General features: G+C 64.2%; 57 protein-coding genes and 1 pseudogene (2 of these 58 only partly in view). 17 read left to right on the top strand and 41 right to left on the bottom strand.

Features of this window, described 5'->3' with window-relative positions; all coding sequences use genetic code 11:
- Positions 1-188: pseudogene (locus JF781_RS13920) on the top strand (IS1380 family transposase) (its annotated part extends 445 nt beyond the left edge of the window); the annotation flags it as partial.
- A gap of 512 nt (positions 189-700) precedes the next feature.
- Here JF781_RS13920 and JF781_RS13915 read toward each other — a convergent pair.
- From JF781_RS13915 to JF781_RS13900, 4 genes are all read right to left on the bottom strand, one after another.
- Complete coding sequence (locus JF781_RS13915) at positions 701-862, bottom strand: hypothetical protein (RefSeq protein WP_225330062.1); 162 nt, start codon at positions 860-862, stop codon at positions 701-703.
- Positions 863-887: 25 nt separating this feature from the next.
- Positions 888-1,217, bottom strand: a complete 330-nt coding sequence (locus JF781_RS13910) for a hypothetical protein (protein WP_225330061.1) — start codon at positions 1,215-1,217, stop codon at positions 888-890.
- 17 nt (positions 1,218-1,234) lie between these two features.
- Positions 1,235-2,461 carry an IS110 family transposase gene (locus JF781_RS13905; protein ID WP_225341255.1) on the bottom strand — a complete coding sequence of 409 codons (1,227 nt, stop codon included), beginning with the start codon at positions 2,459-2,461 and terminating at the stop codon, positions 1,235-1,237.
- 212 nt (positions 2,462-2,673) lie between these two features.
- Positions 2,674-3,219 (bottom strand): hypothetical protein, encoded by a 546-nt coding sequence (locus JF781_RS13900; protein ID WP_048896585.1) that lies wholly within the window; start codon positions 3,217-3,219, stop codon positions 2,674-2,676.
- Positions 3,220-3,580: 361 nt separating this feature from the next.
- Here JF781_RS13900 and mobF point away from each other — a divergent pair, with 361 nt between their 5' ends.
- On the top strand, positions 3,581-9,370 hold the full coding sequence (gene mobF / locus JF781_RS13895) for a MobF family relaxase (RefSeq protein WP_225330059.1): 5,790 nt from the start codon (positions 3,581-3,583) through the stop codon (positions 9,368-9,370).
- Between the two features lie 149 nt (positions 9,371-9,519).
- On the opposite strand, the gene JF781_RS13890 is transcribed toward mobF, so the two are convergent.
- The 9 genes from JF781_RS13890 to JF781_RS13850 form a co-directional block, all read right to left on the bottom strand.
- Complete coding sequence (locus tag JF781_RS13890; RefSeq protein ID WP_225330058.1) at positions 9,520-10,089, bottom strand: hypothetical protein; 570 nt, start codon at positions 10,087-10,089, stop codon at positions 9,520-9,522.
- A 625-nt stretch (positions 10,090-10,714) separates the two neighbouring features.
- Positions 10,715-11,059, bottom strand: coding sequence for a hypothetical protein (locus tag JF781_RS13885; RefSeq protein ID WP_225330057.1), 345 nt, complete (start codon positions 11,057-11,059; stop codon positions 10,715-10,717).
- Positions 11,060-11,266: 207 nt separating this feature from the next.
- Complete coding sequence (locus tag JF781_RS13880) at positions 11,267-11,824, bottom strand: Imm61 family immunity protein (protein ID WP_225330056.1); 558 nt, start codon at positions 11,822-11,824, stop codon at positions 11,267-11,269.
- 75 nt (positions 11,825-11,899) lie between these two features.
- Positions 11,900-13,093 (bottom strand): DUF1173 family protein, encoded by a 1,194-nt coding sequence (locus JF781_RS13875; RefSeq protein WP_225330064.1) that lies wholly within the window; start codon positions 13,091-13,093, stop codon positions 11,900-11,902.
- Positions 13,094-13,133: 40 nt separating this feature from the next.
- On the bottom strand, positions 13,134-13,277 hold the full coding sequence (locus tag JF781_RS13870) for a hypothetical protein (protein ID WP_225330055.1): 144 nt from the start codon (positions 13,275-13,277) through the stop codon (positions 13,134-13,136).
- The gene (locus JF781_RS13865) at positions 13,274-13,558 is read right to left on the bottom strand and encodes a hypothetical protein (RefSeq protein WP_225330054.1); all 285 of its coding nucleotides are present in this window, start codon (positions 13,556-13,558) and stop codon (positions 13,274-13,276) included. Before JF781_RS13865 ends, JF781_RS13870 begins: the two co-directional genes overlap by 4 nt.
- A complete protein-coding gene (locus JF781_RS13860) occupies positions 13,555-14,931 on the bottom strand; it encodes a type IV secretory system conjugative DNA transfer family protein (protein ID WP_225341254.1) in 1,377 nt (458 codons plus the stop codon). Before JF781_RS13860 ends, JF781_RS13865 begins: the two co-directional genes overlap by 4 nt.
- A gap of 28 nt (positions 14,932-14,959) precedes the next feature.
- Entirely contained in the window at positions 14,960-15,637 is a 678-nt protein-coding gene (locus JF781_RS13855; RefSeq protein WP_225330052.1) for a hypothetical protein, read from the bottom strand.
- The gene (locus JF781_RS13850) at positions 15,621-16,019 is read right to left on the bottom strand and encodes a hypothetical protein (protein WP_225330051.1); all 399 of its coding nucleotides are present in this window, start codon (positions 16,017-16,019) and stop codon (positions 15,621-15,623) included. The genes JF781_RS13855 and JF781_RS13850 overlap by 17 nt, the downstream gene beginning before the upstream one ends.
- Positions 16,020-16,153: 134 nt before the next feature.
- Here JF781_RS13850 and JF781_RS13845 point away from each other — a divergent pair, with 134 nt between their 5' ends.
- From JF781_RS13845 to JF781_RS28540, 7 genes are read left to right on the top strand one after another with little or no spacing between them, the layout of a single operon-like run.
- Positions 16,154-16,444 carry a hypothetical protein gene (locus tag JF781_RS13845; RefSeq protein WP_225330050.1) on the top strand — a complete coding sequence of 97 codons (291 nt, stop codon included), beginning with the start codon at positions 16,154-16,156 and terminating at the stop codon, positions 16,442-16,444.
- Complete coding sequence (locus tag JF781_RS13840) at positions 16,441-17,607, top strand: hypothetical protein (protein ID WP_225341253.1); 1,167 nt, start codon at positions 16,441-16,443, stop codon at positions 17,605-17,607. The genes JF781_RS13845 and JF781_RS13840 overlap by 4 nt, the downstream gene beginning before the upstream one ends.
- 22 nt (positions 17,608-17,629) lie before the next feature.
- Positions 17,630-18,580, top strand: a complete 951-nt coding sequence (locus JF781_RS13835) for a conjugal transfer protein (protein WP_225341252.1) — start codon at positions 17,630-17,632, stop codon at positions 18,578-18,580.
- Positions 18,580-18,831 (top strand): hypothetical protein, encoded by a 252-nt coding sequence (locus tag JF781_RS13830; RefSeq protein ID WP_225341251.1) that lies wholly within the window; start codon positions 18,580-18,582, stop codon positions 18,829-18,831. Before JF781_RS13835 ends, JF781_RS13830 begins: the two co-directional genes overlap by 1 nt.
- Before the next feature lie 21 nt (positions 18,832-18,852).
- Positions 18,853-19,182 (top strand): glycosyl transferase family 39, encoded by a 330-nt coding sequence (locus JF781_RS13825; RefSeq protein ID WP_225341250.1) that lies wholly within the window; start codon positions 18,853-18,855, stop codon positions 19,180-19,182.
- On the top strand, positions 19,183-22,182 hold the full coding sequence (locus tag JF781_RS13820) for an ATP-binding protein (protein WP_225341249.1): 3,000 nt from the start codon (positions 19,183-19,185) through the stop codon (positions 22,180-22,182).
- Entirely contained in the window at positions 22,179-24,341 is a 2,163-nt protein-coding gene (locus JF781_RS28540; protein ID WP_304621376.1) for a hypothetical protein, read from the top strand. The genes JF781_RS13820 and JF781_RS28540 overlap by 4 nt, the downstream gene beginning before the upstream one ends.
- 10 nt (positions 24,342-24,351) lie before the next feature.
- Here the strand turns inward: JF781_RS28540 and JF781_RS13810 are convergent, their stop codons facing one another.
- Positions 24,352-24,693: a hypothetical protein gene (locus JF781_RS13810; RefSeq protein WP_225341248.1), complete on the bottom strand. Its 342-nt coding sequence runs from the start codon at positions 24,691-24,693 to the stop codon at positions 24,352-24,354.
- 185 nt (positions 24,694-24,878) lie between these two features.
- Here JF781_RS13810 and JF781_RS13805 point away from each other — a divergent pair.
- A protein-coding gene (locus tag JF781_RS13805; protein WP_110798106.1) for an IS3 family transposase occupies positions 24,879-26,041 on the top strand; the annotation gives its coding sequence in 2 pieces (ribosomal slippage) (positions 24,879-25,163 and positions 25,166-26,041; 1,161 coding nt in all).
- A 798-nt stretch (positions 26,042-26,839) separates the two neighbouring features.
- Positions 26,840-27,472: a class I SAM-dependent methyltransferase gene (locus JF781_RS13800; protein ID WP_225341269.1), complete on the top strand. Its 633-nt coding sequence runs from the start codon at positions 26,840-26,842 to the stop codon at positions 27,470-27,472.
- Positions 27,473-27,603: 131 nt separating this feature from the next.
- Here JF781_RS13800 and JF781_RS13795 read toward each other — a convergent pair whose 3' ends face one another.
- The 5 genes from JF781_RS13795 to JF781_RS13775 form a co-directional block, all read right to left on the bottom strand.
- A complete protein-coding gene (locus JF781_RS13795; protein WP_225341247.1) occupies positions 27,604-28,710 on the bottom strand; it encodes a PLP-dependent cysteine synthase family protein in 1,107 nt (368 codons plus the stop codon).
- A gap of 154 nt (positions 28,711-28,864) precedes the next feature.
- Positions 28,865-29,182, bottom strand: coding sequence for a hypothetical protein (locus JF781_RS13790; RefSeq protein WP_225341246.1), 318 nt, complete (start codon positions 29,180-29,182; stop codon positions 28,865-28,867).
- 139 nt (positions 29,183-29,321) lie between these two features.
- On the bottom strand, positions 29,322-30,824 hold the full coding sequence (locus tag JF781_RS13785) for a cell wall metabolism sensor histidine kinase WalK (protein ID WP_225341245.1): 1,503 nt from the start codon (positions 30,822-30,824) through the stop codon (positions 29,322-29,324).
- Positions 30,814-31,587 (bottom strand): response regulator transcription factor, encoded by a 774-nt coding sequence (locus JF781_RS13780; protein ID WP_374109700.1) that lies wholly within the window; start codon positions 31,585-31,587, stop codon positions 30,814-30,816. Before JF781_RS13780 ends, JF781_RS13785 begins: the two co-directional genes overlap by 11 nt.
- Before the next feature lie 773 nt (positions 31,588-32,360).
- The gene (locus JF781_RS13775) at positions 32,361-32,741 is read right to left on the bottom strand and encodes a BlaI/MecI/CopY family transcriptional regulator (RefSeq protein WP_225341244.1); all 381 of its coding nucleotides are present in this window, start codon (positions 32,739-32,741) and stop codon (positions 32,361-32,363) included.
- 349 nt (positions 32,742-33,090) lie between these two features.
- Here JF781_RS13775 and JF781_RS13770 point away from each other — a divergent pair, with 349 nt between their 5' ends.
- On the top strand, positions 33,091-33,687 hold the full coding sequence (locus JF781_RS13770; protein ID WP_225341243.1) for a TlpA disulfide reductase family protein: 597 nt from the start codon (positions 33,091-33,093) through the stop codon (positions 33,685-33,687).
- Between the two features lie 1,291 nt (positions 33,688-34,978).
- Here the strand turns inward: JF781_RS13770 and JF781_RS13765 are convergent.
- Together JF781_RS13765 and JF781_RS13760 are read right to left on the bottom strand one after the other, a co-directional pair.
- Positions 34,979-35,326, bottom strand: a complete 348-nt coding sequence (locus JF781_RS13765) for a hypothetical protein (RefSeq protein WP_225341242.1) — start codon at positions 35,324-35,326, stop codon at positions 34,979-34,981.
- A 318-nt stretch (positions 35,327-35,644) separates the two neighbouring features.
- Complete coding sequence (locus tag JF781_RS13760; RefSeq protein WP_225341241.1) at positions 35,645-36,247, bottom strand: DUF1942 domain-containing protein; 603 nt, start codon at positions 36,245-36,247, stop codon at positions 35,645-35,647.
- A 261-nt stretch (positions 36,248-36,508) separates the two neighbouring features.
- Here JF781_RS13760 and JF781_RS13755 point away from each other — a divergent pair, with 261 nt between their 5' ends.
- Positions 36,509-36,766, top strand: coding sequence for a heavy-metal-associated domain-containing protein (locus JF781_RS13755; protein ID WP_225341240.1), 258 nt, complete (start codon positions 36,509-36,511; stop codon positions 36,764-36,766).
- Here the strand turns inward: JF781_RS13755 and JF781_RS28735 are convergent.
- From JF781_RS28735 to JF781_RS13715, 8 genes are all read right to left on the bottom strand, one after another.
- Complete coding sequence (locus tag JF781_RS28735; RefSeq protein ID WP_374109701.1) at positions 36,763-37,152, bottom strand: four-helix bundle copper-binding protein; 390 nt, start codon at positions 37,150-37,152, stop codon at positions 36,763-36,765. The two genes, JF781_RS13755 and JF781_RS28735, sit on opposite strands and share 4 nt — an antisense overlap.
- A 364-nt stretch (positions 37,153-37,516) precedes the next feature.
- Positions 37,517-37,978 carry a rhodanese-like domain-containing protein gene (locus JF781_RS13745; RefSeq protein ID WP_225341238.1) on the bottom strand — a complete coding sequence of 154 codons (462 nt, stop codon included), beginning with the start codon at positions 37,976-37,978 and terminating at the stop codon, positions 37,517-37,519.
- Between the two features lie 589 nt (positions 37,979-38,567).
- Positions 38,568-39,773: an MFS transporter gene (locus JF781_RS13740; RefSeq protein ID WP_225341267.1), complete on the bottom strand. Its 1,206-nt coding sequence runs from the start codon at positions 39,771-39,773 to the stop codon at positions 38,568-38,570.
- Between the two features lie 50 nt (positions 39,774-39,823).
- Complete coding sequence (locus tag JF781_RS13735; protein ID WP_225341266.1) at positions 39,824-40,849, bottom strand: PLP-dependent cysteine synthase family protein; 1,026 nt, start codon at positions 40,847-40,849, stop codon at positions 39,824-39,826.
- Positions 40,850-41,048: 199 nt separating this feature from the next.
- Positions 41,049-41,495 carry a hypothetical protein gene (locus tag JF781_RS13730; RefSeq protein WP_225341237.1) on the bottom strand — a complete coding sequence of 149 codons (447 nt, stop codon included), beginning with the start codon at positions 41,493-41,495 and terminating at the stop codon, positions 41,049-41,051.
- Between the two features lie 469 nt (positions 41,496-41,964).
- On the bottom strand, positions 41,965-42,837 hold the full coding sequence (locus JF781_RS13725; protein WP_225341265.1) for a polysaccharide deacetylase family protein: 873 nt from the start codon (positions 42,835-42,837) through the stop codon (positions 41,965-41,967).
- Between the two features lie 180 nt (positions 42,838-43,017).
- Positions 43,018-43,773, bottom strand: a complete 756-nt coding sequence (locus JF781_RS13720; RefSeq protein ID WP_225341236.1) for a response regulator transcription factor — start codon at positions 43,771-43,773, stop codon at positions 43,018-43,020.
- 169 nt (positions 43,774-43,942) lie between these two features.
- Positions 43,943-44,206 (bottom strand): hypothetical protein, encoded by a 264-nt coding sequence (locus JF781_RS13715; RefSeq protein ID WP_225341235.1) that lies wholly within the window; start codon positions 44,204-44,206, stop codon positions 43,943-43,945.
- A 301-nt stretch (positions 44,207-44,507) separates the two neighbouring features.
- Here JF781_RS13715 and ripB point away from each other — a divergent pair, with 301 nt between their 5' ends.
- On the top strand, positions 44,508-45,233 hold the full coding sequence (gene ripB / locus JF781_RS13710; protein WP_225341264.1) for an NlpC/P60 family peptidoglycan endopeptidase RipB: 726 nt from the start codon (positions 44,508-44,510) through the stop codon (positions 45,231-45,233).
- Positions 45,234-45,254: 21 nt separating this feature from the next.
- Here the strand turns inward: ripB and JF781_RS13705 are convergent, their stop codons facing one another.
- From JF781_RS13705 to JF781_RS13670, 8 genes are all read right to left on the bottom strand, one after another.
- Entirely contained in the window at positions 45,255-46,196 is a 942-nt protein-coding gene (locus JF781_RS13705) for a M56 family metallopeptidase (RefSeq protein WP_225341234.1), read from the bottom strand.
- A complete protein-coding gene (locus JF781_RS13700; RefSeq protein WP_225341263.1) occupies positions 46,193-46,597 on the bottom strand; it encodes a BlaI/MecI/CopY family transcriptional regulator in 405 nt (134 codons plus the stop codon). The genes JF781_RS13705 and JF781_RS13700 overlap by 4 nt, the downstream gene beginning before the upstream one ends.
- A gap of 234 nt (positions 46,598-46,831) precedes the next feature.
- Positions 46,832-46,969, bottom strand: coding sequence for a hypothetical protein (locus tag JF781_RS13695; protein WP_225341233.1), 138 nt, complete (start codon positions 46,967-46,969; stop codon positions 46,832-46,834).
- Positions 46,970-47,073: 104 nt separating this feature from the next.
- Positions 47,074-47,991, bottom strand: coding sequence for a M56 family metallopeptidase (locus JF781_RS13690; protein WP_225341232.1), 918 nt, complete (start codon positions 47,989-47,991; stop codon positions 47,074-47,076).
- Positions 47,991-48,350, bottom strand: coding sequence for a BlaI/MecI/CopY family transcriptional regulator (locus JF781_RS13685; RefSeq protein ID WP_225341262.1), 360 nt, complete (start codon positions 48,348-48,350; stop codon positions 47,991-47,993). Before JF781_RS13685 ends, JF781_RS13690 begins: the two co-directional genes overlap by 1 nt.
- 44 nt (positions 48,351-48,394) lie before the next feature.
- Positions 48,395-49,009 (bottom strand): TlpA disulfide reductase family protein, encoded by a 615-nt coding sequence (locus tag JF781_RS13680; protein WP_225341231.1) that lies wholly within the window; start codon positions 49,007-49,009, stop codon positions 48,395-48,397.
- The gene (locus tag JF781_RS13675) at positions 49,006-49,458 is read right to left on the bottom strand and encodes a hypothetical protein (RefSeq protein WP_374109699.1); all 453 of its coding nucleotides are present in this window, start codon (positions 49,456-49,458) and stop codon (positions 49,006-49,008) included. Before JF781_RS13675 ends, JF781_RS13680 begins: the two co-directional genes overlap by 4 nt.
- A 128-nt stretch (positions 49,459-49,586) precedes the next feature.
- Positions 49,587-50,837: an Ig-like domain-containing protein gene (locus JF781_RS13670; protein ID WP_225341261.1), complete on the bottom strand. Its 1,251-nt coding sequence runs from the start codon at positions 50,835-50,837 to the stop codon at positions 49,587-49,589.
- Between the two features lie 320 nt (positions 50,838-51,157).
- Here JF781_RS13670 and ripA point away from each other — a divergent pair, with 320 nt between their 5' ends.
- The gene (gene ripA, locus JF781_RS13665) at positions 51,158-52,549 is read left to right on the top strand and encodes an NlpC/P60 family peptidoglycan endopeptidase RipA (protein WP_255641837.1); all 1,392 of its coding nucleotides are present in this window, start codon (positions 51,158-51,160) and stop codon (positions 52,547-52,549) included.
- 13 nt (positions 52,550-52,562) lie between these two features.
- Here the strand turns inward: ripA and JF781_RS13660 are convergent, their stop codons facing one another.
- On the bottom strand, positions 52,563-54,071 hold the full coding sequence (locus JF781_RS13660) for a multicopper oxidase family protein (protein WP_304621374.1): 1,509 nt from the start codon (positions 54,069-54,071) through the stop codon (positions 52,563-52,565).
- Positions 54,072-54,094: 23 nt separating this feature from the next.
- Positions 54,095-54,310 (bottom strand): hypothetical protein, encoded by a 216-nt coding sequence (locus JF781_RS13655; RefSeq protein ID WP_225341228.1) that lies wholly within the window; start codon positions 54,308-54,310, stop codon positions 54,095-54,097.
- A gap of 109 nt (positions 54,311-54,419) precedes the next feature.
- On the opposite strand from JF781_RS13655, the gene JF781_RS13650 reads away from it, so the two are divergent.
- Positions 54,420-55,166 carry a response regulator transcription factor gene (locus JF781_RS13650; RefSeq protein ID WP_225341260.1) on the top strand — a complete coding sequence of 249 codons (747 nt, stop codon included), beginning with the start codon at positions 54,420-54,422 and terminating at the stop codon, positions 55,164-55,166.
- A 54-nt stretch (positions 55,167-55,220) separates the two neighbouring features.
- Here the strand turns inward: JF781_RS13650 and JF781_RS13645 are convergent, their stop codons facing one another.
- Complete coding sequence (locus JF781_RS13645) at positions 55,221-55,868, bottom strand: DUF305 domain-containing protein (protein ID WP_225341259.1); 648 nt, start codon at positions 55,866-55,868, stop codon at positions 55,221-55,223.
- 328 nt (positions 55,869-56,196) lie between these two features.
- On the opposite strand from JF781_RS13645, the gene JF781_RS13640 reads away from it, so the two are divergent.
- The gene (locus JF781_RS13640) at positions 56,197-56,991 is read left to right on the top strand and encodes an alpha/beta fold hydrolase (protein ID WP_225341227.1); all 795 of its coding nucleotides are present in this window, start codon (positions 56,197-56,199) and stop codon (positions 56,989-56,991) included.
- An 80-nt stretch (positions 56,992-57,071) separates the two neighbouring features.
- On the opposite strand, the gene JF781_RS13635 is transcribed toward JF781_RS13640, so the two are convergent.
- A protein-coding gene (locus JF781_RS13635) for a TetR/AcrR family transcriptional regulator (protein ID WP_225341226.1) crosses the window boundary here: on the bottom strand, positions 57,072-57,541 show its 3' portion. The gene runs 106 nt beyond the window's last position; the window shows 470 of its 576 coding nt (coding positions 107-576); its start codon lies off the right edge, out of view; its stop codon occupies positions 57,072-57,074.

Raw genomic sequence — 57,541 nt, 5'->3', positions numbered from 1 at the left:
TACGCCCGGTCTACGGGCACGCCAAGCAGGGCGCCAGCTACGGACACACCAAGATCGCCGGCAGGCAGATCCTGCGCAAAGGCCTCTCACCGTTGATCACCACGATCAGCACCGACCACGGTGCGCCGGTGATCGCCGGGGCGAGGTTGCGGGCGGGCAAGGCCAACTCCGGCAAGGGCGCAGCCCGCACACCGCAGCACGGCCGCTGGCCATCCAACGGCTCGCCGCCGGGCTGGTGGCCATCACCCATGGCCTCGACCGCGCCCACATCGGCGCCATCTGCGACGCACTGACCGCCGCCGGCATTGATCCCGCGGTGTGGTCCGCCCACGCGGTGAACGACAAGCTCAACACCGACATGCGCGTCCGCGGAGGAACCTGGCCCGATCACATCGCCAACCCTGGTGCGTTCCTGCACAGCCGGTTACGACGATTGTCTTGGACACCACCGGAGCCTGCGAGAAATGCCGGCGGCTGCGCCGCCGCCAGCATCGACCCGACGCCGACACCTGTCGTGCTGACCGACGCCTCGCGAGCCCGGATTGCGGCCGCCCAACAAGAAATCCGACAAGTGCTCCACGACCGCGCTCAGCGCACTCTCACAAGGACGCGCGTCAACAGCACGTCCGACGGGCAATCACCAGCACCAACACCCTGGCTGGGCGCCAGCCAAGCTGGAGACGACCTCCAGCGGGTACGTTCACGCGTCCGGCAGCCCGGGTAACGGCCACCCACGATCAATGGTGAACCCGCCGTCACCGACGACGTGCTCACCGGTGACCAGCCAACGCACCACCGCGATTGCACCTGACCCGCCGTGATCGGACAACACACGCGTCACCGCCGACTCCACCGCGCTCACGCCCATCAGTGCCTCACCGCGAACATCACCGACGCCCCTGGACGTGTCGTGAACGGCGTGCAGTGATGCGCTCCCGCCACCGTCTCACCAACCACATCTCGACTAGCTCCACCGCCACGTCGCCCTGCGTTGCCCAGTCACCCAACAGCTCGCAGTACCGCAAATAGTGAGCCCAGGTGAACCGGGCTGCGACCGGCTCACCGACCCACCCCAGATGAACCAACGACGCGACAGCTTGTTGGTCGAGCAGCTGCGGCCCCACCACGGCGCTCGGAGCAGTCGAGGCGGGCACACCGCCGGTCGTCAAGGACGTGTGATGGGTGGCCCACAGGTACAGCGAGACCACGCTAGACATCCCAGGACCGTAAGTTGTCAAGCGGCCTTGGCGTCGGGGGTGGTTTGGCGGTGTGCCCAGGCTTTGTGCTCGTCGTAGGCGGTGTGGTGGCGCAGGCAGCCGTGCAGGATGCCGACGAGGCGGTTACCGAGGGCACGTAGGGCTTGGTGGTGGGTATCGCCGGCGGCGCGGTGCTGGTCATAGAACGCGCGGGCACCGGGACTGTTGGTCAGGGCGCAGAAGGCCCATTGGTCGATGGCGTCATAGAGTCGGCGGTTGCGGATGTGGCGGGCGAGCACGGCGCGCTTTTTGCCCGACGCGACGGTTAGCGGTGAGGTTCCGGCGTAGTTTTTGCGAGACTTGGTATCGGTGTATCTGTTCGGGTCGTCCCCGAACTCACCGAGCACCCGGGCGCCGAGGATGACACCGAGTCCTGGCAGGGAGAGGTAGATGTCGGCGTCCGGGTGTGCCTCAAAATGTGTTGCCAACTGGGCCTCGAGATCGGCGATCTGATGGTTGAGCTCGGCGATGATGGCGACCGCAGCGCGGGTGCTCGCCCCGAATGCGGCGGTGACCGCGGGCGCGGCGGCGAGCTGCTCGACGCGCAGCGCGGTCTGAATCTCTAGGGCCCTGGCATCGAGGTTGCGTTGTCGCCCCGCGGCTTTGAGTGCCGATCGGATCTTGGAGATGCTCAAACGGGCGGCCTCGGCCGGGGTGGGAGCGCGACCCAGGATGGCCAGGGCATCGCGGTCAGACAGCGAGTCGAAGGCCTCCAACGCGCCCGGGTAGTACTCCCGCAACGCACTGCGCAGCGTGTTGGTGTTGCGGTTGCGCGCCCAGATCAGGTTCTGATGCGCCCGGGCCAGCACCTTGACCGCCTCCACGTCGGGGCTGTCCCCGGCGATCGGGCGGTGGTTGTGGCGGTCGGTGCGCACCAGATCGGCCAACAGTTTGGCGTCGGCGGCATCGGACTTCGCGCCTGAGACCTGGTGGCGGTCGCGGTAGCGGGCCACCGCGAGCGGGTTGACCGAGAACACCTGGTAGCCGGCTGCGGCCAGCGCTTGTACCCACAGGCCGCGGTCGGTTTCGATGCCGATCACCACCTGGGTGGGTTCCTCGGCGTGGGTGGCCACCAGTTCGTGGAACCCACCGACCCCGGCAAGTCCCTCCGGGAGCCGACGCGAGGCCAGTGTGGTCCCGTCGGCGCTCATCAAATGGATGTCGTGGTGGTCCTCGGCCCAATCGTCTCCAACGAAGATCGTCAACTCGCCTCCCTGCTCGATGGGGGTGAAACCTGTTCGAGCCGAAGGCCACCCGGCGGCAACCTAATGGATCAGTGCTCGCATCGGCACGACACCCCATCAGCGCTATAGGCGACCTCACCAACCGGCCGGGGCACGATCTAGCGCTAGGAATCGAACTGCATTCCAGGCCGACACAGTGCTCACCGACCAGCGGCTCGGTGACCAGCGTCCCCTCAACAGATCGCTATCGGGTGAAAACTCGCTGATCGACTCCCATTAGGCCCGACACCGGACACGCAGGGCCACCCGGACCACCGCCGTGCAGACGCGGCGTCCGGTATCGCCTGCCAAGGAGTCTGTCGGCATGCCAACAGCACGGCGGTGACCGCATCCCGCTCGCCACCAGACGATGCGAAGGTGCGGACGTCGGGAAAGCACCGCCGCCGGTCACGGCCGGGGTGCCCCGACAGCCACGCCGCAGCGCGATACAGCACGCCCAGATCCACCGACCCACCATTACGTGACGTGTCGGCGTCCACGCCGCCATCGACGTTCCCGATGAGATCCGCACGGCGCAGATAGCCGACGCCATGATCGGTGGGCAGGCCGTCGACATCGCGGCCGACGATCCGGGTGGGGATCGCGTGCCGAGCCAGACGGGCATTCCACCACTCCAGATCCACCTCGGCCATGTCATCGCACACACTCACCCCGACGTCCTGGCCACGACACCACGCCACACACTCCGCCGGCACCACCAGGTCCCCACCGTCGTCCACCCGTCAATGCTCACACCCACCACCGACACACCCCCGAAGACGTCTGGCACATTGGCACAACGTGCACGCCGGTCGCGGTCGCGTCCGGGAGCCCAACACCGGCCGGTCACCCGCGCCCTCGCTCCGCCACCCTCCACCGCTGCTCACAAGCCCATTCGTGTCCGTTCGAACCGGTCCACCGTGTCCTTGCCACCCCGTCCCCGGCCTGACCGTCTGCTGCCGCCCATCCCCGTCCACGCCACGGGCCTTCCCGAGCTCACCGCCGAACCACACACCTCTTGCATTCAGGTCACAAATTGGTAACGGCTGTCGTATAACTCCCCGGCCGGCCTTTGGCTCAGACCCGGGTGATGACGCAGTGATGGGCTTGCACAAATTAAGCGCGGGCGACGGGTACATGTACCTGATTCGCCAGGTCGCTGCGTCCGACGACACCCACCGCGGCAAATCGAGCCTGGCCGACTACTACAGCGAAAAAGGCGAAACCCCCGGTCGCTGGCTGGGCAGCGGCCTGCCCGGTCTCGGTGAACCCGCAGGCCGCGACGCTACCGATCCGATGGTCGCCGAGCTGTGGTCGGTCCCCGAAGGCTCCGAGGTCACCGAGGACCAGATGAAGGCCCTCTTCGGTGAAGGCCTGCACCCCAACGCCGACCGAATCACCGAGCGGCTCACCGGATTCGGACTCGGGCACAACGGTGCCATCGCCGCCGCTCGACTGGGCCGGCCGTTCCGCGTCAACAAGACCGACAACGAATGGATGCGCCGCCTTCGAGAGGGCTACGCCGACTTCAACGCCACCCTCGGCCGCGACCGTCAAGCCTCCCTCGAACCCGACGAACGTGCCCGCATCAAAACAGCGGTCGCCCGTGAAATGTTCGCCGACCAGTACGGTCGCCCACCGGCCGACGAGCGAGAACTGACCGGCTTCATCGCCCGCAAATCCCGCGCTCAAACCCAAGCCGTCGCCGGCTACGACCTCACGTTCACCCCGGTCAAGTCGGTGTCGGTGCTGTGGGCTGTGGCGCCCCGGGAAATCTCGGAAACCATCCTCGCCGCGCACCACCAAGCCGTTGCCGACGCCCTCGCATTCCTGGAAGAACACGCAGCGTTTTCCCGCATGGGAGCCAACGGAATCGCCCAGGTCGACACCACCGGATTCATCGCCGCCGCGTTCGATCACCGAGACTCCCGCGCCGGAGATCCCAACCTGCACACCCACGTCGCGATCAGCAACAAGGTGCGGGTCATCGGGGCCGACGGAATTCCGCGCTGGCTTGCGCTGGACGGCGACCCCCTGCACAAGGCCACCGTCGCCGCCTCCGAGCTCTACAACACCCGACTCGAGGCCCACCTCATGGCCGCACTCGGTGTGCAGTTCGCCGAAACCCGCGCCAAGAACGACAAACGGCCGGTGCGCGAAATCGACGGAATCCCGGTCGAACTCATCGAGCGCTGGTCAGCCCGCCGCGCCGCGATCGAGCACCGTGTCGCAGACCTGGCGAAGGCCTTCCAGGTCGAGCACGGCCGTGAGCCCAGCGCCGTGGAAATGCTCGCGCTGTCCCAACAGGCCACCCTCGACACCCGGCAGGCCAAACATGAGCCGCGCAGCCTTGGCGAGCAGCGGCAGACGTGGCGAACCGAGGCCATCGAACTCATCGGCAGCCACCGCAAACTGGCCCGGCTGATCACCGACGTCACCCACCGCGCGCGGCCCCGCCGCCAGCCCGCCATCACCTCCGAATGGGTTGCCGAACAAGCCGAAGCAGTCATCGACCGGGTCTCACACGACCGGGCCGAATGGGGCATCAACCATGTCCGGGCCGAGGCTCAGCGGGTACTGCGGGGCACCGACCGCCACGGCGATCCCGAGATCCTCAAGCGGATCGTCAACCATGCGCTTGGCGCCTGCAGCATCACCATCACCACCCACGCCGACACCGAGATGAACGAACCCACGGTGCTGCGCCGCCGCGATGGCGTCTCGGTCTATACCCGCCACGATTCGACCCGCTACACCAGCGAAGCCATCCGGGCCGCCGAACGACGCATCCTGGCCGCGGCCGAACAGCGTGGCGGCCGTGTCGCAGACGACACCAGCATCGGTTTGGCGATGCTCGAACAGCACGCCCAAAGCGGCTTGCAGCTCAACGAAGCCCAGCAAGCATTGGTGCGCGGCATGGCCACTTCCGGGGCCCGGCTGCAACTGGCGCTTGCCCCCGCCGGCACCGGGAAAACCACCGCCATGTCCGTTCTCGCTGCCGCGTGGATCAACAGCGGCGGCAACGTCATCGGCCTGGCGCCAACCGCGGCGGCTGCCGAAGTCTTGGCCGAAGACGCCAACATCACCACCGACACCATGGCCAAATTCGTTCAACTGGCCGCCCCCACCGATCACCCCGTGGCGGCCAACGACCCGGCACTCAAGTGGTTCAACACCATTGGTCCCGACACCCTGTTGATCGTCGACGAAGCGGGTATGGCCTCCACCTTCGACCTCGACGAAATGATCACCCACGCGCTCGCACGAGGTGCCAGCGTGCGCCTCGTCGGCGACGATCAACAGCTGGCGTCGATCTCGGCCGGCGGCGTCATCACCGACCTGTCCACCCGCCCCGAAACCCTCACGCTCTCCACGGTGGTGCGCTTCCGCGACCCCGCCCAAAGCGCAGCCAGCCTGGCCATCCGCGACGGCGATCCTGCCGGCATCGCCTACTACATCGACCACGGCCGCGTTCACGTCGGAGCTGACCAAACAGCCGCCGACATGGCCTACCAAGCGTGGGCCGACGACATCAAAGCCGGACACCGCAGTGTCCTGTTGGCACCCACCAACGACCTGGTCGCCGAACTCAACGAACGCGCCCGACTCGACCGGTTGCGCAATGCCAATGCCAAGCCCTCACGGACCGTCACGCTGGCTGACGGGCTGACCGCATCGGCCGGGGACTGGATCATCACCCGCAAGAACGCCCGCTGGCTGCGACTGCCCAACGGCGCCTGGATCAAGAACGGCCACCGCTACGAAATTCGCTCCGTACACCGTGACGGATCGATCACCGTCGCGCGCCTGGGCGCCGACCGGCGGGCCAAGACGATACGGCTTCCCGCCGACTACGTAACGGCCAACACCACCCTCGGCTACGCCTCCACCATCAACGCTGCCCAGGGCCTCACCGCAGGCACCCAGAAGATCAAAGGCACCTGCCATATCGTGGCCACCGATCACCTGACCCGCCAGCAGCTCTACGTCGCCGGCACCCGAGCCCGCGACGAAAACCACTTCTATTTCTCGACATCCGAAGCTGACCCGCACCGCATCCTCGCGCCCAAAGCCACCCACCCCCCGACCGCCGTCGACATCCTCTCGACGATCCTTCGCCGCGACGGCCGCCAGGTCTCGGCCACCACCGCCGCCCAAGCCGAACTCGACCCGTTCGGCCGGCTCTACGGCGCGGCAAGCATGTACGCCGACGCCCTCACCGCGGCCGCCGAAGTTCTCGCCGGGCCGGCCACCATGGCCCGCATCGACCAGGCCGCCACCGCCATCGTCGGTGACATCACCGACGCTGAAGCCTGGCCCGTCCTGCGGCGCAACCTAGCCCTGCTCGCCCTCGACGGACACGACCCCGTCGCCGCACTGCAGCACGCCGCAGCCAAGCCGCTAGGTGACACCGCCGACGTCGCCGCGGTCCTCGACTGGCGCCTGCCCACCCCCGAAGGCTCCGCAGCCGCCAATGTCGGGCCGCTGCGCTGGCTGCCGGCCATCCCGACTGCCGTCCAACACAACCCGCAATGGGCCGAATACCTCGGCGGCCGAGCGCGACTCGTGACCGAACTGGCCGACCAGATCCGCGATACCGCACGCGAGTGGACCCCGGCCGCCACGCCGTCCTGGGCGCGGCCACTGCTCAACGGACAACCCCAGTTGATGGCCGAAATCGCGGTGTTCCGCGCCGCCCACGATGTCGATCCCGCCGACACGCGGATCACCGGTCGCGAGCAACACGCGAACCGCTCCGCGGCCTTCCAGCAGCTTCTGCACAGCCGCGTCGACGCCGCGATCCTGCACAGCCAAGACAGCGTCTCGCGCTGGCGCACCATGGCCGCGATGCTCAACCCGCACATTCCCAACGACCCCTACTGGCCGCGGCTGGCCGCCCACATCGACGACGCGGCCCGGGCCGGCGCCGACGTCGCGGGAATGCTCGCCTCCGCGATGGCCGCCCACGGTCCGCTACCAGACGAACTGCCCGCAGCGGCCCTGTGGTGGCGACTGTCAGGCACCCTGGCCCCGCCGACACTGGAACGCTCGAACCCCCGCCTGCGTCCTGACTGGACCCCAGAACTGCACCATCTGCTCGGGTCCGAGCTCGCCGAAACCGTCATCGCAGACCCGGCGTGGCCCGGGCTCATCGCCGCCGTCACCGCATCCGATTGGCCACCGGCAGACCTGCTGGCAGCGGCCAGTGAACATCTGCGCGAGATCGCCGAAACCGAAGGCGGCCTCCGCCCCGATGAATACGCCCGTCTGCTCACCACCCGCATCGAACTGCTCATGCACGCCGCGACGGTCGACACCGACATTCCGCATCCCGCCGAATGGGCAACCTCCGCTGCCGGCAGCCAGCTCGATCTGCTCGCCGAGCCGTCCCCCGAAGAAGCCGCCTACGCCGACCAGGACGCGCCCCCGGATCCCGCCGACTATGCCTACGGATACGCCGAAGACGACCTTGGCGACTGGGATTTCGAGGATCTGCTGCCCTACCGGCCCGCCCCCACCCGGCCCGCCGACATCCTCGCGCTGCGCATCGCTCGCGATCGCGCACGCGACCGCGTCAACGAGCTGCAGCACGCCATCCTGCACACCGGTGGAGGGCCCGCCGAACAAGCCCTCGCCGCCGAGCTCGCCGAACTGGTCCGGCGCCGCGACGAACAGCGGCCCTATGCCCACGCCTACACCCACGCTCACGCCGACTGGGTTCGCTCCGAGCACACCAGCGAAAGCCACCACCGCCTGCTCGCCACCATCGACGAGCAGATCACCACCGCCCAACGCGACAACAAGACCGAACTCGCCGCGGTCCTCACCGAACACCGCGCCGAACTCGCCCGACACACACCGGCGGTCGCCGTCGCGCTCGCCGATGCCGCCCACCAGCGCGACACTACTCAGGAGGCCTTGATGAACATCGCCGGCGGACCCTCAGGCGTGGTCACCGAACACGACATTCAGCAGCGCCGCAGCGCCGCCATGCGCGCTGACGCCGAACAGCTGCGCCAAGCTCGCATCGAGGCCACCGACCTCGACAACCAACTCATGCGCGCCGAGCTCGCCGCCGCCCGCGTATTCGGCACCCGACCCGGCATGGACTACGACCTTGTCGCTGACCTTCCCGCACTGCGCCGCGAAGTCGACATGCTCGACGAGGCCGGCGTCCGCAGCCCCGCCGCCATGTACGGCACACGCGAAGCCGACCTCGACCTGCTCGACAAGCCCACGGCCGCGGCCGTCACCGACATCGCAGGCAGCGCCCAAACCGTCCAACCCCTCCACTTGGGCGCCAACGCCGACAAGTCCGCAGTCCTCGGCGCCTTGGCCACGACCGCGCTGCGCAACCAGCACCGCATCCTGGCCATCCCGGCCAGCGAGAACGCCGAAACCTATGCAGGACAACACCGCTACGCCGACACCACCGCCAACCCCGACCAAGCGATCGAGCGGCTCGACAACGGGCAATGGAAACTGCCCACCGGCACCCTGCTCGTCGTCGACGACGCCGACCAACTCAACCCCCACCAGCTGCGCGCGCTCACCAAGGCGGCCGGCGACGCCAACGCCAAACTGCTCCTGGTCACCAGCGCCGACAACCAGCGCGAAGCCAGCCTCACCGACATGCTCAACAACCAACTGCCATGGTCACACCGGCTTGCGGACCCGGCAGAGCGTCCCGCGCGTACCGCGCTCGATCGGGTCGAACACCACCTCGCCAGCACCACCGCCGCCGGCGAGGCGGCGCAAGAAGCCAACGACCTGCTCACCCGTCGCGACGAGCTGGGCCGCACCTACCACGACATCACCCACTACCGGGCCCGCGCTCTCGACGCCGATCGCGATCGCAGCCGCGGCACTGACGTCGGCCTCGGCCTCTAATCAGTCCCGAGCAGCTGTAGCTCCCAGCGGACCATGTCGAGCGCCGTCATCACTGCCGGATCATCGGGATCCACACCCTCGCCGATCAAAGCCAGCCGTTCCTCCAACTCCATGACCGTTTAGACGTCGCCGACTGCTGTCCGGTTCCCTTACATCCCGGCCGCGGCCGGATTGCTGGACGGGGACCGACCGGGCAGCGGCGGCACGTAGAGCGGGTGCAGGGTCAACATCTGTCGACGAAAGCGGCGATGTCCGGATCCCGACTGATTCTGAATGTCGATGTGCTGGGTCTCGACCTGGATGATGCCCTCTTTCCGCAGATTGCGGATCCCTGCCAGGCGGGTGTCTTCAGACAGTCCATGTCGCTCGCTGAACCCCTTGGGGGAGAACCACACTGGAGGGGCCGCCGGTGTGCGGATTCCCTCGCCAGGTGGGTGCTCCATGCCGTCCGGGCGATGGTGGTACGACAGCACGATCAGGTACATCGCCAGGCCCGGGCCGCTGAGCTTCGCGATCGCGCCGGTCGTCCACAGCTGCTCGGGTACCCGAAAGTACGACCCGTTCTTGCCGTCGGGTCGCAGATACGGTTCACCCGGGCGGGCCAGGTCGTCGAGTAGGGCAACATCGTTGGCCATTCCCGGTTCTCCCGGCTCGATCGCGATGAACCCTCTCCGGGCGAGTTCCTGCAAATTGGCGGCGACGGTGCGAGGCCCCTTCACCGGATCGTCGATACCGATCAAATCCGCCCAAAAGCTCGCGGGTCGCTGAGACGTATAGGGCGGAGTGGAGCTGACCCACCACAAGCTCAGCAGCAGCGCCAACCGCGTGCGGCCGCCACGTCCACCGCCAGCCCCTCCCCGAGCTGCTCGCATCACGGTTTCGAGCGGGGTTGGACTGTCACTCTCACGTGTCACAAAAGATCGGCGCACGGGAGCGCCGCGGTGTAGGCCTCGTTCCGCAAATCTTTGCGAGGTCTCAAGCCATGCCGTCTGGTGACCAAGCTGTTGAGTCATCGGCTACCACCTGCCATTTTCCGTTCGAAGACCCGCAGCACTTGGTCAGGTAATTACATAGTACCGGGTGCTACCGTAGGGGTATACCGGGTGCAAGCGACATTTGATACTTGGCAGCCTAGGTCAAAGCCTCCGAATTGCAGTAACGTTCATGGCGCACCGGCCCACCACACGGATTTGCTCAGCACTTGGCAACCGCACAGTGGGCCCGCTCGCGCCAGCGGTCGCCGCCGCCCCCGGTTTGGGCGTCGGGAAAGGAAGGCAGCTGGCCTTGCGAAAAAAGGTGCCGACACCCCCGGGCTCCCCCCGGGGGTTCGTCGTATCTATGCCTTTACTGCTGTAGGGCGGCGATAAGAATGAGTGCGTTGATGACGGCGATGATCAGGGCGGCGGTGGCCGCGACATCGTATTGCGTCGTCACCGCCCGGCTGTGGCTGTGGCGGCGCTTGAAGATGCCGGCGCGCAGACGTTGGCAGCGGGCACTGCCGTCGTTGATCCATGCCGAACATTGATAGGTCCACTGCACCGCCAGCGCGATCGGCACACCGATGGCGATCGCGCCCAGGGCCAGAAGCCAGAGGCGGTCCTCAACGATCCAGGCCAAGAAGATCCAAGCAATAAAGTCCGCGCCGGCCACCGATCCTGTCTGGCGGGCCATTTGGTCGGCCGACGTCAAGAGACCGTTGGCACTGCCTCTCGATCGGGCAGTGCCTCGTGAGCGAGAGGTGAGCGCCGGAGCTGTCGGAGTGTTCACCCGCCATGCCTGTGTGCCGTGCACAGGGCAAGCCGCTTTCGCGGCAGCACTCTTGTGACCCTTGACCGGTGCTGTGCACTTCCGCATAACCAATGCTAAGCAGCTCGCAGTGCGCTACCTGGTCCAGAACTATGTGGGTTTCCGTAGATCCGGTTGCGCATAGCTACCGTCCGCCGACAACAGCGGCCTGAAGTTCCCATCGAGGAACGACCGCTTCAACGCCGCCAGACTCCAGCCGAGGAAATGCGATAGCGGCACCAACGCCAGCAAGCCGACCTCAGAACGGGGAACCGCCGCCACCGGACCACGATCGGTGGCCGTCAGGATCTGGTAGCCCGGGTTCGTATCGTCGAGTTCATACCCTGCGGCTAATGATTTTTCGTCCCAACGGAGTTCGATAAAAGGAAGGTCCACCTCAGCGCGGATATCGTCACCGAACATTCCGAACAGGTAGCGCTCGAGAACCTCGATCTCCGCCACGAACAGCACCAACTGCTCATCGCCCAGTTCATCGACTTCGACGAGCTCCACACGACCCGTCGACGGCCGGCGGATCACGTATCGAATCGGCGCGTCGACCTCCGACCTGAACTCGACAATGCCGGCGGCGTCGTCAGTGCGATGAATGAAGCCAGCGGTGCGTGCCCACCCCAAGCAATCAGGGCTGAGGACTACCGCACCGGTCACGGTCGCCCACCGTAACCGTCTGACAGTTGACCCTCTTCACCGGACAACCGACGTGGTGCGGGTGCCGTGTTGTCGTCAGCACATGGGCGACGGCAAATCCGGCATGTCCTCGTCCGTACGCCAGTTCCACACCGGCAGTCCGGCGATCAAGGAGATCTCGTCCCCATCCGCATCACCGGCAGGACGGTCGATGAACGCGGCGATCGCCGGAGCGGTGTCGGTGAAAATCAAGGACGCCATCGGGGCCGCGCTGCTGTTATACGACAGCATTTTGCGGAACGAGCGCTCCTCGCTAATCGCGGTGCTGAGCAGAGTCCGATCAGCGTCGCCCGTGAAAGGCAGCCAATTGCGATCCGTTGTCATCAGCGACAGTTGATCGACGTTCGCGTATCCCGCCCGAGAAACCGAGAAGGTGCAGATCGCCAACAGCCGAACATCGCCAGCTTCGGCCATCTGCCAGAGCTCCAGTTCGGTGGCGAATCGTTTAGCGAGCTTGCGGTACAGGTCTTCATTGAGAAACCAGGGGTGTCCAGGCTGGTGCCGCACCTGCATTTTGAACCCATGGCCGGCCGGCTCGATCGCCTTGACCTCGCCCACCCCGATCAATAATTTCGTTGCCTTTCCTGGCTGAGGTCGTGCTGGAGCCCACGCCTTGATCCGACGCTGCTCGATGCCGGTCTTGTGATCGGCCGAGAACGGTTCGGGCACAAACAAAGACGCGGCCAGTGGATCCTTACGCACCAGCTTTCCGTCCACGGCCGCCCGCAGACGTCGGTAGACAACCGCCCAGGAGCGATGGCCGGCGAAACGCGCATGCCAACTCGTCAGCTCCGCCTCGTCCCACAAGTAGTGCAGCACACCCAGAAGCGACAACTTGTTCCCGTGGGTCTGCACCGTGTCTGACGGGGAACCGGAAGGTTCAGGAGCAGCCCGATTTGCGGACTTCGACAGTGAAAAACCCAACCGCAAAGCCGTTGTGCCATCGTCCGGATTGTCGACGATTGACTGCTCGGCGACCGCTCCGTAGCCCGAAAGCTCACCCGGGGGCAGCCAGGATCGACACCGATGGTCATGCGCAACTGCAGTTCCGGGCATCCGCTTGACGATGAGATCATGTCCGGAGGCCGCGATGTACATCTCCACGCCCGGCGACTGACACAAGCACAGCGGCCGCAACCGCGCAGCTCTCGCTCGACTAAGAGTCTCCTGGGCCGCCGGTGTGTGCACATCGTCAATCCGGCAGCCGGCAACCTGAAACACGGATTGCATTGTCATGGCCAGCGCTCCTGTTCTTGTTGAGGGCAGGTCGTCAGATGACCGGTGCGGACAAAAGGTTCGCGATCAGTCCCACGATTCCGGCGGCGACCTGGCCGATCATCCACACCGCGCCGAGCAGCGCAGCCAGTAAACCGCTGAGCCACGGTCCTTTTCGGGCATTCTTTGTCGCCATCATGCAGTCTCCCTTGTCTTTCGGCTGGTTTCTTGAGGAGCGATGCCGACGGCTCCAGCCCGCTCCCAATGCGTTCGGACTGATCCCTCAACCCGAACCCGCTCGACCAGGCCGAGCCGTTCCAATGTCAGCAGGGCCCGGTAGACCTGCTCGGCCACCAGCACTACACCGGCCATCGTGTTGACCTGCTCGCGGACCTCGGTCGTGCTCAGAGACCCCGGGGTCGAGTGCACGACGTCGAGAATCGCAGCCTGCCGGGCATTCAGCGTTTGGCCGCCCATCATGCTTCACTTCGCGCCACGGCATGTAGATGACGTTCAGCAAGTCGATTCCAGAAACTGTCCCGCGGCCGCGACTCCGGCTCGTCCAGGACGCTCTTGATCGCTCGGTCATAGATCGCGAGAAACTTCGACCATTCCGGGATCTCGGTCACCACGCCGGCTGTCCCCTTGCGTACCAGTCGGGCATGTTCGGTGTTTGGCGGGAGCAGTCGGCGGTACTCCAGTGTGCTGCCCAGATGCGAGGACAGCGTTTTGTGGCCGGAGACCTGATCGAATGTCTCCTGGCGCCGAGTGGTCTGCCCTTCCCATTCCTCGGCCCGCTGCAAGATCTCCATCTCCGGTGCGCCGAACATGATCAACGCCGACGGGAAAGTGTCGCGGAGCTCCTTCATATAGGCGGTGCCGTACACCGTTTCCAACTGGGAGCTGGCCTGCACAGCCAGCACGAGATTCGCGCCGAGCCCTCGGCCCTCACTGATGTAGCGGCGAAGAGCCGGCATCGGAGCGGTATTGGCAGCCTCGTCGATCACGATCAGCATTCGGTGCCGCATCTCCTTGCGCGACGTCTTGGCGCGACACACCCGCACGAGGTGGTCAATCAATGTCACCGCGGCGCCGGCGATCGAGCCTTCAGCCGGCGTGAGGACATACAGCGTGGACGTCGGATCCTCCAGGATCGACTCATCGAACGCCGGAGGGAGATTCCCGCGCAGTTGCAGACGCATCCACGGCGTCACCGACTTTCGCATCGTCAACGCGATGCTGTCGCGCTGCTTGGGATCCATCACCAACGTCGCCATCAGCGCATCCCTGAACAGCGGAATATCGGCCACGATGTCGGCGGCATGCTCCCAGCCAGGATCGGTCGACTTCTGCTGTCCCTGCTTAGTCAATCGAGTGTTGTTGACAGCCAGCAGAACCCACCCGATCCCCGCCTTGTTTCCACGCGGTGACGCGGCGTACAGCATCGCCGCCAGCGGAGTCTCAGTATTCGACTCCCAGATCCCCGCATCGCTGACCTGGTCTGCGCCCGAACCCATGCCCACCGCCGACATCTGCATCATCGTGTTCGCGATCGTCACGGCCTGATCCGGTGTGCCGATGAGCTTGGTCGGATCGAACGACAGCAGGTCGATGTCGGGATAGGCGGCGTCGTAGTCGGGACGAAAGTCGATCAACGCGCTCGGACCGTAACGCCGCTGCATGACCAGCTGCATCAGATCGTCTTTCGGACTCACTACAACCGCAGGCCCCGTCCACAAGACGGCGGCCGGAGCCAAGATCCGACGCGTTTTGCCGGTCTCGGTCGGCGCTGAGACCAGCACGTGAGCAGCTGATTCCGCGACCGTACGGCGGTTGGTCTCCTCGTCGTACAAGAACCCGCAATACGGCGTCGGCGGCGGTTTATAGGCCATCGCGATCTCGCTTGATCGGAGTGCGCTCCCCTACCGGTTGGCGCGAACGGGTGCGAAACACGCTCGGCAACATTTCGATCTCCGCGTGGAAACCGAAGTCAGCTTCGTCGTGCTCCTGGGGTGGCCGCATCGGCCACCAGTCGCGCGAACCGTCAACAGCCAGCCAGCCCTCCAAGATTCCGTACACGCCGGCCGCCAGCAGCGCGGCCGGAACTTGGGCGACAATCCATGGCACAACCACCGTCGAGGCGAAGGTTCCGCTCCCGGAATAGACCAGCCAGTAGATGACCGGCAATGGAAGACCGACCGCCACCGCACTCCACATGAACGCCGCGATCGGATACGACCTCAGGTTCTCCGGGATTAGCTGGACGGTGAACGAGTAGACGCCGCGGCCAACAGCCCAGCCGATCGGTGCGAACACCGCGGCGGTCAGAACAATCACCCAGTCCACCGCTGCATAAATGGTTTCCGGGGACCGCGCCCACATCGGATGAATAATGTCATCGTCGGCAGGATCAACCCGTGCACCGGTATTTTCCTGTGCACGGTCGCGAATTTGACGAGCAAGAATTTCCGCTCGCCTTTTCTGAAATATGAACGTGTGTTGATGCCGTGCAATCCACTTTCGGCGGACCTCGTCGAACCGATCAGTGGGCGCCGGCATCAGCGGCCTCCTGGCGGGGTGCTTGATCATCAGGATAGAACCCGCGCAGCTGTTCAGCGACACCCATCAGAAAGTCACGCAACTCTGCTGCGGTACGTCCGACGGCAACCCTCTCAGACACCGCCACCGCGGCATCAACACGGGTTTTCACGGTCTCTACCTGGTCTGACAGTCGAATAGTCGGCTCGCCCCCATCAAGGGTGATCCTGCAGGACTCTTCCTCCCACCCCACGGCAAGCTCCAGGCGATGCATGACCCGCTCATCCATTTCACGGTTGAGCCGGGACGCCTTGTACAGGGTCGACGGCGACGGGCCACCGTGCGCGAAGAGATCATCACGAGTCCAGCCCAACTGCACCAGTCTGCGCTGGATAAAAAACATCAGCCGGGCCGGTCCGTCCTGCGGTATTGCTCTCACAACGCAGAACGTAGCAATTACTCATCGCGTTTAGCGACAGCTATCGCAAAACTGCATTACCACCCCTTAGCCTCAGCGTGAACTCACTAGGAGACCCCATGCGTACGATTCTCGGCATCGCGATCGGCACCATCGCGTTCTGGCTGGCAATGCTGGCCACCGCCGTCGCCTACATCCTCGAACACATCTTTGCTATCGGCGTGGCAACCGCACTCGTGATCACCGCGTTCCTTGCCAACCGGCTGCTCGATCGGCGCCGCGGTACTCGGCCGCCGCTGCCCGCGTTGACGCCGGCCCCGCGCCGCCACCGGCCGGCCGCCGTCACGGTCGGCCGCCCGGCCGGTGCCCAACCCGCACCAAACGCTCACATCCGAAAGGTCCTCCGATGACCCGCCCCGACAACGCCACGCACGACGGACCGGCATGGTCGGCAACCCAGGAGTGGCTTGCCGATCTCGACCGAGATCCCGACGACACCGGGTACGACAACGAATCTGACTACAACCCAGAGGATTACGAACCCAGCGACGGGCCGGACTATGACGATCCCGACGGCGAAAGCTCCGCAGCGGCACGCGACCCCGAGGACATCGAGAACTACGAGCTCGCCCCACCTGCCGATGACGAGAACGACAGCGATGACCAGGTTGTGCCGTTCGTCGACGACGCCGATATCTACGACACCGGGGGCAGCGACGACACGGCCGGTTCTCCCGAAACCGTAGACGCCCCAGCGTCGGCGCCTCGTTTCAACAAACCGCTGGCCATCGGCTTCGTCGCGTTCGTAGCCGTCACCACGATCGCGGTGACCAGCGTTCTGCTCGGCATGAAGAACGGCCCGGAGGTCGAGAGTGAGCAGTCCGAGGCCGTCACGAAAATCACGGCCGCACCGGCTGAGCCCTCACCGCCCCCGCCTGGTTCCAGCGGAGGACCCGCAGGCATCCCCTTCACCGCGAGCGCACCGGGATGCCTGCCCGGTTCCACTGCAGCTCAAGCCGTGGCCAGCGGCGACCCCACCCAAGCCTGGGTCTGTGTCCGAGGCGGCGTCGACGGCCAGGTTCTCACCATTGAGCTCGGCCGGACCATGGCCGTCACCGCCATTCGCATCACCCCGGGCTGGGTGGGTACGGACGCATCCGGATCCGACCAGTGGCTGCAGCACCGCGTGGTGTCCCGCGTGTCATGGATCCTGACCGACCACGGCAACAAACCGACAGTCGTTCCTCAGCGCACAGGAAACGTCCACGGCGAAGCGCCCCAGGCGATGCCCGGGCAAGGTGTCCTGGCCTCCACGATCACCATGATCGTCCAGGAAACCTCGCGTCCCCCCGCCGACGCTCCCGCGGCCGACCAGGGCCCCGCAGCGCCCGGCCCGGGCGGACTGCTCGACGACGTTCTTGGGGCTCCGCTGGGCACGCCACCGGAGTCATCGACCGCCCCTCTTCCTGGCTTCCCGGGAATGTCGGGAGGCCAGGCCGAAACCGACCCAGTCGACAACACATTCGCCGTGTCCTCGATCACCGTCGAAGGCCACCAACCCATTCCCTCCTGACCAAAGGAAGGCGCCACAACCAATGCCCACTAAGACCTGGCAACGTCGCATCGACACCACCGGCGGCTGGATCGGCCGCGCATTCTTCATCGCGGCCGTCGCGTCCTGCTCCATCGTCGCGCTCTCCACGATCTGGGGATGGATCTTCGACCACCCCATCGACGTGCACGGCCCGGCTCGCAAGGAAGTCAACCGCACCGAGCTAGTCGGCAATTTCGCACGCCAATGCGTCGAGAAAGCGCTGACCGTCACCAACACCCAACGCGCATCGCTCCAATCCTGCTGGGCCAACCAGGATCAGCAGCAACCCTTGCCGACAAACCCCGGCGCCGTCATCAGCTCGCCCGGTGTAGCCGCGGTAACACTCGAGGACGACCTCGGCTACGCCCAGCAATGGAGCGTCATCGTCTCAGTGTCCGAGCGTCCCTACGCCGCGGCGCCGGCGGCCGAGAAGTGCTACCGCATCCCTGTCCTCTACAGCAGCTACGGCCTGCAGGCCACCAGTCGGCCAGGCAAAGCCGACTGCGCCGGTGCCGGTGCCACTCTGCCGCTGGGTTACCCCACCACGTTGTCGAACAGGTCACCGGTATTCCACACGCTGACGGGGTTTTTCGAGAGCTATCTGACCAACACCGGTGGCCTGGACCGCTACATCACCGAGAAATCCGGGCTCGTCGCGGTTCCCGACTATCGCTCCGCTCGCGACGGCGGACCGGCACCCCGGATCGTGAAACTTCAGTCCACCCGCGCTGTCCCCGACGACGCAATGCCAGCCGACGGGACCACCATCCACGTGTTCGCCACCGTCGACTCCGTCACCCGCCAATTCTCGCCACGACGCGAGGACTACGCCCTCAGCCTCACCGTCATCAGCGGCCGCTGGATGGTCGCCGGCATCGACTACGCCCCACAACTCGCGTCACAGGCCGAACTCACCCCTGTAGTCCCCGCACCCACGAAAGGACAGTCCTAATGTTCACGATCTCTTCGGGATTCTGGTCGCAAGCAGCTGATGCTCTGTCCGACCACTGGTGGATCTATCTGCTCATTGGTGGTGCGACGGTCTGGGCCGCCATCGCCCGTTCCCGCGCACTTCTGTTGTTCTCGATGTTCCTGCTCTTCGTCGTGATGACGGTGCAGGTCGTTGCCCTGGCTAGCGACTTCGAAGCCGGGCTCGACGCCCACGCATCTGCAAGTACTTCATCGCTGTTGCCCAAGCAGTAAACCACTACGAAAGGTAAATCAATGTTCCCCATCACCGGCCACCTCATGGCCATCACCGCTGATGCCATGTCCGAACCATCCACCAGCACAACCATTCTCGCGGCAACCGATCTGCTGACCGGCTCGCGGAAGCTCTACACAATCGCCGTCGGCGTCTTCGTCATCCTGATTCTGATCGGCGGCGGAGCTCGTGCGACCGGGGCGTTCTTCGGCGGCCGCAAAGGCGAAACGGTCGTGTGGGCAATGCTGGCGATCGTCGTCGCAGTGTTCGTCGGTTCTGGCTATGCCATCTATATGAGCCTCAAGAAAACCACCGACCAAAGCGACATCACCACAGGACAGTTCGGCTAAATGGCCGTCGAATCCGCACAGGTGTTCAAAGGGGTACACGACACCCCCACATACACCGATCTGCTGTTCAACAAGTCACTGCGCATCGGCGTGGCGGTTCCGCTCGCACTGGGCGGGACCGCCACTCTCGCGCTTCCGCTGTTGTTTCTGGACTCCGGACATGCGCAAACCTTGTTCTTCGTCCTCCTTCTTCTGACGCTTCTCGCGGCCGGAATTGGGGCGATGATTCCTTACGGGAGGCCAAGTCTCGGCTTTCGGATCCGCACCCTATGGCGCGCCGTTCGCCCGGCGGCGGAATCCAGTCGAGACAGCATGATCCTGGCCCCGCCCAACGACGTCATCGGCCACCTGGAATTCACCAAGCACGGCGTCTACGCCAACTACCTCGTGTCCGGGCTGCGCTACTACCTGCAACCGACCAAGCACCGTCTCGGCGTCGCCGAACGGCACCGCAACCTGGCCCGCGAAGTCCCCGCCGGTGCATGGATCTACAGCATGTCGGTGCCGCAAAGCCAACGGCAGCTGCTGCGCGCGATGCTGCACGGCCATCGCGACAAGCCCGAATGGATCGCCACCTGCCAAGGCCTGGCCGGCCAGCTCGCGCAGAAGAACCCCCGAACCCGCCTGTACTGGTTGCGGTTTCCGGTCGACGCCGGCCGGGAGGGACACACCCCCTTAGGCCAGGCCACCAAACTCAAAGACTGGCTGGCCGGACGCGACAAGGACTCCGACGAGTCCCTTACCGCGTACCGCACCCTGGCCCACGACATCGTCACCTCGCTGCCGGAGGAGCTCTCGCCGGTGCCGGTCACCGAAGACATGGTCGACTGGTTCTGGCGGCGCACCGCCTGGCGGGGCACCTTCACCAACCCGCTCCCCCGCCGTCGCCAGGGGACCGCTCGACAGGCACCCCGCAGCTTCCCGGTGGCCGAGTTCGACGACGGCGACCAATTGCACAACTCTGGCCGCAAGCTCCCTATGCTGCCCGCCGCCGCGGTGATGGCCGGCCTCGCCGTCCTGGCCGCTGTCTTTGTCATCGTCGCCCCCGCACTACTGTTCGGTCTCACCGCTGCCGGCCTCATCGCCCTGTGGGGTGTCGGCGTGCGGCACGTGCCGTCCTGGAAGAAAGTGCTGCGCGTCAGCAGTCCCGAAGGGCTCTATCCCGATAGCTATCAGGCGATCCTGCCGGTCACCGATATGCCCAAGGCCGGTATCCGATTTCCCGGGTCGGAGTTCCTCGATGCGCTCGACGACCTCAACACAGGTGCCGAGTTCGACTTCGCTATCAATCTCGTCGCCCACAACCGCGAAATAGAGTTCGTCCGCAACGACCGCGCCAAGGAGAACCTGGACGATCAGTTCAAGCAGCGGCGCGATGCCCGCGATGGTGACCGAGAGCTGCGCGACACCGGCCGCCAGCTTGCCGAATACAACCGGCTACTCGCTGCGAACAGTGACGAACGACCGATGGAGACCGCCTTCGTCATCGCCGTCGGCGCCAAAGACCCCGCAACCCTCGACTACAGCGTGAAGCGGCTCAAAGAGCAGCTGGCATCCTCCGGTCAGGTCTCGGTACGTCACTATCGCGGTGCCCAGGCCAAACTCTGGGCCGCGTTCAACTCAGGAGTCCCCACCCACAAGAGCTCCATCGAGCAGTTCAGCTACCGCACGACGGCACTCAAATGGTCCCGGTTCGTTCCGATCACCTCATCGCAAGTCGGCAACACCAACGGAACACTGTTGGGCTTCAACACATCCAACGCACTCAACAGCGCCGTCCTGATCGACCTCCCCGGCACCGCGCGGCGAAACCACAACCCCTGCCTCGTGTGCAGCGGCGCACCCGGATACGGCAAGTCCTATGCCTCGAAACGCATTGCCCGCGGCGAGTACCAGCGCGGCGCCCAATTGTTCATCGTCGACCCCGGCATCGAATGGGCCAAGGCATTCGCCGACGTCCCCACCGACCGCAAAGCCGTGATCGATATGGCCGGCAACAACTTCGGCTGCGACCCGCTACGGATCTTCCCCGAACGCGTCGCCGGCGGCTATTGGCTCGACTACATGATCCCGATGATGGGCCTGGACTCACGCAGCGTCGCCGTGCAACGGCTGCGCACCATCCTCACCGCGCGTGCCCGCCGGCAACTCAAGATTCCCAGCACCGCGGCGCTCATGGCCTACATCGCCAGCATCCAAGCACCGACCACCGGGCCTGACACGCGGTCCGAGCAGGTCGTCAAGCTCGCCGAGGACCTGTACCCGATCCTGGTTGCGTTGCAGTCGTGGTCGACCTACGACTTCACCCGCGCGATCTTCGACGACACCCTGCCCATCCCGGACCTGGCCAACCTCGATCTGACGATTTGGCTCACCGAAAGCCTCGACCTGCCCGACGCCGAGGAGATGAGCACACCCCACCTGTACAACGACCTCAGCGATCGCAAGAAGGCCTCCGTGGCCATCTACGGCATGCTCGTCCGGCTCGCCCGAACCACGTTCTTCGCCAACAAGTCGCGCTTCGGCCTCATCATCCTCGAAGAAGCCGGAGGCCTGCTCAACTCCCGCGCCGGTGCCGCTGACGCGCACCTCATCAGCCGTCGCGCTCGCAAGCACTACACCGGGCTGCTGATCATCACCCAGGATCCGGTAGCCGACCTCACCCTGATGGGCGACAAGTTCATCACCCAACAACTCATCGTCCCGTTCGAAAACGAAGAACTGGCAAAAGAAGTCGCGCGAAAGGCCGGCCTGCGCGCGGCCGACTACGACGACCTTGAAGAGTACTTCCTAGCCGACCCGGATCCCGAAGACATGCGGGAACCGACCGACTTCGACGACGAAGACGAGGGCACAGAACGACCCAATCGCGGCTCTCGGATCGGCAAGGCCTTCTTCATCGACGAATTCCGCCGGCCCGCCCCCATCGTCGTGGCCCACGAACCCGACGCACGGATCCACGCCGCCTACGACACCACGCCCGGCCAGGAGGCAGCGTGACCATCGCCAGCACAGCGGCCCGGCCTCATCCCGCCGAGCGGTTCGGGTACTTCATGGCCATCCACCCGAGAATCCGGCGCGTCAGCATCTTCTGGTCAGTCGGCCACATCCTCACCCTCTGGTCAGTCGTAGCCGCACCACCAGCATTCGCATCAACCATGGCCGGCGTACTGAACTGGACCGGCATCAAGGACACCTACGGCGTTCCCCTCGGCAGCTACTACCTATCGGTCGTGTCGGCCGGGGAGGCCATCACAGAAGCCGGCCCGGATCTGTCCATCAACCCGGCCAGCTGGGCCCGGTGGCTCGGCAACGCGATCATCACCGGCGTCAGCCACGACACCGTCGTCAGCTGGCTACAAGCACAAGTGTCGTTCTACGTCTTCATGATCACCGTCGCCTTGTGGTTGCTGCGTTTCGCCATGTCATCGACCTGGCTGTACTGGCTGGCCACCTGGTTTCGACCCCTTTTCGACATACTGCGCACCCTGCTGATCGACCTGGGAGTGCTCCCGATCTGTCTCATCCTGGCCCTCGGCTACGGCGCCTATCAGATGCTGTGGCACGGCCGCCGCGGCCTCGGATGGAGCATCATGCTCAGTAGCTTCGCGATCGGCGTGATCGGCATGATCCTGGTATTCCAGGGCGATCCACTCGGCGAACTCTCCGGCGATCACGGACTGCTGTTTCAAGCCCGCACACTGGCTTTCACAGCCGCCCAGGGCGCTCTCAACAACGGCTCGCTCGTCCCGGGGGCTGATAACTCAGCCAACCTCGACCACTTGACCGCGGTCACAGCCGACGCCGTACTACGCCACCCGTTGCAGCTCATGAACTTCGGCATGGTCGTCGACGACATCGGCACCTGCGGCACCGCCTACTCGAAGGCGCTGATGGCCGGTGACGGACAGATGCTGCCGACTCTTTCCCCGACCCTGCCGACCGGGGCCCCGGGGTCCATGTCGGCGACCGACGCCTTGCCGTTCATCGGTGGAGGCGACCACTCCCGCCCCGCCCACGCGATGGCCAACTGCGGTGCCCCCCAGGCATTGGCCCACGCTCAACAACTCGACTTCGGCAGCTTCGCCGTAGGTATAGGGTTCTGCGTGCTCGGCATGATCTTCACGTTCTTCATCTGCTACGTCGCCTACTCGTACGTGATGGTCTGCGGCGCAGCGTTTCTCAACGCATTTATGGCCCTGTTCGCTGCCGGGCCGGCGATGATCGACGGCAAGCCCCGCCAGCGGGCCAAACGTCGGATCAAGGAGTTCTTCAAACACGCGTTCCTCGTCTTCGTCTACGTGCTCTACGTCTCCTTCGCTGCGGTCATCATTCTGAAAACCGTTGCACCCAACGGGTATGCGGCGCAGGTCGGCATGACTCACCCTGTTGCACAGCTCGTGATGATCGCGATCATGTCGGCGGTGGCCATCGGTCTGTTCTGGTGGCTGAAAAAGGAACTCAACGACCACACCCGCCAAGACCTCGTGCACGCGGTGCACCAAGTCATCGACCAGGCCCGCGCGGGCTACGACAAGGGCCACGAGGCCATCGACAAAGGCATGGCCGCCACCCAACGCGGCAGAGACTGGCTGATGGACAAAGGAGCAGCCGGCGGCGGTGGGAGCGACGACGGGGACGAACAACCGCTCACTGGGCAGCCCGTCCAAGGACGTTCCAGCGTCAACAAGCCCTCATCGACAAGCACTGGAGGCGGCGGTGCTGGTGGATTGACCGAATCGCTACCGGTACCTGGCGGTGGAGGTGGCGCCCTACCCGCGGCCGGTGAGGGTGCCGCAGGTGGTGCAGCGGCCGGCGGTGCGGCCGCAGTGGTCGCACCGGAGGTTGTAGCGGGCCTGGCTGTAGCCGAGAAGGTGCAAGGTGGCCGCAAACAACACTCCGCGCCCCGTGGCAACGGCAACGGGAGGCCTTCGCCTGACGCTCCCCCGGTCATCGATGCCAACGGTCCCCAACATTCCTGGGTACCAGGAGATTACGGCTCCCAGGCACCGGCCGACGGCCGCACCAACCAGCCGGCGAATAGTCAACAACGAACGCTGCCACCTCCCCCGCCGCCGCAGCAACAGCCCATATTCGACACCGACACCAACGACTATTGGAATGAGCCACCAGCACCCGGCAGAGGCCAGCAGCACTGACCTTTTGTGGTCAGTTTGCCGGGTCCGCGGACCCGGTGTCGGTCTCTTCCCCGGCCGGCACAGGTGGTGGCCACCCGAGATCGGCCACCATCTGGGCCACATTGCCTCGGTAGACGTCGAACCGTTCATGCTCAAGCAGCCCGGCACGCAGCACCACCGGATCAACGCCGGCGTGCAGCAGCAGGAACACCCGCAACAGCCACGGCGCCACCTCCGCCATGATCGTCGACCATCTGCTGATGGCTACCCAACCCAACCGGTGCGGACATTGCTGCGCAGCCCCCGCAGCAGGCGCCCCCAGCAGCGACAACCCCAGCAGCACTGCCGCGGCAACCACCACTCGTCGAACCATCGGCGTTAGCGTGTCCTCTCCACCAACCACAATGTACGTAGTTACTACATACATTAGTATGAGAGGAATCCGAGGCGGCAGAAGATTCGAGTTCACGCCCCCGCACAGGTGGTTGGGGTCTGCTGCACGAATAGGTGACATCTGAGTTGGCTTGCCCGGGATGGGCGAGCTGGAAGGATGTCAGTGTGCCCAGGCCCTACCCGCAGGAGTTCCGCGACGACGTCGTGCGCGTTGCTCGCAACCGAGATGATGGTGTGACGATCGAACAGATCGCCGCCGATTTCGGTGTTCACCCCGTGACGCTGCACAAGTGGATGCGCCAAGCCGATATCGATGAAGGCGCCAAGCCTGGCAAGAGCACCAGCGAGTCCGCTGAGCTGCGGGATGCGCGGCGCCGGATCAAATTGTTGGAGCAGGAGAATGAAGTCCTGCGCCGGGCCACGGCCTATCTGTCGCAGGCCAACCTTCCGGGAAAAGGTTCTACCCGCTCGTGAGTGAGCTCGCCGCCGACGGAATCCCCGTCGCGGTGACGTGCCGGGTACTCAAGCTCGCCCGCCAGCCCTACTACCGCTGGTTGGCCCATCCCATCACCGACGCCGAACTCGTCGAGGCCTATCGCGCCAACGCCCTCTTCGACGCCCATAAGGACGACCCGGAGTTCGGGTACCGCTACCTGGTCGAAGAGGCCCGAGAGGCCGGCGAGTCGATGGCCGAGCGCACCGCCTGGCGGATCTGCTCGCAGAATCAGTTGTGGAGCGTGTTCGGCAAGAAGCGCGGCAAGAACGGCAAGGTTGGCCCGCCGGTACACGACGATCTTGTCGAGCGCGACTTCACCGCTGATGCGCCAAATCAGTTGTGGCTCAGCGATATCACCGAGCATCGCACCGATGAAGGCAAGCTCTATCTCTGCGCGATCAAGGACGTATTCTCCAACCGCATCGTCGGGTACTCGATCGACTCCCGGATGAAGTCCCGGTTGGCCACCGCAGCGCTCAGTAGTGCGGTGGCACGCCGCGGTGATGTGGCCGGATGCATTCTGCATTCTGATCGCGGATCTCAGTTCAGGTCAAGAAGATTCGTCCACGCACTCGGCCGCTACGAGATGGTCGGATCGATGGGCCGCGTCGGTGCGGCCGGCGACAATGCGGCCATGGAGAGCTTTTTCGCTCTGCTCCAAAAGAACGTGCTCGATCGCCGACGCTGGAGCACACGCGAAGAGTTGCGGATCGCAATCGTCACCTGGATCGAACGGACCTACCATCGCCGCCGGCGCCAAACCGGACTCGGGCGGTTGACCCCGATCGAATTCGAAGCCATCATGACCACACCGGCCAGTCAGGCCGCGTGACCGTAACTGTCACCTGATCGTGCAGCAGACCCTTGCGATGACAAACACACCGGGCTTTCGGGAACGGTGCGTGAAGGGTTGGCTTACCGGCTGACCGCAGCGCAGCCATCACGCAGGTACGTCATTGACCTTTGCTACGGAAAGCGACTTACACCAGCGAATCATGCCTACTATTCAGATACGTAGACGAGGATCCGCATTGCTAGAGGAAGCTGATGCAGGATGACGTGGAACGACGGCCATTGGTCCCCGGGCGGCTGGAGATCGTGGCAATGGCGCCCATCTGAACCCCCTGGGCAATTTTCATGGCCATACTGGTGGTTGTCGCCGTGGCATCCCCAAGAGCTCCACGAACCGCCAGCCCCCAGTGGTACAGCCCAGTGACGTCGATAGGTTGTAGGAAAGCGTCGATCGTCGAGTGCTCGTCGGGCTCTGTCCGTAGATCGTGATGGTAGCGGCTCGCGTCTTTGGAAGACCTGGCGCCTGCCGCCGTGACCAGGTGCGCTGTTCCCCCGCGGTGAAAGTCCGACGAAATGAGGACCGCCGGGGTTGGTCGTGGCGTCCGTCCGCGTCGAGAAGCTCTGTGACACAGACGGTCTCATGTAGCTAGCGGTCGGGAGCCGCAGATGATCTCGCCGAGTGGCCGCCACGGCGAAACTGATCTCCGACGCGGTGGAGAAACTCTGTCTGGACGAACGCCCCGGGGCGAGGCCTTCCGTACTACTCTGGACTGTCGGCGGGTGCCTCGCCTATTTCGGACGCATCTGAACGTCCAACCGCCGACACGAGGTGAACATCATGGCTGAATCGGATGATCGAATCGCCCGCTGGAACCGATACTGGGACAAGAAATCCCGCACCTACGATCGCGAGATCGGATTCTTCGACCGCCACCTGTTCGGCGACTCTCGCCAGTGGGTGTGCAGCCAAGCCAGTGGCAACACGCTTGAAGTCGCCATCGGCACCGGCCTAAACCTGAGTTTGTACCCCGATGACGTCACCCTGACAGGCATTGACTGGAGCGAGCAGATGCTCGACCTGGCCCGCCAACGCGCCGCCAACCTGGGCCGGAACGCCACCCTGCAGCAAGCAGACGCCCACCGGCTGCCGTTTGGCGAGGCCAGCTTTGACACCGTCGTGTGCACCTTCGGGCTCTGCGCCATCCCCGACCACACCCAGGCCCTGACCGAAATGACCCGAGTACTGCGCCCCGGGGGCCGACTCATTCTTGTCGACCATATCCGCAGCAGCGCCGCGCTCGTGCGGGCCGTTCAGCGGTTCCTGGAACTGTTCACCGTGCCGTTGGGTGGAGAGCACTTTCTGCGTCGCCCACTCAACCATCTCCGCGCTGCCACCAACCTCGACATCAGCCGCGTCGAACGCTTCACACTCGGCCTCGTCGAACGCGTCAGCGCACAAAAGACCGCCTGAACCAGCACACCTCACTGTCGCCGCACTGGCTATGTGCTACGTCGACAGCAGCCGCCATTCTGATGGGGGCACCGCGTTTGTTTTTGACCTCCTTACCAAATGGCCCGCAGGGCACATAGTGTTGCCGGGGGTCAATCGGGCACTTGCAGTGGCTTTGACACTTTGGCACACCGCGTCCACGACGTCGCGACATTGCCCGCAGGGTCGTCAATCAAGCGGGGTTGGTCTGATGGGTCGCCAGTGAGCAGTCCGTGCCGGCCGCAGTACTCGTCGTTATAGATGGTGTCGAAGTAGCGTTGCGGCCCGTCGGGGAACACGGCGGCAATCGTTGCCTGCTCGCCAACGGTGCGTGCGATCCAATCCGCGACGAGCGCAACAGCTCCGACGCTCCAGCCGCCACTGAGGAAGTGATGTGTTGCTAGGTTGCGGCAGGCCCAGACCGCTTCGGTTGGAGCCACCCAGTGAACCTCATTGACGGCTGCGTAGTCCACGTTGCGAGGATAAGTACTGGATCCGAGGCCCCTCATGAGCCGGGCAGCGGCTGGTTGACCGAAGGTAGTGGATCCGATGCTGTCCACACCGATCAGTTGCATGTCGGGGTTGAATTGCCGCAGGACCTTCGCGACGCCGGCGGAGTGCCCACCGGTGCCCACCGAGCACACCAGATAGTCGATCGGCCCCAGCTCGTCATGCAGTTCGAGCGCCAGAGAGCGATAGCCATCCGCGATGTCCGGGTTGTTGTACTGGTCGGGATTCCAAGCGTCGGGATCTGCAGCGAGAGTTTGGATTACACGCCGCATACACGCCTCATGCCAGCTGCCATGACGATCGGGCTTTACCACCATGTCTATGTCGGCACCGTAGGCTGACAACATCCGTTGAACGATAGGCTCCATCGCAGGTTCTGTGACAAGGGTGACGGGGTGTCCATACGTCAATCCGGCGAGTGCCAGGCCTAGACCGAATGTCCCACTTGTGTACTCAATGATCCTGGCACCTGGCTTCAAATCACCACGCGCACGCGCACATTCAACCAGGTGCAGCGCGGAACGATCTTTCAAGCCTCCAGGGTTGAATCCTTCGAGTTTGGCCCAATAGCCCTGGCTACCTTCGGCGGGGCCTGCCGGTATCCGCATGACGGGTGTGTCACCGACCATTGCGGTAGGCAGGTCGCATCGGCGCAGCGGCCTAGGATGCACGTCACGACTGCTCGATTGCGGGGCCAGAATGTCTGTCATCAATCACCTTTCAGAGGTTCACATCGGTACGCAATTCCTGAGGGAAAGGCTCTGTCGCACAGTCTGATTACACGATTCGGACGGGATCTGGACGACTAGGGGACGCGGCGGTGGGGCGACCCACGGCATCCCGACGCTGTGTGCTGTGGTTAGTTCAGCGCTTACAAATCAGGTCGACATACACGGTGGGAGCGATCGTCTGCTGAGGGCGCGCTCCGATTCGAACCGGTATCGATTGGACGGCTTTTCGGCCGGGGCGTACCGCGTTGACCGTGCACTTGTCGATCGGTGCATCCCCCACCCGGCTCACCAGGACGCGGAAGCCTTCTGCCTGCAGCGTCCCGATGGTCGTCTGGGCATCAGAGGTTCCAGACGGTGCCGCCACTGCTGGGCCGGCCAGCGCGATCGGAGCGATGCCGGCCGCTACCCCAATGCTGAGTGCTGCCATTCCCGAGAGCAATTTAGATGACATTTTGAACTCCTGGCGCAGACGGTTACGGATAAACCAAGCCTACGAGCATTTCGAATTGCCAAAGCAAACCTCATACCAAATACAAAAATAGCTTCATGCGGAACTGTCAGCGTTTTCCCAGCTGACACATTTGAACCGCTTAATGTTCCTGTACGGACCGGGGAAAACTGGGAGAATTGTATGGGGTTAACGGTAGCCGGACAATGAATCGTGTGAGTCCTTGTGCGGATTCGACGCGGACGGTTCCTTGATGCGCTTCGACAATGGAAGCGACGATCGCCAAACCCAGACCGGTTCCAGCTTCCGGTTCGCCGGATTTTCGTGCCTTGGCGAACCGCTCGAACAGATGTGGAAGAAGTCGCTCGTCGATGCCAGGGCCGTTGTTCGCGACGATCAGCTCTGCAAAATCACCGTCCTCGTCGCGAACTGTAAGGGTGGTGGTGACGGTCGTGCCTGCCGGTGTGTGTACCCGAGCGTTGGTCAGCAGGTTTGTGATGAGCTGCTGCAGGCGCGTCCAGTCACCGTGGACACAAACCGACGTCTCGGGAAGATCGGCCTGCCAGATGTGCTGGCCGCTCACGACTGCCGCGTCATTGACGGCTTCGAGGACTAGTTCGGACAGGTTCACCTCGTCGTACTCGAGGTCATGTCCCTCGTCGAGGCGGGATAGCAAGAGCAGATCGTTGACCAGGCGTGCCATCCGTTGCGATTCTGCTTCGATGCGGGCCAGGGCATGTTCGGTGACAACTGGCAGGTCAGCGCTATCTTGGCGGGTCAATTCAGCGTATCCCTGAATGGCGGCCAGGGGTGTGCGCAGCTCGTGGCTCGCGTCACTGAGAAACTGCCGCATGTGTCGGTCGGTCTCCGCGCGCTCGGCCAAGGCTCGATCAACATTGGCCAGCAGCCCGTTGAGGGTATTGCCGACGATGCCGACCTCGCTCTTAACGTCGGTGTCGCTGTCCTGGACGCGAACGGTGATCCGGTGGTCAGCGTCTGTCAGCGGCAGCTTGGCGACTTGTGCCGCGGTAGCAGCAACGCGGCGCAGAGGACGCAAGGATGTGTTCACGACGGTCATCGCGCCGATGGATGTGATGACAACTGCGGTCACGGTCAGCGCCAACGTCCAGAGAACTTTCTCGGTGAGAGCGCGATTGGCGGGACCCAACGACACCGCCGAAACGAGGCGGTCTCCCCCATCGATGGTGCGACTGCGTATCCGGTACTGCCCCAAACTGCCCAAATCGATGGTGAATGCGGGCCCGTTACGCCATACGTGATTCTGGATCACCGCCACCACGTCGGCGGGCGCAGGTCGGGCCTCTCGTTGGTAGAACACCGCTGACTCGGCCACGGTATTGCCATGCAGCACCGCGATGACATTGTCAGTGCCCTGACCGGTGAAGTGGGTCAGTTGTTCAGCCAGGACCGGGCCGTCGGCGTGCTCGTGCAGCGCATACTCGAACGCGGTCAAGGCACGGGCCACCTGGTCGTCGCTGACACTGGTCACATAGGAGCGCAGGGTGAGGATGGAGATCGCGCCGACAGCGAGCAAGACGAGGGCCACCACGGTACATACACCCACCACCAACTGGTTGCGTAAGGACCGTGGTCGCCAAAAACGCCCGGGCCGGCTATACGCCATCGGCCGGTCGCAGCATGTACCCGACGCCGCGCACCGTCTGAATCATCGGTGGCCGCCCTGAGTCGATCTTCTTGCGCAGATATGAGATGTACAGGTCGACGATGCTCGCACGGCCCGAGAACCGATAGTTCCAGACACGATCCAGAATCTCGGCACGGCTCAAGATGCGCCGCGGATTTCGCATCAGATACCGCAACAATTCGAACTCAAGACCAGTGAGGGTGATCGCGTCCTGGCCTCGGGAGACTTCGCGGGAGGCACCATTGAGAACGAGGTCCCCCACCTGCAGCACTTCGTGCTCCGGTACCGCGAGGGCACTGGCGCGGCGCAGCAGACCCCGCAGCCTGGCGACTAGCTCTTCGAGGCTGAACGGCTTGGACATGTAGTCGTCGGCGCCGGCCGTCAGTCCGGTAACACGGTCGATCACCGAGTCACGGGCGGTAAGTAGCAGCGTTGGCGTGTACCGCTCGTGCTGACGCACCCGCTTCAAGACATCGAGACCGTCAGCGTCAGGAAGCTGAATGTCGAGAACAAGCACATCAGGGCGGATCTCGGTGAATTTCTCCATGGCCTCTTTGCCACTATGAGCGACGCTGACCTGCCATCCTTCGTAATGCAACGCCATCTTCACCAAGTTGGTGAGTGCCGGTTCGTCATCGACCAGCAGAATCCGCACCGGCGTGGATTCAATGCTGTTCAGGCCGGCGACTTCCTCGGGTTCTGCCTGCTGAACTTCGTCGTGCACTCTTGACATTGTTGTCATGGACTTATGATCCAAACTCCACGTAATACTGTCACCATGTTCAATCCGTCTACCTATATTCCCGGTTCATAACTATTGGCGATTTCCGTTGGGGCAAGGAATCGGGCGGATTGCGGACAGAAATGGACCGTGAAAGTGCAGCAGTGCTGCTGCAATTTACCCCGCCACCCACAGAAATGCGCTGCGTCTGTGGCGATTCATCCCCTGCTAGTGATTCCACTGGGCTTGCATTCCCCATTTCCGCGTCACGGTGTGACCCAACCTGGACCCGAGCCGCCCCGCAGTAGCCCGCCTGCTCGGTGACCACTCCCCCTCTCAGGGTGGCAGCCGCATGTGTTGAGGGGTTCGAGTTTCAATAAAGGCTCCGTAAAGATAGGCGGCACGGCGCCGGTACCAGCGCTGCCACCAGCCTGGGCCGCCGAAGTTGGCGTTCCATCAACGTGGTGCCGCAGCGCGTGAGCGCAGCGCTCATCTATGTACGTACTACGTATATACGCACCAGGCACTCTAGCGTACGGCTGGAGGCAGCGGGCCAGTCCATCCGCCGAGGCCAGGACGCACATCTGCGCTCGTTGACCCCACGCGTTCAACGAGAATGCTCATGAAGGTGAACGCATATGGATAGCTCGTCCGCTGCGATGTCGGCACCTTTGCCGGCAGTAACCGGCCCAGCAACTGAGCGCTGGGCGGCAGTCCGCACGAACGCATCGCTCGTGGGCTTGCCCCAACCACGCACGATCGACTGGGCGTCCGCCCCACAACGCCGAAAAACTTCAACGGGTTCTGACTCGACGCGCGGCCCGGCGCAACACGGCTCGCAGTCGGTCCGATTCCTCAGGGGCAATAAGGTCGACAAAGTACCCCAGTACTACGTCGGGTCGCCCCCCAGTCACGAGTGCTTCGCGCATCACCTCAGCGCTATGCTGCTCGCGCGTCAGAACCGGCCAGTACCGGTAGGCCTTACCTGCCCGGTCTCGCTCCAGCCACCCCTTAGTGTGCAGGTTGTCCATCGTCGACATCACAGTGGTGTAAGCGATCTCGCGTTCTGCAGAAAGTTCATGGAACAAATCACGAACCGTGACTGTCGCGGGGCTTCGATCCCACACACGGTCCATGACGACCGCTTCGAGCTCACCGAACCGCCGTGGTCGCACCTTCGCCTCCTGGCTGTCGGAGCGGTGACCTGGACCGCGTCTGAGTTCTGTAAGTACTGCGTACGTAGATAAATAGTATTCCGCGTGCCAGCCTGCGATCAATCAACGTCTGCGGCGCCCACCCGCCAGGCGGTCACCGGAAACCGATGGCGATTTCGCAACTAGCCATTTCGCCAGGCGACCACGACGAGGCGCACATGGACGATCTCGGCGACACAGACTTGCGACCGCCCGCCGATGGGCCTCGGCATCGGCTGGACCCTGTCACTGCTCGCTAGTCACGCACCCGAAGGCCATCCTACGTAGTTACATAGTAGTGTTGGGGACGCGTGCTGCAGGTGGAGGTCACATGTTCAAGCGGCGGATGTTGCGCTCATGGTGTGCACTTTTGAGTGCAGCGGCGCTGAGCGTGAGCTGCAGTACAGGTCGTGACGCTGTCGCCCAGGGCGGCCGGTTCGAGTTCGTTTCGCCGGGAGGGAAAACCGACCTGTTCTATGACCCCCCGTTGGATCGAGGCTCCATCGGGGATCTCACAGGACCACTGCTGCAGGAAGAACGATCGTTTCACCTCTCGGAATTCTCCGGCAAGGTCGTGGTGGTGAATGTATGGGGGTCTTGGTGTGGACCGTGTCGAACCGAGACACCGGAGCTGGAGCGGGTGTTTGAAGCGACAAAGTCTCTGGGCGTGGCGTTTCTGGGAATCGATGTGCGCGACAATCTGTCGTCGGCGCGTGATTTCGTCACCGATCGCCATGTCCAATTTCCCTCGATCTTCGATCCGTCCCTGCGGAGTCTGATCGCCCTGGGAAAGGGATACCCGACCAGCGTCGTGCCGACCACGCTCGTTTTGGATCGTCGTCATCGTGTCGCCGCGGTGTTCCTGCGCGCGCTACTGGCCGAGGATCTTCACCCGGTGGTACAGAGAATCGCCAGCGAGCCGCAGTAGGTACCGCCTCGCCCACGCCCTCGTGTCTCCAAGGCGCTCTGGCCGCACGGCAGGCCAGGCATGCATCTTCGTAGATACCCGTGCCGGTTGGGACGTTGGATACGGGTGGAGTCCGGCCACGATGGCGTGGGTACTTGGCCGCATCGGTAGTTGAGCGTGGGCTTTCGTAGCCGATTGCGATGCCGCGCCGTGTCTATTCGTATGGCAATCCCCGGTCAGCGGCGTTGGGGCCCCTACAGCCCAGTGCATCGGAAGTCAGCTGCTACCAGGCGTCCGCGGATATATGGGCATTCGAGAACACCGGGTTCAGTGACTGCGCAGACAGGGTCCGCAGCGACCGATGTGAACTTTGGCGACCGGGCAATGGTGGCCACTGCCAACCCGCGGGCTTGCCCAACGTCCCAGCCCGCGACTCGCTGGCTTGATGTTGGCTGCGTACCGGTTGGGGCCGCAGGGTTGGCGCGCCTGGGTTGCGCACGCCGTCACCTCGGGTGTCGGCATGGCGCACAGCCCAACTCGTCAGCCGATCCAGGGCAGAACGGGAGGCCCGCTGCGAGGACCGCCCTGGAAGTTGGGGTTGCCGGGTGCAGGAGGTGGCGGTACGTGGATCTCAGCGTGGCCGGGAGAAGTGCATTGGTGAACTCCTGGCGCGGGCGCAAGACATTCCTGTGGTGCCGCAACTGCCTGCGCCGGGTTGATCGCGATCGCTGCCCCCAGGATGCCCGCGGCCGCAACGGCCACTAGGAGAGGGCGACTCTGAATCAGCATGACAATTCCTTCCGCCGTGTTCCGTTGAACTTCGATACATGCCAACGGTAGAAGCCGCCGTAGCGGCCACCGAAGTGCCAAAAGTCCCTAGACCAGTGCCAAAGGTCCCTACTGTTGAACCTTCGGTCACGTGAGGGATTCACGACGGGATTCTCCGCAAGCATCGGCGCAGCTACTGTCTACGCACGGTTTCCGCAACCACCGGCGCCATGAGACGCGAAGGCGAACGTCGCTCGCCCGTGCGCGCATGCTCTAAACACGTTGGAGGACAATAGGTTCTGCGCTGTCATGGACCGGCAGCTTCGGGAACCTGGTGGAGACAATCCGAGAAGCTGTCCAGACATCACCAAGCCCGGTCTATTGGCTCTGCAGGTTGGTATAACGTGCCGCGGATGGGTCCCGGCAGTAGGCCGAAGCGCTGAGAACTGCGCGAGGGCAGGCAAAATCGCGTCCCAACCCCGGCGCTGCTTCAGATGCGTGCAACCGAACTGCTGGGGTGAGCTGGATAATCGCACGATGCGGACTAGTGCTCGTGCTCGAACACCACGAGCGTGTCGGCGATGGCATCGTCGACGAAGTATGCGCGGCAGATGAACGGATCATGGATCACGCTTCCGACCTCGGTCTGGGCATCTACTGTTCCGGTGACGTTCCACACCGTGATACGCGAATAGTTGACGCCTTTGAGCGGCTTATTGGTCGTCAGCGGAAAGAGATCTCGGCTCTCAGGATCCAGCTCACTAGCTCTCACCTGCACGTCGGACATACTGGCTGTCGACGGCGACGCCAACCGGCCCCGCACGTCGGACTCGCAACGCTGCTGCGCGGTGCGCTCAATGGAGTCTCCGAAACCAAACAGGTGCGCTTTCATGGTAATCAGGGCAGCTATGCCCACCACGAGCGCACAGATCGTCGATCCTGCAATCCAAACCCAGATGCGACGCCTCCGGGGTGTCAGCGGTGAACTGTGCGATCCCATAGCGACCTAAGGTAGCGCGATCGCAACGCGCGATCGCGGAGAATTCGGGCCGAGACGGACAACGGTGATCGACCAAGCGAATCAGCGAACCCTGAACTCATCGCACTGCGACAAACGCGGCCGTTTCGTGTTCCCGACACAACGGTGACTGCTCCGGGGATGCTTGGCGATTCTGCGCCCAGACTCGCAGCCCCACCGGCGCCATCTCACCTACCTCATACGAGCGCATCCCGGGCACGGCTGACCGCCCTCGCAGCCCGGGCACTCTGGCATCGACATGCCGGCACATCCCGGGCAGTCACGCATGGGCATGGACATGGACATGTCGCCGGCGCAGCACCACATCATTGCCGGCTTCGTACCGCCGATGGCATAGATCACCGCCATCGGGTCGGCGCCGGTCACATCAAAATACACCTTGCCCGAAGACGTCTGGCCCTGGTCAATGGTCGCCGCGGGAAGGCCGGCCGGACTGGCCACCTGCCACAACACCTGATACCGCACTCCTGGATGCGCGACCGCATACACATTGGGAATGATGGGGGTGACCGAACCGGACAACGCATGCACCGACACGGTCGCCTCCCACAGCCGGCCGGCGAGCGGATAGCCAGGCGCCGAATCAGCGCTGGGGCGCAGGTCGGTTACGGTCCACTGTTGGACGACGGCTCCGCCGGCATCCGCGATCTGCTGCGCAGCACCAAATCGGTGCGGACACTTCCCGTCCATCGCGGCCGCTGCGGTGGGTGCAGCCACGCCCGCGAGCATCAGCAGCGCCACCAACGCGACCACAGTCCTGACCAAATTGCGCATCGGCGCTGTCCTTTCGACCCGTGCATGCATCGCACGATTTTCCTATCTACGTACACACATAGTAAATCCCCCGCGACCGTGGAAAGCGTGTGGATGACTACGCGCCGCCCCTGCGTCGATCAGCTGGTGGCGGACCGGCGCGATCTCGGGGCATTCCGGTATACGATGAAAGTACCCCCGTGGGGTATCCGGGTCGGTTCGCCGGGCACGAACCGACCGACATGCGGTCGCCAATTCGGCCCGATCGAGAGAGGTTGCTAGATGGTCACTAGCGAGTTCGTTGTTACCGGCATGACGTGTGGACACTGTGCGGCGTCGGTGCGCGAAGAGGTCGCCAAGATCGCCGGTGTCGAAGACATCGATGTCGATGTCGCCAGCGGCAAACTTGTCGTTGTCAGCAGCGGGCCGATTGCAGATCCCGCTGTTTTGGGTGCCGTCGAAGAGGCTGGCTACACGGCAAGCCGGGCCGATCAATCAAGCGCCGGCCAACACGGCGCGTCGGGCGGCTGCTGCGGCTAGGACAGCGCTGCCAGCAGGTGGCGGCAGGCTTCCTCACATGTCGTGCATGTCTGGGCGCATACTCGGCAATGTTCGTGGTGTTCGGCGTGCCGGTGGCATTCAGCTGCGCAGTCAGCGCAGGCGTTCGCGCAGAGACTGAGCACGCCATGGGGGAGGTTCGCATCAAACTCGCCGTGGCGCGACAGGACCCCTGCAGTGGTCGTGCAGATGTCTGCGCAGTCCAAGGTGGTGCGGATGCACGTGGTGAGCTGCTGGACAGATTGTTCGTCCAGACACGCACCGGCGCACGCGGTGCAGGCTTGCGCGCAGTCTTGACAGGCATCGATGCGGGCCGCCACTGCGGCTCGGTCGGCCGCGCTCACAGCGTTGGGAAAAGTCGCTAGCATCTTGGTTGCGGTACTCATGGGCTCCTCACTTCGTGGCATCGGCGTTGGCGGCAGCAGCGCGCGGGCATGTGACGCAAGCCCCGAACATGCGGCCAGACAATCGGATACCCAACGACATACGGTTCAACCACGTAGATGTCGTCTGTCGGTTGATCCGCCGGTACCGATCGCGAATCCGGGGGCTTCGCGTGCACAACGGGCGACACACGGCGGGCCGGGGCAGCCGTATGTGACGGCGACTCGATCGGTAGGTGGGCATCGTCAAAGGCTTGCCCCATATGCGCCCAACCCGGTGGACTTACGCCAATAGATACCGGGGAACGCGTCAGATTGCTGCCCACTCTCTTGGGCATAGCCCAAGCGGCTAGCGCCAGTTCAATACTCGGCCGGTCTGCTGCCAGACAATCATCCCGCCATCCAACTCCACGATGTCTCGATATCCCAGCTGTGCCAATGTGGTGGCGGCGATGCGACTCATGCGGCCCGATCGGCAATAGATAGCCAGCGGCGTCGTGCGTGAGGCCGGTAACTGCTCGGCGCGGGCAGAGATCTGATCGAATGGAATCGCGAGATCCGTGCCAGCAAGCTCACCCTCGTAAGGGACATGGACGTTGATGGTGATGCGGTTGGGCTCGGCCATCGCCTTGGCGAACAAGTCGGGACCGATCGATTTCGCAGCGGGGGCAGGCGCGACTGACGCAGTGTCTCGGCCGTCCGAAGGGCGCGCAGCCTCATCGGTTGGCCCGCTGGGGGCGCCGCAGCCGGCCACGACGAGTAAGGCCACGCAACACAATTCTGGCAGTCGATGTACCACGACATTCAGCATGACGGTCTCCTCAGCTTCGGGTTGCGACAGCGATGCGTTGTTCGACCGCACGGGCCAGCGCCGGCCCCACCCTTCAGACCCGTACCACAGATGACTTGCCTGGGGCGCCAAGGCTCTCCGTGTAGAGACCGGCTCTATTACTGTGTACGACAGTAGACCCCTTGACAATCCCGTCGGCCAGACAATCCTGGTTCCTAGACGGACAATTCATGAACTGTTCGGGGCACCCGGTCGAAAGGGAAAGGCCAGGCATGAAGTCTAAAAGAAACTCACTGACCACACGTGTGACCGAGATCGTGCGCCACCCCGGTGTGCGCGCGATTGCCAAATGTGCGCTGCTGTGCGCTCTCGACATGGCGCCGCGGCGGCCCGAAGCAGCACGTCCAGTCAACTGCTGCCGATGAATCTCCCTGCCTCGCGTACACCGTCTATCCGGTAGGCACCGCGTTTGACAATGCTGGATGGGCTCACGGTCGAGTCCGCACCGGCTGCTGCTGATGATGCTGGTCGTGTCGAAGATGGCGCCCTCGGGCCACAGCGCGTCGCAGTGACACGGCCCTGCCGCTACCGCAATGTTGGCTGCGGTCTGTTATTTCGTCGATGCCTGCACAACGTCACTGGTAGTGAGCTGTCCGCCACGGTCTAATCGATACAGCGCCACCGCTGAGACCAATCCGATCACGACCAGCGCGCCCCAGAACACTTCGACAGCCCCCCAGTCACGGGCGGCCTGCAGGGCTGCACCGGTGGCAAGGTTTCCGATGAGGATGCCGACTCCGACGATGGTGTTGTAGAAGCCGTAGTGGGTTGCGACCAGCCGGTCTCGCGCCAGGGAAACTACGGTATCCATTTCGAATGGGAATACCGCAGCCGAACCGACCGCGAGCAACCCCGCCGCCGCCAACAACGCGGCCACACCGGCAACGGCCCCAAACCGTCCAGCGTCAGGAGCGATCAGCAGCGGTAGGAACGAGGCTGCCAGGATGATCATGCCGATCACCAGTGATCGACCACTGCCCCAACGTGTTCCAAACCATCGGGTGATGCGCAGCTGCCCGCCGACCGCCACAACGCCCGAGATCACAAAGATGCCGGCGACCACCGCGGATTCGTGCTGCGGTGTAAGTGCGGCTGCCTGCAACGGCATCGCCAGGTACACCTGGAAGCTGAGCACGTAACAGCCGATCATCGCGACCGCGAACCGCAGAAATGACCGGTTGGCCACCACTGCACGCCAATTGTCGATAACGCTGGTCGCATCGTCGTGCGAATCGGCCGCGTGCTGCGGCAGTGCGAACAGTTGGGCGACCGTCAAGAGCGCGAACACCGCTGCTGCAGCGGCGGCTACCGTGCGGAAGTCGGCCATCATCAACACCAATCCGACAAGCGGACCAGCCAGGATGCCCGCCTGATAGAACATGTTGAACAAGGCGAACGCCTCAACGCGGCGAGGGCCGGAGTCGGCGGCCAGATAGGCGCGCACCGCGGGGTTGAACAGGGCTCCGGCGAATCCTGTCGCCGCCGAGGCGATCAGCACGGCGGGCAGGGAATCGGCGAACACCAACAGACCGAATCCGGCGGTCCGCAACAGGCATCCCACCACGATGAGGGGCTTGAACCCGAGCCGGTCGGCCAGGGTACCGCCAACAACGAACATTCCTTGCTGGGAGAAGTTGCGTACACCCAGCACCAGACCGATGGCCCAGGCGGCCAGCCCAAGCGGCCCGGCCAGGTAGCCGGCCAGGTAGGGCATCAACATGTAGAACCCGACGTTGATGCCGAATTGGTTGATCATCAGCAGGCGGCTGGGCCAGCCGAAGCTGGTGAACTGCCGGACTGCTGCGATCACTGGGTGCCCTGCATCGGGTCGACCACGTTGACGCACCGCGACCACGAAGTAACGACACGCTCGGTCGTCGTTGCGAGCTCGGCAGGATGGGCAGGTGGTTGAACTCCGAGAAGGCCATGTTCGCGGCAGTAATCGTCGTTGTACACCGTGTCGAAGTAGCGCTGCGGGCCATCCGGAAAGACCGACGCGATCGTGGCGGTTTCTGGCTCAGTGCGCGCAACCCAGCCTGCGACCAGGGCAACCGCCCCCACACTCCAGCCCCCCGAGGCGTAATGCGTGGCTGCCAGGGAGCGGCACGCCCACACTGCTTCAGCGGGCGCAACCCAGTGCACCTCGTCGAATGCGGCGTAGTCGACATTGCGGGGATAGATACTGGATCCCAAGCCACGCATGAGACGTGTTGCGGCGGGCTGCCCGAAGATGGTCGACCCGATGGTGTCCACCCCGATGAGGCGCATATCGGGGTTGAACTGACGCAACACCCGTGCGATGCCCGCAGAGTGCCCGCCGGTGCCCACCGAGCACACCAGCACGTCGACGTTTCCTAGCTGGGCATCCAGTTCCAGTGCAAGTCCCTGATATGCCTCGACGTTGTCGGGGTTGTTGTACTGGTCGGGGTACCAGGCATTGGCTTCGGCGGCCAGCAGTTCAGCAACTCGGTCGCGCCGGGCTTGTTGCCAGCCGCCTTGCGGATGCGGGGTGCTCACCACGTCGACATGGGCGCCGTAGGCCGCCAGCATCCGATGCATGATGGGCTCCATCCCGGGGTCAGCCACCAAGGTGACCGGATGGCCGTAGACGGTACCGGCCAAAGCCAGGCCCAAACCCAACGTGCCACTGGTGGATTCCACGATGCGCGCGCCCGGAAGCAGATCGCCTCGAGCGCGGCCCCGCTCCACCATGTGCATGGCGGGACGATCCTTCATGCCGCCAGGATTGAACCCTTCCAACTTGGCCCAAAAGCCACGCTTCTCATCGCTGAAAGGAGCAGAAATACGTAAGACCGGCGTGTGACCCACCATCGTGCCAAGTCGATGGTTGCGGCCCAGTGCGCGGTGACTGGTCGAGTGTTCAAGATCGGAGGAATCAACTGCCACAGTGTTGTTCATCAGGTTGTCATCTTTTCTGTATCGAGCCGCGGTACAGGCGCGCGGCTACTTGTCTCTAGGCGAAGTGAATGCCGACCGGATCGCAGCAGGCGATGCGGTCGGGCGCATGTCATCAGCGCCGAGCGATACAGAGCCGCAGCAATAGCTTCCGGCCCGATACAAATATGTCGTGGAATGGCGGCGGTCCCCGCACCGCTGTCCATGACCAGCGGTTTCCGAACACTGCCAGGGCAACGATCGCCACAGAGATCCCGACGAGCAGCAACACGGTGGCCGCGCGCGGCAGCACCACGTCGACAAAGATATCCCGACAGACCTCGACCGGCCCTTGGATATGGGGGTGGTCCATCGCCGTAGCAGCACCGTCAGTCGCTGAGGACATGATGCTGTGCGGAGCGTGCGTGTAGGTCTCAGACGGCACGGTGACGATCGCACCAGCGCCGATGAGCAGCCCCCACAGCACTACTGTCAGCGTCAGCGCTGACAATAGTTGCTGTCTCGTGGGGGCGTCGTCATACCTCACAATGCTTTTCACACTAGCAGCGGCGGGCACCATCACGGTCGTGACGCAAAGTCGATTCCAATGTGTTATCCCACCGCGATGACGCCCGATCGGCCGCGCACAAGTTCCACTGCGCAGGATTGAGCATCACAGTGCGCCAATATTTTTGGGTCAGCGGTGTCCACACAGTCCCTGTCCTGAGGCCGTATCCCCGCAGGTCAGCTACTACTTATGTACGTAGTCAGTGGGTTAGTGGTGCGCGATGGCCTCACGGCGGCCGCGGTCGATGCCCAGCTTGGCGAATTGGCGATGCTAAGGCCGTTCAGGCTGCCGCCGCGCGGTGAAAGCTGTCAGCTATGTCACGTCAGCAATCCGGTGAATCACGGTTCGAACTCGGCCGCGCCACCCCGATCTCCTCAACGTGAACCACCCGTCGGCCGACGGCGACCTTTGAGCGCCGGCATCTGCCTCGCCGAACAGGCGGGCGCTCCTGACCGGTGTCGGCGCCCTGCGGAAGATGGATAACCTATGCGGGCGGCCCGCCGGGGCTCTGGTTGGGCAGGTCGGTTATGGGCAGGTTGGGCGCGGGCTTGGGTGATGGTGTGGCCGGCAACTGCGGAATACGGGTGGCTGGAATGTCGGCCAGAGCGTTGGCCGGCGGCCCGTTCTCGCGGCCACCGTAGCTCGATCCGGCGGCCCGGTGGCCGAGCAGGTGGCTCACCGTGACCATGTGGTAGCCATTGACGATCAGCACCGGCAGAAACTGACAGACCACATCAACAGTGCTGGAGTAGGTGTCGTGCAACAACACCACCGATCCCGGCTTGATCTGAGTCTTGAGCATGTAGGTCGTGGCAGCCAGATTCGAATCGTTGATCCAGTCGAAAGGGATAACGTCCCACAGGATCTCGGCGAGACCTTGCCTTGCGGCTTCGGCGTGCACTGAGGGACTGGATAGACCCCCGGCGGGGCGATACAGCGTCGGGGCTCGGCCGGTCGCGGCCGCGATCGCCTCGGTGGCCTTACGCAACTGGGCCGGGATATCGCCGACGGCGACCGTCGACATATTGGGGTGTTCCCAGGTGTGGCCGGCCACCTCCATGCCGGCATCGGCGATTCGGCGCGCTGCCGACGGGTCGGCAGCGACCTTGTTCCCGATCAGAAAGAACGTGGCCTTGGCGCCGCGGTCGGACAGCACTTTCAGGAGCCGGTCAGTGAACGGGCTCGGCCCGTCGTCGAATGTCAGCGCAATGCACTTGGCCTGCGAACAATCCACGGAATCGGCATCGAGGTTGCGTTGACTGCGCGCGCCGACCACCGTCAGCACCCCGGCCAGCACCAACACCACTACCACGACCAGAAGCTGCCACCACAAGCCGCCGAATCGCCGCACCCACATAGCCACCTCACGCCACCTCACTTGTGGCGGCAACCGCCACAACGCGCCACCTACCGCCTTCTACTAAGCGTGACCGTAGATCGCGACCGGGATGTTGTCCAGCCGTGTGCCGATCCCACTTCGCCACGGTGCGTGGCCAGCACCGATAGCCACAGCGGCCACAGTGTTACGCCCGGCGCCTCAGTATCGCCAGCCTTCCCCCGCCAGCCGGTAACCGACGCCTCGGACATTGAGAACCAGCATGGGCTGGGCTGGATTGTCTCCGAGCTTTCTGCGCAGCTGACCGATATGCACGTCGATGTTGGCTGCAGTGCCCGTCCAGTCCGGCCCCCACACGGCGTTGAGCAGTTCCTGACGTGAAAGCACGCCACCGGAGCGCTGCGCCAAGGCTGCCAGTATCTCGAACTGCGTTCGGGTCAACTTGATTTCGGCATCGGCAACGGTCACCTGACGTCGGGCGATATCGATACATAGCGGTCCGAACATTCGTTTGTCGGCCCACCGTGCCCGCCCCGTATGTGACACCGGGCGGATAGGGACGATGGGATTGCGGCCTGGGCCGGCCAACATTGCGAGGAGCCGTTCGCCGAGGTGATCGTCATTCCATGATGGCGTCAGCACCAGGTCGACTCCGTCATTGAAATCCCGGACGGTGCAGGCTACGTCATCGTTGGTCGTGATGACGATGATCTTGCCGTTCGAGCAGCTACGCAGGCGATGGCACGCAGCTAGACCGGCACTCCATGGACCCGTGACCGCCACGATGATCACGGCCGGCCGCTTAGCCCTGGTGATATCCAGAGCCGCAATGCTGTCGGATACGACCAGAACCGGCAACGCCGCGCGCCGGACAACCTCTGCGAGGATGGTCAGACCCTTGCCGTCATCGCCTGTCACCAGGACCCGCTCGGCAAGGGCGCTGTTCTGGATACCCACCGGACAATACTGCACTACTACGTAGGTCGTAGGTGGTTGATTTCGTTGGATGTCAGCGGACTTCAACGAATCGTTACACGACGGCGGAGCGGCCAGCTCCTGCGGTGGCCCCGGTGCTCGCCATTTCGCCGGGCGAGCTGCCTGGCAGTACACATGGGAAACAGGACGCTCAAGGCCTACCTGTACCCACCGCCCGCCCGATCAGGACGGCCCCCACAAGGGTGAGCACGGCGGCCATCGGATAGCCCAGCAGCAGATCCTGGTGAACGACGATATGCAATCGGCCCAGATGCGCGACGGCATGCACGAACGCCATTGCGACTCCAGCGGCTACCAGTACCCATCCGAGCGCGCGGCGGCGGCGTTCGCGCTGGTAGGCGGCCGTGTACGGCGACGGCGTGCGGGCGCGCGGGTAACGCCGGATCGGATTCATGGCAGGACCTTTCGCACAAATCACTCTACTAAGCACCATAGTACTAACTCACTACATACATACAAGGATTGGCGCCGACGTGAAGATCTGGCCGAAACGGCAACAACGAATTACAAACGTGGAATTTGTGACTGGAGTTACAACTGGGGTAAAAGTGCTGTACGGTTCAGAATGGAATTACTGAGGCGCTACATACTGAAGTGCACAGTAGGTGCGGGATATGCCCCGCGTTGCCTAAGCGGGAAGGAGAACACCTCGCATGTCCTCCCTGCCTGATGGCCCACTGCGGCCCGCGGTTGCCATGCGGACCGGTGACAGCGACTGGAATCGGCGGCGGCTGCTGCGGTCGTGTGGTATCGCGCTGACGGCATGGGCTGTGTGCTCAGTGGCTCCAGCCCGAGCCGAACCCAATCCGGGACAATGGGATCCGACCCTGCCTAGCGCACTCAGTGCCGGTGCACCCGGCGACCCCGTGGCGATCGCGAATGCGTCACTGCAAGCCAGTGCCAAGGCGGCACAGACCACCATGGATCTGGGGCGAAAGTTTTTGGGCAGTCTTGGGCTTGTTCCCACTGCCAGCCCAAGCATGGGGGCCGGCGGGCTGCGCGGCAACCGCGTGTATGGCAGGCAAGCGATCGAATACGTGATCCGCCGCGCTGGCTCCCAGATGGGTGTGCCGTACTCGTGGGGCGGCGGAAGCCTGACCGGGCCCAGCCGCGGAGTGGACTCCGGTGCGAACACAGTCGGCTTCGACTGCTCGGGCTTGACCCGGTACGCATTCGCCGGCGTCGGTGTACTGCTCCCCCGCTACTCCGGTGACCAGTACACCGCAGGCCGCCACGTACCGCCCTCGCAGGCGAAACGGGGCGACCTGCTGTTTTGGGGTCCCGGGGGCGGCCAGCACGAGGCGCTCTATCTGGGCGGCGGTCAGATGATCGAAGCCCAACAAACCGGTGTCCCGGTCAAGATCTCGCCAGTGCGCACGTCAGGAATGACACCATTCGTCACCCGCGTCATCGAAACCTGACCACACAGCGGTCAATGCCGGCTAACTGCAGACCAGGATGCCGACTGCTCCGAGAGCCACCATCGTCATCGGTGCGGCAATGACGAGGGCGGCGGCACCGGCAAGTGCGAGCTGCGCACCGATACAGGCACGGTGCTGTGGTGGCGACAGCAGCCGCTCAGCACGGCTCAACACCGCGACATCAGCAGCGCCCAGCGCCGCGGCGGGCGCGACACCGACCAATGCCATCAAACCGTTGATCAGCGGGTCGCACCCATGCCGGCGAGCAGCCGCATCGTCGGCGCACATTTCCAGCAGCCGCGACACCTCGTGCGCCGCCTGTGTCATCAATCCCAGTCGCGGAAATACCAATGCCAAGCCCCGCAACACGGTCATCACGGCGGGATGGTGCCCACGCAGATGCGCGCGTTCATGAGCGATGACCGCCCCCAACTCGTGACGGTCCAGTGCAGCGATCGCCGAACTGGTCACCACGATCGCCGACGGCCGACCCGCCACGCAGTACGCGGCCCGCGCGGTGGCATCAACGACATAGACGTCCTCGTCGGGAGTTGGTCGTCCGACCAGGCGGATGGCTTGGGCGTGGCCGTGGGCCTGGGCCCGCAGCCGTGCGATCGTGCGGCCAATACGAATCGCGAAGCGCGCCATAACGACTACCACCGTCGCCAATCCCACCAACACACCGACTTGGGCAGCGCGGCCCGCGTCACCGGCCGCCAGCTCGCACAGCGCCGCGACGCACGCCACCACAAACGAATTGCGCTGACCCCAATGCGCCGCCACATCGACGACCAGCAGCCCCGCCACGACCAACCACGTCGCGAGCATGCTGCCGATCGCGGCCAACCAGGCCGTCACACCGAGCCTCGGCGCGTGCCCGGCGCGCGACAGCCGACGCAGCACAGCGGGCCCGACGACCAGCACCACGGTGCTGTAGATCGTCAGGCACGCGGCCAAACTCACCGCTTACTCGCCTTTTTAGCCTTGGCCCGGCTGTTGCGGCGCGCCAGCCGACGCAGCGCTTCGCGCAGCCGTTCGGTCTCGGCAGGGTCGATCTGCTCGATGAAATGGTTGAGCACCAACTCCGGCTGGCCGCCACCGTCGAGCGCATTACGCATGAGCTGAGCGGAGTGCTCTTCGCGGGTCATGACAGCCCAGTACCGGTAGGCGCGTCCGTCACGCTCGCGTTCCAGCCACCCCTTGTTATGCAGGTTGTCCATGGTCGACATCACCGTGGTGTAAGCGATGTTGCGTTCGGCGATGAGCTCATCGAGTATGTCGCGCACAGTGACTGTTTCGGGATCATGGTTCCAGACACGATCCATGACAACGGCTTCCAGCTCTCCGAAACCTCGTGTCCGCACAGTGTCACCTTCCAACGATCTTCGCACCCACCCTACCTGGTGACCAGGCCCGTAGCCTCACCTGAGACGGACCGTGTCCCCGTTGACGGTCGGCTCCCGAGCGCGACACCGATACCCAGAACGGCAATGTCGCACCAACGGCGGGGGCTACTGCTGCGACGACCCCCAACCTGACTCGACTCCCGCTGTGGGCCTTGGATACAGATGGCCTCCGCCAAAGGTTGCTCCGTCCGGTCACCGCGGCGGCTGCAGTCCGATCAGGACGATTCCGATGATCACCAAGATTGCCGCCATGGGAAAACCCAGCAGCACATCGCGCATGCCGGGAACATGCCATTTCGCGATGTGGGCGATGAGATGCGCGGTAGCCACCGCCGCACCAACCACCACGAAAAGCCATCCCGCCGTGTGCAGCAGAACCGGCAGGCTACTCAGCCCAGGTGAAGGCCGAGGTCGTCGTGGCGAACGGTGACCTGTCACGGTAGGCCCAGTCCGGTAGGACACGACACCAAGCCCCACAAGATCAGGACCCCCAGCATCACCACGCCGCCGGCAAGCAGCCTGGTGCAACCAGCTGCCAGTGCCACCGCAAACCCGTTGGGACGGGCCGAAATAGGGGCCGATAATCGCGCCATCCGCACATCAGTGCTCAATGCGCCCATACCCAATGCTTCTGCGGGAGCAGGGGAAGCCTGCAGGGTCTGCAACGCTCGACGCAACCCGTGCCGACCATGGACGCGGGCGACGCAGGCGTCGGCGTCGAGCTCGACGAGGGTGGCCACCAGCGCAGGAGATTGCCGCATCAGCGGTAGCCAGCCAAGGCCGGCCGCGGCGGCGTGTGCCATGCCTGTCAGCAGATGGTGGCGTCGCCTCACGTGGGCACGCTCGTGAGCCTGCACGGCCTCTACGGCGGCCGGGTCAAGACAGTGGCGCAGGCCCATGCTCATCACCACCAGCGCGGGCCGCCCCGACAAGCTATAGGCCAGCGGCTCGCCCACCGGCAGCCACAGCGTGGCCGACCGGTGCGGGCGCCGTCCCGTCAGCAGCCAGGACAGCTGAACATGACGATCATGGAGCCGGCGTCGTTGCCGCACCGTGCCGGCCCATCGCCATCCACCGCATGCCACGGCCACGACGAGCGCACCGCCGCTGAAGGTTGCGGCGATAACGTCCCATTTCCCGAGGCCGCGCGCCGGTGAGGTCAGCCCACACAGGTGCAGCAGCTGCGCAAACGCTGGAAACGCGATCGCCGCCGTCGTGGTCAACACCGCGAACCCCCACACGGCAAGGACGATCGCGGCGTCGCTGCCCCGACGCGTCATCAGGCGCAAAACCGGCGGCGTCCCGACACCGAGCGCCACACCCATGACCGCCCACCACAGCGCACTGGTCATCAAACATCGCGCCGTTCGGTGAGGCCGCGCACCAACGCTTGGCTCTCCTCCTCGGAGGCGCCGCGCGCGAAGTGCAGGAGTGCGGCGCTGGGATCACCACTGTCGGCCAGCAGATCACGCACGGCGTCGGTAGCTGCCTGAATCCGGCTGCGCGTCGCGCGGTAGGTATAGGCCCGGCCGTCACGTTCGCGGCTCAACCAGCCTTTGCGATACAGATTGTCCATGACTGTCATCACCGTCGTGTAAGCCGGATGACGAGTCGCGTCGAGCTGCTCGAGGACCTCCCGAACACGCACCGGCTGGTCACAGCGCCAGATCACCGCCATGATCGCGGCCTCCAATTCACCCAGGCCCGGCAGTGACCGTCGCACGCCCGGGGCGCGTCGGCGGGCATCGCGAGTGCTCACGGTTGGGTCTTTCGCTGGTGTGCGGTGGCCACCGATTTCTGGATCTGTGCGACATCGCGAAACACCGTCACGTCGTGCAGGCGCCGCACCGATCCGTCGGTGTCGACGAAGTAGCTCAACGGAAGCACCGGCGGTGCCGCCAGCGCAGCAGCCGCGTCGTCGGCGTCGGTGAACGACGGGTAGCTGATATGCAGGTCACGCATGAGTGCCACCGCCGAACCCGGGCGATCCCTCAGGTTGATACCGACGACCCGCGCGGCGCCGGCAGTATGGGTGTAGGCCTCCAGCACCGGCATTTCGTCGCGGCACGGCCCGCACCAGGCCGCCCACAGATTCAGCAGCGTCGGCCTGCCTGCCACCGACGCACCCAAGTCGATCACCTGCGACGATCCAATGCAGCGTGCACCCACACCGGACAGCGTGGGCGCTGCGGTCCCACCCGAAACCGGGACCGGGCAGGCAGCCACGCCTTCCTCGGAGACCGTCGAGGCCACCGGCGCCGCCGCGTCTCGGGCCGAAGCTGGTTGCTCACTCGGGTGATGAGTGGCGACCAGAATCGCCGCGGCAGCCACCGTGACGACACCGGCAACGGTCAGCACAGCTTTGTTCATTGACGCTCACTACGTGCAGCAGGGCCAACGGCCTCAGGCATCCGCGCGGCCGGAGTCGGACAACTGCGCATGTCCGCCAGGCGCCGCCACAGTGCCCACCCCACCAGGGCCAGGGAGGCGACGGCGATGACGGGTTGCACCGGTGCCCACATCGTCAACGCGCCGGAAGCCCCGACCGCAGCAACCACAAGCTTGTTGCAGACCGGGCAACCGACTGCCAGCAACGACCCCACGTTGGCGACCAGTCCTATAGGTCCCGTCCGTGCAGGCACCGCCGATCGGCGCCCGACATAGGTTGCTGTCAGTGCTCCGCTGGCCGCCGCGACCAGCCCCCAGACGACATAGCTCCACCACGGTGGCGGCGTCATCCGAACGAACAGCGGGTTGTGCACCAATGCGCTCGGTATGCCGACCGCCAGACCCACCACACCGGTCGCCACGACAGCCACCACCACCTGTAGCCGTGTGGGTCGGTACACATTCATTCTGCGTCCCATCTTCTTATTACCGCCGCACTCAGTACTAGGCAAAATAGTAGATCACCATCCGTAGTTGCGGGTTGCCGGCGGGAATGACGTCAATCCAGTGCGCTGCCCTTCAGCCACTGGTCCCATGGAAGGCTCCAATCGCCGTTCTGCCAAAGCTGCAGCGGCTGGCCGCCGGTGTTGCGGACCTCGACGACGTCGCCGGGTTGGGAGAAGTCGTAGAACCAACGAGCGTTGTCGGGATTGAGGTTGAGACAGCCGTGCGACACATTGGTGTTTCCTTGCGCCCAGACCGTGCTTTCAAGCTGGTGCAGATATATGCCGTCGGTGCTGATTCGTGTTGCCCAGTAGATGGTTTCGCGATATCCCAGCCGCGAGTTGATCGGCAGCCCGTAGGTGGAAGAGTCCATGATCACGGGGTTGGCCTTATCCATCACGGTGTAGACGCCGGGCTGGGTCCAAAACGACAGCGTTTGGCCGTTGATGGTCTCGGTTCCACCCATTCCCATCGAGGTGGGCATCGTTCGAACCAATTGGCCGTTGTTGAACACGCTGACTTGTTTGGTCGTGTCATCGGCGATCGACACGTGGGCGTCCCCAATGGAGAAACGCACTCGGGCATCCTCCTGGCCATACAGACCGCCGCCCAACGATGCGCCGTAGATGTTGGCCTGCACCGTCACTGAGGTACCCGGCGCAAAGTAGGCCGGCGGGCGCCAATGGGCCGTCTGGTCATCAACCCAGTACCACGATCCCCGCACTGCCGGTGACGTGGTCACCACGAAGCGCCGTTCCGCGGCGGCCCGATCGGCGATGGGTTCGTCGAACCGTGCCACGACCACCGTGCCGATGCCGTACGTGGCGTCCTCACGCAGTGCCGTTCCCGCTGTCGTGGTCAGTTGCACCTGCGTCTGATTGCTCGGCACCACTGTCGAAAACTGCGATGTTCGCTGCACCGAGGTGCCGTCGGCCCCCACCGCTGTCGCGTTGATCGTATAGGTGCGGCCATATCCCAGCGGTACTCCCGGTTTCCACACTGCATAGTCGGGGGTGGTGACACCGACGATACGGTTGCCCTGCTCGTTGGTCATCACGACCTGTGACAGTGCTCCCGAGGTTGCCGACACCGTCACTGGCGCTAACGGGTCCACGCCGGCGGCGTCCATGCCTGGGCTGATCTGCAGTTCCGGGCGGGGAAGTGCCGCCGCGTCAAGGGCTTCGGGCGTTGTCTGCCCGAAGCCGCAGCCGGGGCATTTGGACAGCGAGGTCACTTCTACGATTCCCAGCGTCGCGGTCGCGCCCAAGACCACCGCCAGCAGCGCGACCCGAATCCGGCGGTCCATCATCGTCACACCCCCGATCTATCACGCATACCACCGACTTTAGTTATCTACTATCTCACATAGTAGATAACCGGGAGTGCACGTACCGACTTGTTGCTCAAAGACTTATGAAGTTCTTTTGTTGCGCGTCGTCGGCACCTAAGTGTTATCACTTCGAGACTGTGACGGCAGTGACCGGTGGGGCTCCTGTGAGTTACGGTACTACTGCGTAGTTCAGTAGTGCGGTGTGGAATGGGTGTCGACCGGCGGCGGAAAGTTCTGGAGTTCGGGGGAACACCGCCATCGGGAACCTGCGACGCCCCTTGCGACGGAGAAACCCCATGCGTCCTGGGCGCTATTTCCTCAATCGGGCCGTGGCCGCGATCGCCACTGTGACGACTGTGGTCGGGTCCGGCCCTGTCGCATGGGCCTCCCACGACGTAGTCGGACAGCGTGATGAGGCTGCGGTGGCATCGTTGGTAGCCGCCGTCGCCGAAGCCGATCAGCAATTGGCTGGGGCCGCGGCCGCTATTCAGCAGCGCCAGGAGTCGGTCAATAAGGCTCTCGTGGACCTCGCACATGCTCGCGACAACGCTGAGTCCGCCCGCCGCGACGCCGATTCCCGCGTGCGTGCCCTCGCCGATGCCGGTGCGGCGATCACATCGGCGCAACAGCGCTTCGATGACGCCGCAGCCGCCACCTACATCCACGGTCCCTCTACCGCGCTGCTGTCGGTATCTCGGCCCGAGGACCTGATCACGGCGGTCAATGCCGACCGTGAACTGATCCGCAGCCACCAAACGGTGCTCGCACGATTGCAGCGTGCGCGCACCACCACGGCCAACCTGTCATCAGCGGCCCGCTCGGCCGAAGGGCGTGCAGCCACCGCGGTGAGCGACGCCGAACGCAGCCAACAGGCCGCCATCGCGACACTCACCGAGGCTCAGACCCAATTTCGCACCCAACAGATAGCAGTGGACCGCCTGGCCACAGCGCGTGCCCGCGCGCAGGAACGCCTTGACGCCCAGCTGGTATCAAAGTCTCGGCCCGCAGCGGGCACCACGGCGGCCGGCGGCGACACGTGGGACCGTGCCCCTACCGGGAGACCCGATGCCGGCCAATGGGATACGACGCTGCCGATGGTGCCCAGCGCAAACTTGGCCGGCGATCCGGTGGCCATCATCAACGCGGTGTTGCAGATCTCGGCGACCTCGGCTCAAGTGACTGCCCAGATGGGCCGCACTTTTCTGACGTCGTTGGGCATCCTGCCCAAGGCGGCCACCCCGGCTGACCCCGGCTTCACCAACGGACGGATTCCCCGTGTCTATGGCCGCCAGGCCTCCGAATACGTCATCCGTCGCGCCACGGCGCAACTGGGCGTGCCCTACTCGTGGGGCGGCGGCAACGCCAGCGGTCCGTCCCGGGGAATCGACCAAGGCGCCAACACCGTCGGCTTCGACTGCTCGGGCCTGATGCTCTACGCATTCGCCGGGGTGGGCATCAAGCTAGATCACTACTCCGGATCGCAGTACAACGCCGGCCGCAAGATCCCGTCGTCACAGATGCGCCGCGGCGACTTGATCTTCTACGGCCCCGACGCAAGCCAACACGAGGCCATGTACTTAGGTGACGGCCAGATGCTGGAAGCGCCGTTCACCGGGTCGCAGGTGCGCATCGCCCCGGTGCGCTCTAGCGGGATGATGCCGTACGTGACCCGCCTCATCGAGTATTAACCATGCGTTGCGGTCAGCTCCGATAATTCAAACTGGTCATCATGCCGGCGTCTTGGTGATAGGTGTTGTGACAGTGCATCATCCACACGCCGGGGTTGTCAGCGACAAACTCCACCCTCAACCGCTGCATGGGCAAGACGATCACCGTGTCTTTGCGCGGACCTTTACGTCCTTGGGCGCCGACCACCTCGAACGTGTGGCCGTGCAGATGCATCGGGTGCCACATCATGGTCATGTTGTTGAACGTGAGCGCGACGCGCTGTCCTTCCCGGACCTCAAGTGGGTGGGTCTTGGTGAACGGTTGCCCGTTGATGGTCCAGTCGTACTTCGTCATCGACCCGCCTAGTTCGGCGGGCAGTTCGACGTCGGCGGCTGCCGCGGGAAGCGCAGCCCCCGGCGCTGGGACCAATCCATCGACAGTCGCCACACGCCCGCCCAACTCGCCAGGACTGAAATCGGGCGCCGGCGGCGAACCTGCGCCGGTGACCAACAACGCCCGGGTCGAGGCATTCTTGCCCTCTGCCGAGGCGACAAGTGGAAACACCCCGTCACCGGCGGTGACGACCACGTCGTAGCGCTCCCCCATCCCGAGCAGCACCGCATCGGCCTGGCTAGGAACCACCGCGAAGCCGTCGGTGTGAGTCACCGTGAGCTGGTGTCCGGCCAGCGCGACCCGAAATGCGGTATCGGATCCGGCGTTGATCAGCCGGATACGCACACGATCACCGGGATTGGCTCGAAAAGTGGTGGGCTCCTGCGGAACCCGCCCATTGGCAAGGTACAGCGGGTAGCTCACATCACCGGCATCACCACCGAGCAGCTCACTGCTGCCCATGTCGTTGCCGCCGCCTTGCATGCCCGGCATTCCAGGCATCCCAGTCATTCCTGGCATGTCGTGCCCACCGCCAGAACCGCCGCCGCGCAACCTGTCATAGATTTCGGCAGGGCTGGGGCCGACCCCGTCAGTCCAGTCATCGAACATGACCACCCATTCGGCGTCATAGTCGCCCGGGTCGTTGGGGTCATCGACGATCACCGGAAAATACAGGCCCGTATCGGCATCCAGGCCGGTGTGCGGGTGGGCCCAGTAGGTACCCGGATGCGGAAGGGAAAACCGGTAGGTGAACTCACTGCCCGGCTTGATATCGGGAGTAGCCGGTGAGGCCCCATCCATGTCGTTGCGCAACGCAATGCCGTGCCAGTGCACCGATGTCGCGTGGTCAAGCCGGTTGGACAACGTGACTGCCAGTTCGTCACCGACCGAGGCGCGCACTAACGGGCCCGGCACCGAGCCGTTGTAGGACAGCGATTCGGCGAACTGGCCGCCCAGGTCGAGTCGTACACGTTCAGCGCTCAATGTGGACGAGATGGTGCGGCCACTGTGTGGCCGGCGTGACTCGGCTGCGGCAATTGCGTCGGCCAGGTTGGTGCGGGTGGTCGTGGCCGTTTCCCGGCCACAGGCGGCCAAACCGAGACCGGCCGCGGTCACCGTGGCCGCCGCGAGAAAGCCTCTGCGGCTCAACTGATAATGCTGCGGTTCACTCACTACGCACTTCCCCAGGGCGACTGATGTGGCTTGTGAAGTATCGCATCACGGGCCGCTGCGGGACCGTGCTTGCTGTTGCCCGGATCGTGGAAAACAGCCGCCACCGACACCCAGACCATCGTCCACATCAATACCAGCAAGGCGCCGGCCCCCAGCCACACCGTCCATTGTCGGCCCGCATCGATAACGGCGACCGCCAACTCGCTACTCATCATTGCCTCCTTGCCACCACTTTGGCGCGGCCAGCCGTAGATCGAATAATGGTCATGTGAAGATTTGTTGAAGATCGTTGCGACGGCGGCTGATTCCGCGAAGTCTCAGCAGATGGACACCGAGTCAGCGCTGCGCGGTGACCACGGGGCGCAGCTGCGGGCACTCATCGTTGATGATGAGACGGCGCTTGCCGACCTGGTGGCAAGCTACCTAGCGCGTGAGCGCTTCACCACCCGCATCGCCACCAATGGGTCAGAAGCGTTGATGCTGGCGCGTGAATTCGATCCTGAAGTGGTGGTCCTGGACCTCGGCTTACCCGGCATCGATGGGCTTGAGGTGTGTCGCCAGCTTCGCACCTTCTCCGACGCCTACGTGGTCATCCTCACCGCCCGCGACACCGAAACCGACACTCTCGCGGGCCTGGCCGCCGGTGCCGATGATTACCTCACCAAACCCTTTAGCCCCCGTGAACTGGTTGCCAGGGTGCGCGCCCTGCTGCGTCGACCCCGCACCGAAACCGTCGACCAACCCGGCATGCCCACCCAGATCGCAGGGCTACGCATCGATGCAGCCGCACGTGAAGTGACACTGGAGGGCAAGCCAATCACCTTGACTCCCAACGAGTTTGACATTCTCAGTGCGTTATCGGCACACCCCGGGATCGTCCTGAGCCGACGACAACTGCTCGAAGCGATCCACCGAGCCCCCTGGTTCGGCGACAGCCATCTCATCGATGTGCATATCGGCCACCTTCGGCGAAAACTCGGGGAGGACCCCACCGCCCCACGCTACGTCATCACCGTGCGCGGCGTGGGCTACCGTCTGGGCAGCCACCCCGATGCCGCCGAGCGCGGGTGATCACTGCCGCAACCGTTCAGCTGGTCGCCAACACCAGCAGAGCAGACCGATCGCCTAGAGTGCGACCAGAATCTGGTTCATGGTGTCGATCTCTTGCTGTTGGCTGGTGACGACCGACTTGGCCAGCGTCACGGCATCGGGGAACTGTCCGCTTTTCGCCTCGGTTTGAGCCATCACGATCGCGCCCCTGTGATGCTCGGCCATCTGCGTCAGAAACAACTTGCTCGCCTCCACGCCTTCGGCAGCCCGAAGAGCCGCCATGTCCTGCTCCGACATCATACCGCCACCCGCGTTGCCCATATCGTGGCCAGGCATGCCCGGCATGGACGAACCGGGCGAGGACGAGGTGGTCGACACGTCCCAGTCGGCCAGCCACCCGCGCATCTGCTCGATCTCGGGGCCCTGAGCGGCTTTGATGTCGTTGGCCATCGACACAACGCGAGGGTCAATGCCCTGCTTGGCCAACAGGATGTCACTCATCTCGATCGCCTGCTGGTGATGCGGAATCATCCCCTGGACAAATGCAACATCGGCATCGTTATGGGCCTGGGTCTGCGCACCACCGGGCGATGAGGCCGCCGATGTGGACTGCGCCCCCGGCGATGTCATCGCACCCATGTCGTGATCGTTGGTGTTACCACTACACGCAGCCAAGCCAATCGCTGCGGCCGCGGCCGCAGCAGCGATCGTGGCAGATCTCATGAGAAACACACGAATACCTTTCGTCGTGAGCACACGCAATGCGCAGCCTGTGCCAGGCGCGCCCTTCCATCGTGACCAATAGATGCACGGGCTACCCGGATTTTCGACAAAGAATCAGTAAAGGGCCCGGACGGACCGAAGAATCCCGGCGAGGTCCCGCTGGTGCGCGGTCCACCCCGTGCGGGAAATCGGCCAGATGAAACACACTGCCACTCAAGGCTTTCAGTCCAGACCCCGAACGTAGCCCACTGAGAAAACGTTGCGGCCGCTAACATCACCGGCACTGCACGCCCATACCCTTCGGGGGTAGAGTATAGGAGGTAGTGATATGTCTGCGGATGCGACCGCGATAACCGCTGATGGCCAAACCATCGCCTACGGGCTACGAGGACGTAGGCCGGTCGTCGGCTATGCCCACGGGGCGCTACTGAGCCGGTCGGCGGTGCGCGGTCTGGATCTCTTCGACATCGACGCACTGGCCCCCGACGGCGCGCTGCTCACCTACGACCAGCGCGGACATGGCCAATCCACCGGCCGACCAGTCGCCGAGGACTACCGCTTCGAGCACGCCGCCTCAGATCTACTTGCGGTGCTCGACGCAGCCGGCGTCGACGAGCCGATCGATTTCGTAGGCTCATCCTTGGGCGCCGCCGCCGCGCTGTATGCCGCGCTCATCGCTCCAGAACGCTTTCGCCGGCTGGCCCTGCTCATTCCACCGGTGTCCTGGGAGACCGGCCCAAACCATATGCGGCAGTGGTACGCCGATGCTGCCGACCGTGTCGAACAGATAGGCCCCACGGCCTGGCGTCGGGAATGGGCCGCCGCCGAACCATTGCCGATATTCGCCGATTATCCTCCAGCTGCATTCGACCCTGATGTTGCCGACGAACTCCTCGCTCCGGTACTACGCGGCGTGGGCATGTCCGAATTACCCGAACCGCACGCGGTGAGGACGCTACCCCATCCGACGCTGATCCTGGCATGGCAGACCGACCCGCTTCACCCGGTGACCACCGCAGCGCACCTGCACGTGCTCATAGACGACTCTCGACTGGACATCGCGCACTCAGTGAGCGACATCAAAACCTGGACACGCCAGGTCGCAGAGTTCTTCGGGGACTGATCCCCTCGGTGCGTGTGCGCGACGAGATCGGTTACAGGATGGGGGATGCCGAATCTGTGAGGGCTGCCCCGGCCTGGTCGTCAGGGGTGAATCCGCAACGCATCCATGGTGACGCTTACCAGCCGCGCAACGGCCTCGTCGCCCCGCAGATCACCCGCTGCAGTCAGGGCGTGCATGCAGAACGTGGCCAGCTCCGCTGCGTCGACGTCAGTGCGTACCTGACCAGCGGCCGCGGAGTCGGCGATCAACCTGGCCACCACGTCGCGGAGCTCACACCGTGCGGCATCGACATGCTCATCGGCATGGACGAGCCGCACCAACTCGGCATCGTGGCGGCCGGAATGCTGCTGGATGTGCGCATAGGCGGTCAGTGCTGCCGTCAGACGCTGGTAGGCACTTCCCGCACTCTCGCTGATGTCGCGAAGCCGGTGCAGATGGGAATCGATTTGGCACCGATGCCACGACCGCAGAATTGCGTCAACGTCGGGGAAGTACTTGTACAGGGTGGCGCGCCCGATGCCCGCGGTTTCAGCGATCTGGCTCATCGTGA

The organism is Mycobacterium sp. WUMAC-067, assembly GCF_020217485.1.
Taxonomy (GTDB): Bacteria; Actinomycetota; Actinomycetes; order Mycobacteriales; family Mycobacteriaceae; genus Mycobacterium.
The sequence above is the reverse complement of the archived record's forward strand: the minus strand, read 5'-3'. Positions and strand labels throughout refer to the sequence as shown.

Coding starts and splice junctions, on each gene's coding strand:
- JF781_RS13670 (WP_225341261.1), bottom strand. CDS start 50,837: ATGGACCGCCGGATTCGGGTCGCGCTGCTGGCGGTGGTCTTGGGCGCG.
- JF781_RS13830 (WP_225341251.1), top strand. CDS start 18,580: ATGTTCACGATCTCTTCGGGATTCTGGTCGCAAGCAGCTGATGCTCTG.
- JF781_RS13870 (WP_225330055.1), bottom strand. CDS start 13,277: ATGATGGCGACAAAGAATGCCCGAAAAGGACCGTGGCTCAGCGGTTTA.
- ripB (WP_225341264.1), top strand. CDS start 44,508: ATGCGGACCGGTGACAGCGACTGGAATCGGCGGCGGCTGCTGCGGTCG.
- JF781_RS13760 (WP_225341241.1), bottom strand. CDS start 36,247: ATGCGCAATTTGGTCAGGACTGTGGTCGCGTTGGTGGCGCTGCTGATG.
- JF781_RS13770 (WP_225341243.1), top strand. CDS start 33,091: ATGTTCAAGCGGCGGATGTTGCGCTCATGGTGTGCACTTTTGAGTGCA.
- JF781_RS13785 (WP_225341245.1), bottom strand. CDS start 30,824: ATGGCGTATAGCCGGCCCGGGCGTTTTTGGCGACCACGGTCCTTACGC.
- JF781_RS13800 (WP_225341269.1), top strand. CDS start 26,840: ATGGCTGAATCGGATGATCGAATCGCCCGCTGGAACCGATACTGGGAC.
- JF781_RS13640 (WP_225341227.1), top strand. CDS start 56,197: ATGTCTGCGGATGCGACCGCGATAACCGCTGATGGCCAAACCATCGCC.
- JF781_RS13655 (WP_225341228.1), bottom strand. CDS start 54,310: ATGATGAGTAGCGAGTTGGCGGTCGCCGTTATCGATGCGGGCCGACAA.
- JF781_RS13865 (WP_225330054.1), bottom strand. CDS start 13,558: ATGATGGGCGGCCAAACGCTGAATGCCCGGCAGGCTGCGATTCTCGAC.
- JF781_RS13810 (WP_225341248.1), bottom strand. CDS start 24,693: ATGGTTCGACGAGTGGTGGTTGCCGCGGCAGTGCTGCTGGGGTTGTCG.
- JF781_RS13790 (WP_225341246.1), bottom strand. CDS start 29,182: ATGTCATCTAAATTGCTCTCGGGAATGGCAGCACTCAGCATTGGGGTA.
- JF781_RS13845 (WP_225330050.1), top strand. CDS start 16,154: ATGCGTACGATTCTCGGCATCGCGATCGGCACCATCGCGTTCTGGCTG.
- JF781_RS13850 (WP_225330051.1), bottom strand. CDS start 16,019: ATGTTTTTTATCCAGCGCAGACTGGTGCAGTTGGGCTGGACTCGTGAT.
- JF781_RS13645 (WP_225341259.1), bottom strand. CDS start 55,868: ATGAGATCTGCCACGATCGCTGCTGCGGCCGCGGCCGCAGCGATTGGC.
- JF781_RS13735 (WP_225341266.1), bottom strand. CDS start 40,849: ATGGTGGGTCACACGCCGGTCTTACGTATTTCTGCTCCTTTCAGCGAT.
- JF781_RS13875 (WP_225330064.1), bottom strand. CDS start 13,093: ATGCAATCCGTGTTTCAGGTTGCCGGCTGCCGGATTGACGATGTGCAC.
- JF781_RS13855 (WP_225330052.1), bottom strand. CDS start 15,637: ATGCCGGCGCCCACTGATCGGTTCGACGAGGTCCGCCGAAAGTGGATT.
- ripA (WP_255641837.1), top strand. CDS start 51,158: ATGCGTCCTGGGCGCTATTTCCTCAATCGGGCCGTGGCCGCGATCGCC.
- JF781_RS13725 (WP_225341265.1), bottom strand. CDS start 42,837: ATGTGGGTGCGGCGATTCGGCGGCTTGTGGTGGCAGCTTCTGGTCGTG.
- JF781_RS13825 (WP_225341250.1), top strand. CDS start 18,853: ATGTTCCCCATCACCGGCCACCTCATGGCCATCACCGCTGATGCCATG.
- JF781_RS28735 (WP_374109701.1), bottom strand. CDS start 37,152: ATGCTAGCGACTTTTCCCAACGCTGTGAGCGCGGCCGACCGAGCCGCA.
- JF781_RS13795 (WP_225341247.1), bottom strand. CDS start 28,710: ATGACAGACATTCTGGCCCCGCAATCGAGCAGTCGTGACGTGCATCCT.
- JF781_RS13745 (WP_225341238.1), bottom strand. CDS start 37,978: ATGCTGAATGTCGTGGTACATCGACTGCCAGAATTGTGTTGCGTGGCC.
- JF781_RS13690 (WP_225341232.1), bottom strand. CDS start 47,991: ATGACCAGTGCGCTGTGGTGGGCGGTCATGGGTGTGGCGCTCGGTGTC.
- mobF (WP_225330059.1), top strand. CDS start 3,581: ATGGGCTTGCACAAATTAAGCGCGGGCGACGGGTACATGTACCTGATT.
- JF781_RS13740 (WP_225341267.1), bottom strand. CDS start 39,773: ATGATCAACCAATTCGGCATCAACGTCGGGTTCTACATGTTGATGCCC.
- JF781_RS13755 (WP_225341240.1), top strand. CDS start 36,509: ATGGTCACTAGCGAGTTCGTTGTTACCGGCATGACGTGTGGACACTGT.
- JF781_RS13765 (WP_225341242.1), bottom strand. CDS start 35,326: ATGAAAGCGCACCTGTTTGGTTTCGGAGACTCCATTGAGCGCACCGCG.
- JF781_RS13840 (WP_225341253.1), top strand. CDS start 16,441: ATGACCCGCCCCGACAACGCCACGCACGACGGACCGGCATGGTCGGCA.
- JF781_RS13680 (WP_225341231.1), bottom strand. CDS start 49,009: ATGAACAAAGCTGTGCTGACCGTTGCCGGTGTCGTCACGGTGGCTGCC.
- JF781_RS13715 (WP_225341235.1), bottom strand. CDS start 44,206: ATGAATCCGATCCGGCGTTACCCGCGCGCCCGCACGCCGTCGCCGTAC.
- JF781_RS13820 (WP_225341249.1), top strand. CDS start 19,183: ATGGCCGTCGAATCCGCACAGGTGTTCAAAGGGGTACACGACACCCCC.
- JF781_RS13780 (WP_374109700.1), bottom strand. CDS start 31,587: ATGACAACAATGTCAAGAGTGCACGACGAAGTTCAGCAGGCAGAACCC.
- JF781_RS13910 (WP_225330061.1), bottom strand. CDS start 1,217: ATGTCTAGCGTGGTCTCGCTGTACCTGTGGGCCACCCATCACACGTCC.
- JF781_RS13650 (WP_225341260.1), top strand. CDS start 54,420: ATGGACACCGAGTCAGCGCTGCGCGGTGACCACGGGGCGCAGCTGCGG.
- JF781_RS13835 (WP_225341252.1), top strand. CDS start 17,630: ATGCCCACTAAGACCTGGCAACGTCGCATCGACACCACCGGCGGCTGG.